Below are 56,183 nucleotides of genomic sequence, written 5' to 3'. Positions count from 1 at the left end.
ATCGACCGGGCGGTTGGCGGGAATGTGAAGCGTGCCGACCGTTCCGAAGCGCGTGCCATCGGGCGCTTCCTGCGTAAAGGTCCAGCGCCAGCGTTCGGCCTCGGCGGCAACCTGCACCACCTCCGGCCCGGCGCGCGGCAGCAGCTTTTCACCGACGACGAGGCCATAAGCGAGCAACGCCGCCAGCACCGCGCCGGGAAAGGCAAGCCCCAGCCAGACGATCCAGGTCCGCTGCGACGGCGAGGTGCCGCCCTTTCGCATGAACGCCAGCGCCAGCAGCGCCAGCACCAGCGCCAGGATCGCCACCGATCCGGCCAGCATCACCCACCAGAGCGTCGCGATCGTCCCCGCCGCCGGACCTGCGGTGTCGAGTGTGGAGAGCGGCCCCGAACAACCGGTTGAAAGAAATGCCGCGATGGGCGTTAAGGGGGCAACACGAAGCCGGGAGCCGAGATGTCCGAAGGATTGAAGAAAGAAGCTCAACTGATCGACCCGATCAGCGCCGACCCCCAGTTCAACCGCGCCGAGTCGAAGATCGCGGTCGCCGGGCATCCCATCCATGCGATGCTGGTTTCGTTTCCTGTCGCGCTGACCATGTGCACGTTGGGCGCGGACCTGTTCTACTGGTGGACGGGCGACATATTCTGGGCGCGCGCCGCACTCTGGGCGGCGGGGATGGCGTTCCTGATGGGACTGCTTGCAGGGCTGTCGGGCACGGTCGAACTGCTGATGGTCCCCGGCATCCGCGCGCGCGCGGCGAGCTGGACTCACTTCATCATCGCCATGACCTTGCTCGCGATCCTCGGCGCAAACTGGGGGTTCCGTCTGTATGGCTACGAACAGACGTTGCTGCCCTACGGCATCATGCTGTCTGTCTTTGCTGCCGGGTTCACCGGTTTTGCCGGATGGCATGGCGGCAAGCTGGTGTTCGACTATCAAGTCGGCACCTCATCGACCAAGAGCGATTCGTTGCGCGGCGACTGAAGCCATTCGGGCGCGCTGCCGGGCGAAATGACGGGCTTGGCGAGCACCAGCGCCAGGATCGCGACCATCACCGCGATCATCAGCGCGACGGGAAGGAACGGGCGCGGGGCGATCACGTCGCCCTTTTCCTCGCCCATCTTCACCACGACATTGCCGGTCAGCGCATGAAGCACGACGAGCGCGCCGACGAACGCCATCTTGGCAAAGAACCACGGCACGAAGGTCGAGCGCAGAAAGATCAGCGCGATTCCCGCCCCCACCGCGACCACGGCAGCGGGCGTCACCAGATGCGTATAGCTGTAATGGGTGAATTTGCGGATGCGCGCATAACGGTCCTGGCTGTCGCCATGCCGATGCTGCGCCAGCATGATCGGCAACGCGATCAACCCCGCGCACCAGACCAGCAGTGCTGCGATGTGCAGGAATTTGAACAGCGCGATGGCAAGGCTCACGCCGCCGCCTCCTGCATCCGCCACATTCGCCGCGCGATCAACCAGCCCAGGATCGCATAGGGGATATTGCCCGGCACCCACATGATGAGCCCCGCCAGTTGCTGATCGCCAAGCGGCGTCAGCCCCCAGGCGACGGGTGCGACCATATGGTGCAGATACATCGGCTCCGGCGCAAAGGTCAGCAGCGCACCGAGCAGCCCCATCTGGCCGATCGTCGCCGCGATCGCGATCAGCGCCTGCGGCGCGGGCGCGGTAAACAAGGCACGCCAGAACAGCGTGGCCGTGCCGAGCAGGGTAAGCTGCATCAGCCAGTAGAGCCAGGTTTCGGTGAGCGCGGCGGTATAGAAGGCGGGGACGTGCCATGCCCACAGCGTCACCGTCGCGGCGATGAACGTGGCGGCCAGCCCGACACGCAAACGATCCGCCATTGCGCTCGCGATCAACGGCGCCGCCACTGCGATCACCACCAGATGATGCGCCGCCCGTGCCGAAAACAACGCGCTCGTCATTGCGCAGAAGGGCGTCACGAACGCGACCGTCAGCACGACGATCGCTGCCAACAGCTTGCCGCGCTCCGCCCCGCCCCGCATCCATGCGACTGCTGCCGCGCCGACCAGCGCGCCGACCAGCGCCGGATCGCCATTCCACGCACCCCAGATTTCCGACGGCACCGGTGCCGGTCCGCAATAGGCGATGTTGCTCAGATCGATCACGACGTCCCCTTGGCCACCGTCATACGATCCGCTTGTCCCAATTCCCATAGCGTTCGCGAATCGGCCCGCGATTTCGCGACAGCACGACCAATGCGACGCCCGCGATGACGTTGAAGACCATCGCCCCGGTCGGCGCGCCGAACAGGAAGGGCGAGGCGATCAGCACCAGCGCCAGCGGCAAGAGGAAATAGCGCACGGCGCGCGTCACTTCCGCCGCGGCGACCGACAGCGTGGTCAGGATCAGCGCGCCGATGACATGGTCCGAATGCGCCAGCATCCCGTCGGTGCCAAAGGTGATGCGGCTGAGCATCAACGCGACGCCGATCGGGATCACCAGCATCAGATTCCACGGCAGCGACACGCCGCCGACGAAGAAATCGCGAACCATCTCGCCCGTGGGCCGGTCGAATTCGTCCTGCAATTCGTCGTCCGCCTTCGATTTCTCGTCGGTATCGCCGACGAACAGCACGCGCAGCCAGTTCTTGCCCGCCCGGTGCCGCCGGTGGATGAACTGCACCGACGCCAGCAATTCGTCGATCGAATAGGGGATCTGCACCAGCATCGCCGATGCCGCGATCAGCGTCAGCGTGCTCCACGTCCCGATCGCGATCGGCTGGATGATGATGAAGAAGATCGAGACGAGGCCGAGCGGCACGATCAGAATGCCGAACGCGATCACCAGCCACGGCATCGTCCGCCACCGCCGCGCCGACCCGATCAGACCGGTGACGACCTCGATTCCGTACACCCATGCACCCAGCGCCGCATCGGGCACGGGGATCATCTTCGACACGTCGGACGTGATGATTTCCTCGGTGCCGTTCTGCGGATTGGCCGGGTCGCCCGCAAAGAATGGCTCCCAAACGCCAGGCACATGCTCCAGCTGGTAAGCGCCCAGATAGCGCGAGACGAACAACCCCAGCAACGCGAGCGCGATGATCGGCATCCGCTGAATCCAGCCCGATGGATTATAGCTCCAGCCCGGCGGCACGGTCGGCCCGGCATTGGCGGCAAGCGGCGACGGGCCGGGCTCGGGAAAGCTCGCCAGCGCGAGCCCGAACACCAGCATCCCGACCAGCGTGTCGCTGCTATAGGCCGCGGCATTGTCGCTCCACAGCGCGAACGGCGCGAACATCAGCAAAATGCCCAGCCCGGCGGTCGCATAGCGCGCCCACACCGCGCGCCACGACAGCGAGATCGTCGCGAACAGCACGATTCCCGCACCGATCAGCATCTCTGCGCCGATCAGCCACGGGTCGGTCACATCGACGATGCTCGGCTGGGTCAGCACCCACAGGCCGAGCGCGATGTTTACGGCGTGCGCCCAGCGAAACCGCCCATGCTCGCGCTGGCGGCGCTTGTCGTCGGCTTCATACAGGTCATGCGGATCGAACCCGGCCTCGTCCGCCTCGGTCATCCAGTCGGGCGGGGTCACGCCGTTCTTCTCGTACCAGCCGAGCGGATCGTCCTTCAGATTGGCGACGATTCTGGGCAGCGTATCGCCCAGCCGGTGGCGCGGCTCCCATCCCAGCAACGTCCGCGCGCGCGAAATGTCGAGCGCATAATGATCGCTCGCCATCCACGTCATGAACGGCTTGATGAACGGCTCCTCGCCCTGATCGATCGCATCGGGGATGACGGGTTCCAGCTTCGCCTGCGCCCAGGTGCCCGCCGCCGCGACCGGCCCGGGCAGGCGGATCGTCGCCCATTCCTCCTCGCCGTGGATCAGGCAGCCCAGTCGGTCCTGCAAATCGTCGTAACCAAGCGCCTCCTCCTCACCGATCAGGATTGCGGTGCCGCTTTCCAGCGTGCCGCGGCGATCGACCGTGCGCTTGATCGAATCGACCATATCGTCGCGATGGAGCATCGCCTGCCCCGCATCGGTGTCGCCGGAATAGAAATGGCTCTCGAAATCGCGGCCATAGATGCGCGCCACCTGCTGCGCGAGCGTCGGCACCATCGTTGCTTCGTCATAGATGCCCGCGAGCCGCAGCAGGACATAGGGGATGTTGCCATGCGCCTCGGCAATCGCGGCCTCTGCCCTGGCCTTGGATTTGGGATAGGCCCAGCCGGGTTCGATCGGCTGGCTTTCGTCGATCGCTTCGCCCGGTTCGCCCGGTGCGTGGACCAGCATGGTGCTCGCATAGACGAACTGCCCGACCTCGAATGCCTGAAGCGCGCCCAGCAACGCGCGCGTCCCCTCGACGTTCAGCTTGTCGTAGAGCGGGTGATCCTCGCCGGTGAAATCGAAATAGGCGGCGAGATGGACGACGCTGGCGATGGTCCCGCCATGTGCGGCGCGGACCTTGTCGAGCGCCGACCGGATCGAGTCGGCGGAGGTCAGATCCGCCTCGATCACGGCCATCCCGTCGATCTCGTCGCCCTCGCGGTCCAACCCGACGACGGTGTAGTCGCGCGAAAGCCCCTTCGCGATCGAACGGCCCAGATTACCCGCCGCTCCGGTAAGAAGCACGACCCCGCGCGTCTCGTTCATATGATGGCCCCTGTTGTCTCGTCTCTAAAGGCCTGAAACGTAGGATCGTTCCGCCGCCGATACTGGACGCGACCGTGCTGCCGCCTATGCTGGCCAATCATTGGGAGAAAACGATGCCGCTCTACGAAATCGACGGAAAAGCGCCGAAACTCGGCACCGACGCCTGGATCGCGCCCGATGCGTCCCTGATCGGTGATGTGCGGCTGGGCGACGAAGCGAGCTTCTGGTTCGGCGCCGTCGCGCGTGGCGACAACACGACAATTGCCGTCGGCGCGCGCAGCAACGTGCAGGAAGGATCGATGCTCCACAGCGATCCCGGCGCGCCGCTTACCATCGGTGAAGACTGCACGATCGGCCACCACGCCGTCCTCCACGGCTGCACATTGGGCGACCGCGTGCTGATCGGCATGGGGGCGATCATCCTCAACCGCGCGGTGATCGGCGATGATTGCGTGGTCGGCGCAGGCGCGCTGGTGACCGAGGGGAAGAAATTTCCGCCCGGATCGCTGATCGTCGGTTCCCCTGCGCGCGCCATCCGGCAACTCGACGATGCGGCAAAGGCGGGCCTCAAATGGTCGGCGGCGCATTATGTCGAGCGCGCGAAGCGGTTCGCGAGCGGGTTGAAGCGGGTCGGTTGATTTGAAGATAGCGATATTGGTGAAATTGCTTTGAGGTTGGTTTAAGCAATGCCTGTGTTTTCCCGATGCTGCTGATTGCTGCCCCGTCCAACCTTGGCCTGCGCCCGTTTCGACCGGGACATGAGCCAGGAACATGGCGCGCGCCACAGGCGATGATGGATGCCGGTCTGCTGGACGCGCTTGGGCATCCGGAAGTGACCTGGATGAAGCGCCCAATCTATTCGCCCGTCAAACAAAGCGGCACCGATATTCGCAATGGGCATACGATCCGAGCCTTCAGCTTGGAACTTGCCGATCACGTCGAACGGGCGACAGGCGATGGCAAGTTTCCGATTGTCCTAGGCGGAGATTGTTCCGTACTTCTTGGAGCATTGGCCGGGATATGTCGGCACAGCCCCTGCTCGCTGGTGCATATCGATGGACATAGCGACTTTCGGCATCCGGGGAATTACGACCCCGCCTCGATGCTAGGGGCGGCAGCCGGGATGGACCTTGCCTTGGTCACTGGACGCGGTGAACCGCTCGCCACTCAATGGCCCCGTGTAAGAGGGCCATTGGTAGCGGATCAGCACGTTGTTCAGATCGGCGAGCGGGAAAGTCGGGATGCGGATTTTGCATGGCCCGATATCTACGATACGCAAATTACTTGCATCGACGTTTTCCAGGCCCGCGAGATTGGCGCGGATGCGGTTGTTCGACGCGCGAATGAGGTTATCGACAGAGCACCAACGACCGGATTCTGGCTTCATCTCGACGTCGATGTGATGGATCAAACGGTGATGCCCGCCGTCGATTCTCCAGGCTCTCCCGGTATCGATCTTCCTGAACTCGAACGGATTCTTTCGATGCTGATCCGACGCGGAGATTGTGTCGGTATGACGGTTACGGTCTTCGATCCCGATCTTGACCCTGACGGCATTTACGCAAAACTGCTTGTGGCGCTGTTGGCGGCTTTGCCTTTGCGCTGAAACCGCCCCCTTGCCCTCCATTTCGGTTGCGCTATGAAACTAACATGGCGCTTCCCCCTCTGTTCGATCGTTTGCGGCTTCCCGTCATCGGCTCGCCGCTGTTCATCATCTCGTGCCCCGAACTGGTCATTGCCCAGTGCAAGGCGGGGATCGTGGGCTCGTTTCCGGCGCTGAACGCGCGGCCGCAGAGCCAGCTCGACGAATGGCTGCACCAGATTACCGAGGAACTGTCGGCCTGGAACCGCGACAATCCCGACGCGCCCGCCGCACCCTATGCGGTCAACCAGATCGTCCATAAATCGAACGAGCGGCTGGAAGCGGACCTCCAGACCTGCGCCAAATGGCAGGTGCCGATCACCATCACCTCGCTCGGTGCGCGCGAGGAGTTGAATATCGCAGTCCATTCGTGGGGCGGGATCACGCTGCACGACGTGATCGACGACCGCTATGCGCACAAGGCGATCGAAAAGGGGGCCGACGGCCTGATTCTGGTGTGCGCGGGTGCGGGCGGCCATGCGGGCAAGCTCAATCCGTTCGCCTTCACCCAGGAAGTGCGCCAGTGGTTCGACGGTCCCGTCGCGCTGTCGGGCGCGATCGCCAATGGTGGCGCGGTGCTGGCGGCACAGGCGGCGGGCGCGGACCTCGCCTATATCGGATCGCCCTTCATCGCGACGGTCGAGGGCAATGCCGACGAACGCTACAAGGCCGGAATCGTCGAGGGTCGCGCGTCCGACATCGTCTACACCAATTTGTTCACCGGGGTTCACGGCAACTATCTGAGATCCTCGATCGAGGCAGCCGGACTCGACCCCGACACGCTCCCCGAAAGCGACCCGTCCAAGATGAATTTCGGATCGGGCGGCAATTCGAAGGCAAAGGCGTGGAAGGACATCTGGGGCTCGGGTCAGGGCATCGGCGCGGTGTCGAAGGTCGAGCCCGCCGCCGACCTGATCGCGCGGCTGGACGCGGAATATGCGGCGGCACGGGCGCGTTTGCTGGGATAATTCGAGCCGCAACTGGCTGGGTTCAAAGGACTAAGGGCTTCCCCTGCGCTGACGCTGAGCTTGTCGAAGCGTGTAGAGGCTGACCCGGCTTCGACAAGCTCAGCCTGAGCGCAAGGGGAAAGCAGCCGAGCGGCAAGCTCAGAACGCGTAGGCCAGCCTGGCTTGCAACGACGCCACCGGATTGGCGCGGGGTCGCGCGTCGGCATTGGCATCGTCGATCAGCGCCACGCGTCGGTGAAGGTCGATGCTCGCCTGAATCAGCGCGCGCGCTGCATCGGGCAGCTTGGCGACCGCCACCATGTCACTGACCGGCTGGTCACCCAGCCGCCGCGACGGATCCAGCGCCTCGCGCGGGCGCAACTCGCCCGCATCGACCGCACGCTGGGTCAGCAGCCACGCGACGACGTGCATCAACCGCGTCGTCACCTTCAGCGATTCGCAGGCGAACAACACACGCTGCAAGGGATCGAGCGCCACGCGTTCGTCGCTGCCGTCCAGATCGAAATAACCACGCGCATCGTCGGCGAGCAGCATCGATTCGACATAGAGCTGGTCGATCAGGCGACGATGCAGTTCGGGTGCGGTACGATCCATCGATCGTTACGATGCCAGAAGCGAATCGGGATGTGAATCGTCAAATGCGCGTTTCGTCGCATTGTTTCGGGGCAGTTCGGGACAGCCCCCGCCCTCAGGCGATGATGTCGGGCTCAGGCGATGATGTCGGGCACCAGTTCGTCCTCGACCAGCGCGATTTCGTCACGCAGGCGGAGCTTGCGCCGCTTCAACCGGGCAAGCTGCAACTGATCGGCCTGGATGCCCTGGCCAAGTGCCTGAATCGCATCGTCCAAATCGCGATGCTCGATCCGTAGCGCCTCCAGCCGGGCGCGCAATTCGCCTTCATCGCCCATGTCGAATCGTCACCTCGCGCCTTCGCTTCGTCGCCGCAATCCACTCGGGCGAGCGATTGCACCGAATCCAGAGGGCGACAAGCGCGTTGATGTGTGATCTATTCGCTGTCCCCCCAACTTCAGCCAGGAGGAATGCTTCCATGTACAGCGCGCATCAGACCGCACTGGAGACCAAGCATGCCAATCTCGATCGTCGAATCGCGGACGAAATGCATCGTCCCCTCCCCGATCAGACGACCATCGCCGACCTGAAGAAACAGAAACTGCGCGTGAAGGAAGAACTGCTCGCCCAATAGGGCGGCGCGTCGCGCCTGTCCTGCCGCGTGCGATCAGCGCTTCGGCAGGATGGGCTTGGCGAAATGGGGAGTCTTCTTGCCCTGCCCAACGGGTTTGCGCGCCGCCATCGGATCGACCTCGCGATCGAACGCGATTCCGATCCGGCCATCGGTGGCCCAGGCGATGCGCCCCTTGATCCAGCCGATATTGCGCACATCGACTTCCAGCCGATCGCCGACCTCGACGAATCCGGCATGTTCGGCCATCAATCCGCCGGCCGACAGGTTGCGCACGCGCACGGCATGAATTTCAGGATCGCCGTCGAACCGCAACTGGGCGGCCAGCAACAGGCTGTCGCGCGACCCATGCCGCCCGGCGGCGGCCGCTTCGTCCTCGTCGGACACGGCGCTGTGCGGATTCTGGTCCATGTGACGATATTACCCGAATTGCGACTTGAGTCGAATGAAAGCAGCAATCCCTGTCGAAACCGTTAACCGGGGACGACTCAGGCGTCAGTCTTCGCGCGACACCTTTTCGTTGCGCTCGTGCTTTTCCTGCGCCTCGACGGTCATGGTCGCGATCGGACGCGCTTCGAGACGCGCCAGGCTGATCGGCTCTCCGCTCACTTCGCAATAGCCATATTCGCCCTCCTCGATGCGGCGCAGCGCCGCATCGATCTTGGCGATCAGCTTGCGCTGGCGGTCGCGCGTGCGCAGTTCGATCGACCAGTCGGTTTCGCTCGACGCGCGATCGGTCAGGTCTGCCTCGCGCAGCGAATCGCTTTGCAATTGCGACAGGGTTTCCTGCGCCTCGCGGTGGATCGCTTCCTTCCACGCCTGCAGCTTGGCGCGGAAATAGGCCTGCTGCCTGTCGTTCATAAAGGGTTCGTCCGCGCTCGGCCGATAATCGCCCAGCGCGTCGTTCGCGACCGCAGGCCGCATGTTTTCCGGTGCGTCCAGATGGTTCAAGACCGTCGCCATCCTACTCTCCACTCGACCCTTCCGCCGGTCTTGTGCCGGTCGGTGGCCGCCCCACAAGGGGGGCCTATAGGGCCGCTCTACGCATCAAACAAGCGCGCAATGCACGCCTAAGCCCAAGTGGCATGAGGGGAATTTACCGGCGGTGAACCGATTCGCATCCACGACGAAGCGAAACGACCGTCAAATGCCGCCCGCGTTAATCTTTGGCAGCGAAAACCGTCCCACGATCGGACGTTAACCATGATCCGGCGCATCCAAATCCCGGAATTTCAAATCGGGACGCCAGAAGCGTGGTTAAGGCGATTGCGCTTAAGTCTTTGTTTCGCACTTTGGGGGACACGAAGAAGCCGAGGTTGCCACGGGGGCAGCCAAGGTTTCGGCCCAGATTGAAAGTGTGAGCCTATGTCGGTTCGGATGGCCCTAGCGAAACTTGCAGCCTGCACCGCGGGCGGCGCGGTGATGGGCGGCGGCGCGGTCTATGCCGTCGAGCAGAACAACCAGCGCCCCGGCATCGAGCGCAAGCTGGTCCAGAAGCAGCGCGCGGTGAAACGCACCGCCGGCGGCAAGGACAAGGTCGCGACGAAGCAGATCGTGCGCCGCACCGTCACCGAAAAGGGCATGGTGTGCGAACCCAAGGTGGTGACCGTGACCACCCAGGGCGCGCCGATCCCGCTGCCTCCGGCCTATGGCGGCGGCGAAATGCCGATCGTGTCGTCCAGCGGCGGTTCGGGTGGCATCCTGGTCGGCGGTTCGGGCGGCTTCGGCGGCGGCGGGTTCTTTGCCGGTGGTTTCTTCGGCGGTTCGGGCGGGTCGAGCGGGATCGTGATCTCGTCCACCTCGTCGGGCGGATCGACCTCGTCCTCAACCTCGTCGGGCGGCAGCTCGGGCGACGTGTCGTCCTCGACCTCGACCGGCGGTTCTTCCACCTCAACCGGTGGCAGCTCGACCTCAACCGGCGGCTCGTCCACCTCGACTTCGACCGGCGGCAGCTCCACCTCGACCTCGACGGGCGGTTCGTCGACCAGCTCTTCGGGCGATGTCAGCTCCTCCTCGTCGGGCGACGTGTCCTCATCGACCTCGACCAGTTCGTCGGGCGATGTATCGTCGTCGACCTCAACCTCGACCTCGACCAGTTCGTCGGGCGACGTGTCGTCGTCGACCTCGACGTCCAGCTCGACCAGTTCGTCGACCTCGTCCTCGACGTCGAGCGGCTGGTCCACCTCGTCGGGCTGGAAGCCACCGTCGAGTTCGGGCAGCTCGGGATCGAGCGGCACGCCGCCGACCCCAGTCCCCGCGCCGCCGATGCTGTTGCTGTTCGGTGCGGCCGCCGGCGCGCTGGTGGTGCGCAAGCGGTTCATGAAGAAAAAGACGGACTGACAGGGGCGGCTCTAAGCTGCCCCCCTCAACCGTTCGTTTCGGGCGAAGTCGAGAAACGCGTCTCGTAAGCCAGGCTCAGGTTTCTCGACTTCGCTCGAAACGAACGGATCTGGGATGGTTTGAATCAGTAATCCGAAATAGCGGCCCGCCGGTTTTCCCTTTCCGGCGGGCCGCTTCGCGTCAGGCGGCCTGAAGCGCGCTTTCGATATCCTCGACCGGATGGCCGGTCAGCGACTTGTCGATCTCGCCGATCAACCGGCTTTCGACTTCCTTGTGATAATGTTTGCGCAGTTCGCCCAGCGTCTTGGGCGGCGCGACGATGATGAGTTTCTCGAAATCATTGTTCAGCGCGCGCTTCTTGAGCAGTTCCGCCGTTTCCGCCGCGAACCGGTCTTCCTCCAGCTGGTGGAAATCGGTCTCCTCATAGGCGCTGCGGCCCGGCCCGACGCTGGAAAAGCTGCGCCCCGGACGATCGGTGCCTTGGTCGCCGTCGCTGGGATTGTCCTGCTCGCGTTTGCGCTCGACCACCAGATTGGGGTTCTGCGCGTCGCCATCATTCCTGAAAAACAGCATCTTGCGGCCGTCGGCGACGACGATGAAGGTGTCGTTGGGGATCAGCATGGGGATTGGTTCCTCTCTTTGCGTTGGGATTGCGGGCTGAACGCCGGGCAGGCGGCAGAGGTTGCGCCTTGCGCGTCGAAAGGCCGCTCGCCATACGCTTTGCCCCATGCACGACATCCGCCTGATCCGCACCGACCCCGCCGCCTTCGACACCGCGCTCGCGCGCCGGGGAGCGGAGCCGCGCTCGGCGGCACTGATCGCACTCGACGAACGCCGCCGCGCGGTCGCAACCGACGCTCAGACCGCGCAGGCGCGCCGCAACGAAGCGTCCAAGGCGATCGGCGCGGCCAAGGCGTCAAAGGACGAGGCGACGGCGGCATCGCTGATGGCCGAAGTGGCGACGCTCAAGGAGCGCCTGCCTGCCCTCGAGGCCGAAGAACGCACGCTCACCGAACAACTCGATGCGGCGCTTGCGGAGATCCCCAACCTGCCCGCCGACGAGGTGCCCGAAGGTGCCGACGAGACCGGCAATGTCGAGGAGAAACGCTGGGGAACGCCGCGCGATTTCGATTTTGCGCCGAAGGAGCACGCCGACCTCGGCCCCACGCTCGGCATGGATTTCGAAGGCGGCGCGGCGCTGTCCGGCGCGCGCTTCACCGCACTGCGCGGACCGATGGCGCGCCTCCACCGCGCGCTCGGCCACTACATGCTCGACCGCCAGACCGGCACCGGGGGCTATACCGAAGTCATGCCGCCGCTGCTGGTCCGTGATGAGGCGATGTTCGGCACCGGGCAGTTGCCCAAATTCGCCGAAGACCTGTTCCAGACCACCGACGGGCGCTGGCTGATCCCGACGGCGGAGGTCAGCCTGACCAATCTGGTGCGCGAACAGATATTGGACGCAAGCGCGCTGCCCATCCGCTTCACGGCGCTCACCCCATGCTTCCGTTCCGAAGCGGGCTCGGCGGGCCGCGACACGCGCGGCTTCATCCGCCAGCATCAGTTCGAGAAGGTCGAACTCGTCGCGATCGTCGCGCACGAGGATTCCGAGGCCGAGCATATCAAGATGCTCGAAGACGCCGAGGCGATCCTTGAGGCGCTCGACCTCCCTTATCGCCGGATGCTGCTGTGCACGGGCGACATGGGCTTCGGCGCGCGCAAGACCTGGGATCTGGAGGTCTGGCTGCCGGGGCAGAATGCCTATCGCGAAATCTCCAGCATCTCGAACACCGGCGATTTTCAGGCACGCCGCATGAACGCGCGCTATCGGCCCGAAGGCGAAAAGGGCACGCGGTTCGTGCATACGCTGAACGGATCGGGGCTGGCGGTCGGGCGGACGCTGGTCGCGGTGCTCGAGAATTACCAGCAGGCAGATGGTTCAGTGACCGTGCCGGAGGTGCTGAAGCCGTATATGGGGGGCATCGGGCGGCTGGAGAAAGCCGGGTGAGACGAGATCTGGATGCCGTTCGAGACACGATGCTGGCAATTGAAAACAAGCAGACGTGGGATGGTGTTTGGGCTGAAGACTTTGAGGTTGAAGGATATGATTCTTCTGTCGTTGGCAAGCACCTTCTGCTGCTTGCCGACGCGGGATTTCTCGTCTGCGAAAAGGTGACAAGCAAAAGCACGCCGGATCGTGTGGTGACGGTGATGATTTTCGACCTTAGCTGGAAAGGTCACGAATACCTCGACGCAATCCGTGATCCCGAGATTTGGCGACAAGCCAAATCAGGTGCCGCAAAGGCAGGAAACGCAGGCTTTGATTTTCTGATCGAGACCGCCAAAGCGATCGCTAAGTCGGGCCTGAAAGAGTTTGGGATAGTTTTTTAATGCGAATCCTCGTCACCAACGATGACGGCTATCACGCGCCCGGGCTCAAAATCCTGGAGGCCATCGCCGCCCGCTTCTCCGACGATGTGTGGGTCGTCGCCCCCACCGAGGAACAGTCCGGCGCGGGCCATTCGCTCACCCTCACCCGTCCCTTGCGCATCCGCCGCCACGGCGAAAAGCGCTTCGCCGTATCCGGCACGCCCACCGACGCGGTGATGATGGCGCTGGCCAGGATCATGAAGGACACGCCCCCCGACCTGATCCTGTCGGGGGTCAATCGCGGCGCCAATCTGGCCGAGGACGTGACCTATTCGGGCACGGTGTCCGCCGCGATGGAGGGCGCGCTGGCGGGTGTGCGGTCGATCGCGTTCAGCCAGGTCTATTCGCGCGAGGGCATGGGCGATGCGGTGCCGTTCGAAGCCGCGAGCGCCTGGGGAGAGCGCGTGCTGCGACCGCTGATCGACCTGGTCTGGACGCCGCGCACCCTGATCAACGTCAATTTCCCGGCGCTGCCCGCCGACGCGGTAAAGGGCGTGCGCGTCGTGACGCAGGGACTGCGCGACTATGGCCGGCTTCAGATCGTCGCCAACCGCGACCCACGCGGGTACGAATATTTCTGGTTCGGACTGGGGCCGACGGTCGAGACGCCCGCGCATTCGACCGACCTGGAAGCGATCGCCGACGGCTATATTTCGGTGACCCCGCTGCATCTGGACCTGACGCACCGCGAATCGCTCGATATGCTGAGTGAAGCGTATCGTTAAGGGGGACGAGCGGATGGGGATGTTGGCGCGCTGTGCAGCCAGGATCGGGGCCGTGGGATTGGGCGGCGCGATGCTCGCCGCCTGCATTCCGCAAGGATCGGGGCCACGGCCCGTCGAGCCGCGCTACGCCGCGCCCGCCGCCCAATCGCAAGCCGATGGCCGGGTGCGCGAACTGCCCGTCCCGCCGCCTGCATGGGAAGCCCGGCAGGCCAGCGCCGACGGACGCGCCGTCGTCACCACCATCTATACCGTGCGGTCCGGCGATACGCTGCGCGTCATCGCCGATCGCACCGGTGCCGGGTCCGATGCGATCGCGCGCGCCAATGCGATGGTCGCGCCGTTCGTCGTCCATCCGGGCCAGCAACTGACGATCCCCGGCGGCCGCTATCATCTGGTCCGCAGTGGGGAGACGGGAATCGCCATCGCCCGCGCTTACGGCGTGCCGTGGCAACAGGTGGTGGCCGCGAACGCGCTGACCGATCCCTATATCCTGCGAACCGGCCAGCGCATCCTGATCCCCGGCGACGCTGCGCCGACCGCTTATGCATCGGCCAGCCCCAGCAACGCCGCCACCCGCGCCGCTCGCTTCACCCTCAATATCGAGGATATCGTGACCGGCGGAGAACCCGCCATCGCCGCGAATGCCGCCCCCGTCCGCGCGCAACCGACGCCGTCGCGCCCGCTCGCCTCGACCGCTGCCGTCGCTGCACCGCCGCCGGTACGCGGCGGATTCCAGTGGCCCGCGACGGGCAATCTGCTTGCCCGGTTCGGCAGGGGGCAAAGCGGCGAACGCAATGACGGGATCAAGATCGGCGTGCCGGTGGGAACCCCGGTGCTGGCCGCGAACGACGGCGTCGTCATCTACGCGGGCAGCGAAGTCCCCGCGCTCGGCGGCCTCGTCATGCTGCGCCATTCGAACGGCCTGATCACCGTCTATGGCCATGCCAGCGAGTTGCTCGTCCAGCGCGGGCAGACGGTGAAGCGCGGACAGGCCGTCGCGCTGTCGGGCGACAGCGGCTTCGCGCCGCGCCCGCAGCTTCATTTCGAAATGCGCCAGGGGCGCGACCCGATCGACCCGCTCACGCGATTGCCTGCCCGAACATGAGCAAACGCCCCGTCCTCCGCCACGCGACGATCAGCCGAAAATCGCGCATCTCCCCCTGGGCGTCGATCGCCTGGCGCGTGGGGGCGGTGGTCGGGTTGTACGCCTTTGCCGTCGCGTTTCATTGGTTCGACCGCGAAGGGCTGAAGGACGAACTCGACGGCCATATCAGCTTTCTCGACGTCATCTATTTCACGATGATCTCGATCACGACGACCGGTTACGGCGACATCGTGCCAGTTTCGACAGGCGCGCGGATGTTCGACGCGCTGGTCGTAACCCCGATCCGCATCTTCGTGATCCTGATCTTCATCGGCACGACCTATCAATTCATCCTCAAACGCAGTTGGGACAGGTGGCGCATGGCGCAGATCCAGAAAACGCTGACCGATCACATCGTCATTGCCGGATATGGCAAGACCGGGTCGGACGCGGTCAACGAACTGATCGCGCGCGGCAGCGATCCGGCGTGCATGGTGGTGATCGACGGCGATGCCGAAGCACTGAAGCGCGCCGAAGACGCAGGCTGCAACGTGCTGGTCGGCGACGCCACGCGCGATGGTACGCTGCTCGACGTGCGGGTGGAGCGCGCCCGGACGCTGATCGTGGCAACGGGCCGCGACGACACCTCGATCCTCGTCACGCTGACCGCGCGGCATCTGGCGCCGGACGTTCCGATCTCGATCATCATCAAGGCCGACGACAACGAACTCCCCGCGCGCGCGGCAGGGGCCAACACGGTCATCAATCCGGTCAGCTTCGCCGGTCTGCTGCTTGCCGGGTCGGTCGAAGGGCAGCATGTCGCTGATTACATGCTCGACCTCGCCTCGGTCGACGGGCGCGTCCATCTGGCCGAACGGCGGATCACGCTGGAGGAGGTCAACAAGCCGCTGGCCGAAGTTGCCACCGGCCTGGGCGTCCGGCTCTATCGCGGCGGCAAACCTTACGGCTTTTTCGAACCCGAAGCCCAGTCGCTCCACGAAGGCGATGTGATCGTGGAAATCGTGCCGGGGAATGGCAAGGACGGCACCATTAGGGCGAATTAGTCTGGGTTCAAAAAAGCATCCCCCGGCCCGTTCGTTTCGAGCGAAGTCGAGAAACGCTAGTGTAGCGCGACGTTTCTCGACTTCGCTCGAAACGAACGAAACTTTGGTATCCGGCCCGACCTAGCTTTTCCCGCCAAAATCGCTATGTGCGCGCATCAATCATGGCAACCAAACTCCCCGAACCACCGCGCATCGGCATGGTGTCGCTCGGCTGTCCCAAGAATCTGGTCGACAGCGAACGCATCCTGACGAAACTGCGCTCCGACGGCTACGAAATGTCCCCCGATTATGCGGGCGCGGATGTCGTGCTGGTCAACACCTGCGGCTTTCTCGACTCGGCAAAGGAAGAATCGCTGGAGGCGATCGGCGAAGCGATCAGCGAGAATGGCCGGGTCATCGTGACCGGGTGCATGGGAAAGGAAGCCGATGTCATCCGCGCGCGCTTCCCCAATGTGCTGGCGGTCACCGGCGCGCATCAATATGAGGAAGTCGTCGGCGCGGTCCATGACGCGGCACCGATGCCGCCCAGCGCGTTCCTGAACCTCGTCCCCGAAAGCGGGCTGAAGCTGACGCCGCGCCATTACAGCTATCTCAAGATTTCGGAAGGCTGCAATCATCGCTGCGCCTTCTGCATAATCCCTTCGCTACGCGGCGATCTGGTCAGCCGCCGCCCCGACGCGATCCTGCGCGAGGCGGAAAAGCTGGTCGCGGCGGGGACGAAGGAATTGCTGGTCATCAGCCAGGACACCTCGGCCTACGGCGTCGATATCCGCAAGGAACCGCGCGCCTGGAAGGGTCGCGAGGTCGTACCACATATGACCGACCTGGCGCGCGAACTGGGTCAATTGGGCGCGTGGGTGCGGCTCCACTATGTCTACCCCTACCCCCATGTCGATCAGGTCATTCCGCTGATGGCAGAGGGGTTAATCCTCCCCTATCTCGACATCCCGTTCCAGCACGCCAGCCGATCGGTGCTGCGTGCGATGCGTCGCCCCGCGAACGAGGCCAAGGTGCTGGAGAGGATCAAGGGCTGGCGAGAGATCGCCCCCGACATCGCGATCCGATCGACCTTCGTGGTCGGCTTCCCTGGCGAAACCGAGGATGATTTCGACTATCTGATGGACTGGCTGCAAGAGGCGCAGCTCGACCGCGTGGGCGCGTTCCGCTTCGAGCCGGTCGAGGGCGCAGCGGCGAATGATCTGCCCAACCCGGTGCCTGAGGACGTGAAGGAAGAACGCTACGCCCGACTGATGGAACTGACCGCGCGGATTTCGGCGGAGAAGTTGAGCGCGAAAGTCGGTCGCACGCTCGACGTCATCATCGACGCGGTGGACGCGGAGAGTGGCGGGGCAACCGGCCGGTCAAAGGCCGACGCGCCCGAGATCGACGGCGAAGTCCATCTGCGCGATGCCGGACACCTAACACAGGGCGATATCGTGGCGGTCGAAATCGAGGATGCCGACGAGCACGACCTGTTCGGGGTGCCCGTCGCCTAATTTTCTTCGTCACCCCGGACTTGTTCCGGGGTCCACCGGGCGGCAAGTCATTCGCCCGAACCGCCCGACGAGCCCAGGCGGCTTGGTGGACCCCGGCACTTCGGCCGGGGTGACGGAGTGCGTTCTTACCCGATCGACTGCCCGGTCTTCGCCCAGTCGGCCAGGAACCCTTCGATCCCCTTGTCGGTCAGCGGGTGCTTGACCAGCTGGCGGATCACCGCGGGGGGTGCAGTCATCACGTCCGCACCGATCTTGGCGGCTTCCAGAATGTGGACGGGATGACGCACGCTTGCGACCAGAATCTCGGTCCGGAAGTCGTAATTGTCATAGATGATGCGGATATCGGAGATCAGCTGCATCCCGTCGAAGCCGACATCATCGTGCCGTCCCACGAACGGCGAGATGAAGGTCGCCCCGGCCTTCGCGGCGAGCAGCGCCTGATTGGCGGAGAAGCAGAGCGTGACATTGACCATCGTCCCGTCGTCGCTCAGCGCCTTGCAGGTCTTGAGACCGTCGATCGTCAGCGGCACCTTGACGGCGATATTGTCGGCGATCTTTCGCACGACTTCGGCCTCGCGCATCATGCCTTCATGGTCGAGCGCGACGACTTCTGCCGATACCGGCCCCTTCACGATCCCGGCGATCTCGCGCACCACTTCCAGGAAATCACGGCCCGATTTATGGATCAGCGACGGGTTGGTAGTGACGCCATCGACCAGTCCGCTATCGGCAAGGTCGCGGATTTCAGCGGTGTCGGCAGTATCGACGAAGAACTTCATGACGGTTTCCTTGCAGATATGTGACGCTTTGCGGACGACTATGTTACAGGCCCCGCGCGCCGATTCGTGGCGCCTTATACCCGCGTGGCGGCAATCCGACACCGGCCTAGGGAGTTTGAACCTCTTGCGTATGCCGTTCCTCGCGAGCCTGCTGCTCGCCAGCATCGCCAGCCCCGCATTCGCGCAGGATCAGGACCAGCAATTATGGGTCAATCTGGCGGCGGACACCGACCTTAGCGATACGACCGTTCTGGAATTCGAAATGAACCAACGGTTCGGCAACGACGAAGGCGGCATCATCGAGAGCCAGTATCTCGTCAGTATCGGCGTCGATATCGTCGGCGGGTTCACACTGACCGGCGGGATCAACCGCGTCGTCGGCGTTTCGGACGGTCGCGTCAGCAACACCGAGTGGCGTCCGCGCCAGGAAATCGGATTTCCGAGCGCAAAGATCGGCAGCGGCGAGTTGGGTGGACGCATCCGTCTGGAACAGCGCTTCCGCAGCGACGGGGACGATGTCGGCCACCGTCTGAGGCCAGAGATTACCTATACCCTGCCGCTGACCGAGACGCTCGACCTTGAGGTGGGGCATGAAAGCTATTTTAACCTCAACACCACCGATTTCGGCCAGCGGTCGGGGCACGAACGGATGCGGAATTTCGCGGCACTGGGCTTTCCCGTCGCGCAGAATGTCAGCGCGTTGGTCGGATATCTCAACCAGTACCGTTTCAACCGCGACGCGCGCGATCGGATGGAGCACGCGCTGGCGACGGGGCTGTCCGTTCAGTTCTAGCCGCCACAGGCGAGTACCCAACCGTCATTGCGAGCGAAGCGAAGCAATCCAGAACCGCGCGTTTGGATCGCTGGATTGCTTTGCTCGCAATGGCGATCGGCCAGTGACACGTCGCGCCCAGCCGGAAAGGTTTACCCCGCCCCCCGCGCGCCCTATCTGGCGCGTCCATGTCCCGCGCGCGCGTCATTGTCCTCAATTCGGCTCTCGGCCCGCTCGATTATCGCGTGTCACACGGTATGAGTGTCGAGCCCGGCAGCATTGTCGTCGCCCCGCTCGGCCCGCGCCAGTTGATCGGGGTGGTGTGGGAAGCCGACCGGTTGCAAACCGAGGAAGTCGGCGACAATCGCTTGCGCAACCTGATCGGCGTGCTGGACGCCCCGCCGATCCCGGAGCCCCTTCGGCGGCTGGTCGAATGGACCGCGGATTATTACCTCGCGCCGCTTGCCAGCGTGTTGCGCATGACACTCGCCTCGACCTCGGCATTGGAAGGCGCGCGCACCGCGACCGAATATCGCGCGACCGGAATAACGCCGCCGCGCATGACACCGCAGCGCGAGCAGGCGCTGGCGCGGATCGGCGACCGCCAGGGACTGGTGCGCGAACTCGCAGCCATCGCCGACGTCTCCGACGCGGTGATCCGCGGGCTCGTCAAATCGGGCGCGCTGGAATCGGTCGAGGTCGATATCGACGCGCCCTTCGCCCTCCCCGATCCCGCCCATGCCCCGCCCGCGCTCAACCCCGAACAGGAGGCCGCCGCCTCCACCCTGCGCCGCGCGGTGGACGCCCATGCCTTTCAGCCCTTCCTCCTCGACGGCGTGACCGGATCGGGCAAGACCGAAACCTATTTCGAAGGGGTCGCGCAGGCGATCGAAGCGGGCCGACAGACGCTGGTCCTGCTTCCCGAAATCGCGCTCACCCAGCCCTTCCTCAAACGCTTCGCCGCGCGCTTCGGGGTGACGCCGGTCGCATGGCACAGCGACTTGCGATCCTCGCAGCGCCGACGCGCCTGGCGGGCGATTGCCAGCGGGCAGGCGCTGGTGACCGTCGGCGCGCGATCTGCGCTGTTCCTGCCCTATCGCAATCTCGGCCTGATCGTCGTCGACGAGGCGCATGAAACGAGCTTCAAGCAGGAAGACGGCGTCCATTATCACGCGCGCGACGTCGCGGTGATGCGCGGCAAATTCGAACGCTGCCCGGTCGTGCTCGCCTCCGCCACACCGGCGATCGAGACGCGGCAACAGGTGACGCTCGGGCGCTACACCGAACTCAAGCTGCCGGGCCGCTACGGCGCCGCCGAACTGCCCGAGATCGCCGCGATCGACCTGATCGCCGAGCCGCCCGAACGCGGGCGCTGGATTGCGCCGACGCTGGTCCGCTCGATCGACGAGACGCTGGCGCGCGGCGAGCAATCGCTCTTGTTTCTCAACCGGCGCGGCTATGCGCCGCTTACGCTGTGCCGTCATTGCGGGCATCGCTATCAATGCCCCAATTGCACCGCCTGGATGGTCGAACACCGGCTGACGCGCCGCCTCGCCTGCCATCATTGCGGGCATCAGATTCCGACCCCGCGCGCCTGCGGCGAATGCGGCGAGGAAGACAGCCTGGTCGCGTGCGGCCCCGGCGTCGAGCGCATCGCCGACGAGGTCGCGGCGCTGTGGCCCGAAGCGCGCACCGCGATCGTCACCTCCGATACCTTATGGTCGCCCGCGCGTGCGGCGGAGTTCGTCGAGCGGATGGAGGCAGGCGCCATCGACATCGTCGTCGGCACGCAGTTGGTGACCAAGGGCTATCACTTTCCCAACCTGACGTTGGTCGGCGTGATCGACGCCGATTTGGGCCTGGACGGCGGCGACCTGCGCGCGGCGGAACGGACCTTTCAACAGATCATGCAGGTGTCGGGGCGCGCCGGTCGCGGCGAAAAGCCGGGCCGCGTGTTCATCCAGACCCACGCCCCGAACGCCCGCGTGATGCGCGCGCTGGTGACGGGCGACGACGCCGCCTTCTACGCCGCCGAATCGCAAGCGCGCGAGGATGCGGGCGCGCCGCCCTTCGGTCGTTATGCCGCGATCATCGTCTCGTCGGAGGATCAGGACGCCGCCCGCGACGCCGCCACCCGCATCGGCCGATCCGCGCCGGAGGTGGAGGGGATGCACGTCTATGGCCCCGCCCCCGCCCCCCTCGCCATGCTGCGCGGCCGTCACCGTTTTCGACTATTGGTCCACGCCCGCCGCGCGCTCGACGTGCAGGATGTCATCCGCGACTGGCTGGGCGGCGTGGACTGGCCGTCCAAGGTGCGCGTCGCGGTGGATGTCGACCCGTATAACTTTCTCTGACCGTCGCTCCCGCGAAAGCGGAGCCCATCTTCCAAGCTGCGCGAATGGTAACAAAAGGAGATGGATTCCCGCCTTCGCGGGAATGACGGGCAGGTTTGGAAACCCCTTGAACCCCGCAGCGCTTTCGCCAAAGACACGGACAGACCTCCGGGGGCCACCACCGCAACCATGATTCGCCTGATCGCCTTTCTCGCGCTCATCCTGACGCTCGCCGCGCCCGCACGCGCCGACGACATTTCGGCGTCGGGGCGCGGGGTCGTGCGGATCGTGGTGATCGCCGTGGTCGATGACGAAGTGGTCGGCTTCGGCCACGGCAGCGGCTTTGCGGTCGCGCCCAATCGGGTCGTCACCAACGCGCATGTCGTGGCGCTCGTTCAGCGCTATCCGGGCAATGTCGTGATCGGCATCGTGCCGTCAGAGGGCAGCCAGGCGTTTCAGGGCCAATTGGTCGCGCAGGACATCGACAAGGATCTGGCGCTCATTGAATTTCGCGGCGAGCGCCTGCCCCCGCTGGCGCTCTACACCGGCCCGCTCGGTGAGGGCGAAGGCGCCTATGCGCTCGGCTATCCCGGCAATGTCGATCTGGCGACCGCGCGATCGGCCAATGATTACATCACGCCGCTGACGCCGGTGCGGACGCAGGGGCTGTTTTCGGGCCGCCGCTCGCTGATGGGCACCGAAGTCATGCTCCACACCGCGTCGATCGCACGCGGCAATTCGGGCGGACCGCTGCTCGACCGGTGCGGCCGGGTGATCGGCGTCAATTCGGCCTTTACCCGCGCCGACGAAGGCGACGCCGCCTTCGCCTTCGCGATTTCTGGCGCGGAACTCCAGTCCTTCCTCCGCGAAGCCGGGCAGCCGATCGCCGTCACCGGCAGCCGCTGCACCAGCATCGAGGACAGCCTGGCCCAGGATCGCACCGCCGCCGAACGCGCCGCCGCCGAGGCCGCCGCGCGCGACGCCGCCGACGCCGAACGCGCGCGCCAGGCTCGCGAAGCCGCGCTCGACGCGGAACGCGAACGCATCGACCTCGCGCGCGAAAACTATATGGCGATCGCCGCGTTCCTGCTGGTGCTGGCGGGCGTGAGCGTCGCGGGCGCCGCCTTGCTCGCGACCAAGGGGCAGCGCCGCAACGCCGCAATCGCGCTGGGCGCGGGCGTTCTGCTGCTGATGGTCGCGATCGCGGTATTCCTGCTGCGCCCGACCTTCGACCCGGAAAAGGTGACGTTGCCGAACGACGATGCGCGCGCCGAGTCTCCGGTCGCGCTTGCGGGCGCGCTCACCTGTCGCATCGTCCCCGAACGCAGCCGCGTGATCGTATCGGACACCGCCGACGTGCCGCTCGACTGGCGCGACGGCGGCTGCGTCAACGGGCGGACCCAATACGCCCGGACCGAAAAGGGCTGGCAGCGCATCCTCGTCCCCGGTGAGGAAGCGACGGTGTCGGTCCTCGATTTCGATCCGGCTTCCGGCCTCTATGTCAACAGTCGCTATCTGCTTCCCGCCGCGCAAATGGCCGAAGCCCGCCGCCTGCGCGCCGGAGTCGAGCTGAAGCAATGCTCAGGCGACGAGGAAGCGGTCGACAAACTGGGTGCAATGCAGGCCGCGATCCGCTCCAGCCTTCCCGCGCTGCCCAACGAACGCCTGGTCTATCGCTGCGACGCGGCCGAGTGATTATTTTCGCTCGCGGCGCACGAGCGCCCGCTTGCGCTCGACACCGTAAGCGTATCCGCCGATCGACCCGTCGGCGCGGTTGACCCGGTGGCAGGGGATGACGACCGCGACGTTGTTCGCGCCGCAGGCCGAACCGGCGGCGCGAACCGCGCCGGGTTTGCCGATTGCGGCGGCGATTTCGCCGTAACTCATCGTCTCGCCCGGCGGGATGCGGCGTAGTGCCTGCCAAATCGCTTCCTGAAACGCGGTGCCCTGCACATCGATCGGCAAGTCGCGGTCGCGGCCCGGTGTTTCCACCTCGGCGACGACCCGCGCGGCGAGCTTGGCGAGCGCCGAGCCGCCTTCGACGATCTCGGCGGCGGGAAAGCGCTGGGCGAGTTCCAGCGGACCTTCGTCGAACGACACGCGGCAAAGGCCCTTTTCGGTCGCGGCAACCAACAGCTTGCCCAGGCTGGTGTCGGCAACGGTCCAGCGGATCGTCACCCCCGCCCCGCCCCGCGCCCAGGCGCTGGGGCTCATCCCCAGCCGCTTGCCCGCATGGTCGTAGAAGCGGCTGGGCGCCGAATAGCCCGCATCGTAGATCGCGTCCGCCACCCGGTTCTCGCGCGTCAGCGCATCGCCCGCGCGCGTCGATTTCAGGCTGCGGGCATAGGCGGCGGGCGTCACCCCGGTCGCGCGTTTGAACAGTCGGTGGAAATGGTGCGGCGCATATCCGACGGCGCTCGCGAGCGCATCCAGCGACGGTGCGTTCTCCGCCGCCTCGATCAGTTCGATCGCCCTGGCGACGGCGATCCGGTCGCGGCCCACCTCGTCGGGCTTGCAACGCAGGCAGGGACGATAGCCCGCCGCGCGCGCTGCCGCGCCATCGGAATAGAAGGCCATATTCTCGCGCAAGGGTCGCCGCGCGGGGCAGCTCGGCTTGCAATAGATGCCGGTGCTTCTCACCGCGCCGACAAAGGTGCCGTCCCGGTCGCGATCGCGCGCGACGAAAGCGGCCCAGGCGGCGTCGGGATCGATGGCGCTCTGCTGCTGGATCATGAGTCCGGTCTAGGCGGGTGATCGCCTGCGCGCATCCCGCGCCTTGCGGCCAAATCCTTATCCGCCATTGGCGCGGAACAGCGCCAGCGTTCGCTCGCGCGCCAGATCGGCGGAGGGTTCGTGATAGTCCTTGCGTCGGTCCGAATTGAACCCATGTCCGGCGTCATAGACGAAGATCTCGGCATTGGTGGGCGCCTTGGCGATCATGGCCTCGACATCATCGACCGGAATGCCGCGATCATATCGTCCGAAATGGGCGAAGGTCGGCACGCGCGGTTCTTCGGTCGTCTTGGGGATCAGGCTGCCATAATAGGCGGAGGCCGCCGCCACTCCCTTCAACCGGCACGCCGCGAACCAGGCGACCGACCCGCCATAGCAATAGCCGGCGACGAACACCGCGCCGCGATCGGACAGCGCGTCGATGCAGTTCTGCACATCGGCCAGCGACTGGTCGAACGGATGGAGTTTGCGCGCCAGTTCGACCGCGCGGTCGAAATCGGCGCCGGTATAGTCGGCCTCGAACCCCGGATGCTCGCGGTCGAACAGCGCGGGCGCGAGGACTTCATAGCCTTCGCGCGCATAATCGTCGCATTGCTCGCGAATATGGTCGGTGACGCCAAAGATTTCCTGCACCAGCACCAGCCCGCCCCGGCATTCGACCGTCGGTTTGGCGTGATAGACGGCGATGTCGGCGCCGTCGGCCATCTTCATGTGGATCGTCTCGCCGGTCGGCATCTTAGAGTTCCTTATCCCGTCTCGCTGTTCCCTTAACCCAACCCGTTTGTCCCGAGTAGCCTTCGAGCTTGTCGAGAAGGCGTATCGAGGGAGAGTGCATCAGCAGGCCTGTCTCGATACGGGTTCTCGACAAGCTCGAACCCTACTCGACACCAACGGGGTAGGAAGTGGTCAGGTGATTTTACTTAATGCTCTTAGCAGCCCCGCCCTGCCCGCCGCATCCAGCGTCCCGAATACCGCCCCATCCACGCGCAGCGCTACCGCATCCAGTTCCGGCACCAGCCGCGCCCCCGCGCCAGTCAACGCGATCGTCTGCATCCGTCCGTCCCCGCGGCCCTTTGCGCGCACCAGCAATTGCTTGGCTTTCAACCGATCGACCAGCTTGGTGACTGCGCCGCGCGTCATCCCCATCCGGTCGGCGAGCACGCTCGGCGCAACCGCGCCCGCCGCGCGCAGCTCGCGCAAGAGCGTCGCTTCCGCGGCGGTAACACCGTGCGTGCGCACCGCCGCGGCTTCGGCCACCGCCAGCTTCCCCGCCGCCACCCGGAGCAGCGTACCAAGCGATCGTTCAGGGCTTTCCATTCCGGCAAAATCGGTCAAACCCGTTTCCTAGTCAACCAATGCCAGACTCCATCTTGCATCCCCCGGCCCCCGATGCTAACCGCGCCGCGAACCCATCGGGGGCCGCATCGTTCGGCCCTCTTTTCGCATGGGGCCATCTTACTCGTCACACGGGGACCGTCACGCGTGGATTATTCCGCCGGTATTCAGGCAAGCCTTAGCGGGCGTTACGCCACCGCCCTGTTCGATCTGGCGCGCGAAGCGAAATCGATCGACGCGGTCGAGGCCAGCCTGGTCAAGATTCGCCAGGCGCTGACCGAATCGGCCGAATTCGCCGAACTCGCCGCCAGCCCGCTGGTCAACCGCACCGCCGCGTCGAAGGCGGTCGCCGCCGCTGCCGACGTGATGGGCGTCGATCCGACGACAAAGAAATTCCTCGGCGTGCTGGCGCAGAATCGACGCCTGTCGAGCCTGACCGCGATCATCCGCGATTTCCGCGCGCTCGCCGCCCGCCATCGCGGCGAAGTGACCGCAGAGGTCGCCTCCGCCCATCCGCTGACCGACGATCAGGTCAAGGAATTGAAACAAGCGCTGCGCACCCGTGTCGGTCGCGACGTCACCCTCGACCTCCGCGTCGATCCCTCGCTCCTTGGCGGGCTGATTGTGAAGATCGGCAGCCAGATGATCGATTCGTCGATCAAGACCCGTCTCAACACCCTCGCGCACGCGATGAAAGGCTAAGGCACGACAATGGATATCCGCGCCGCAGAAATCTCGAAGGTCATCAAGGACCAGATCGCCAGCTTCGGCACCGAAGCGCAGGTCAGCGAAACCGGCCAGGTGCTGTCGGTCGGCGACGGCATCGCGCGCATCCACGGCCTCGACAATGTCCAGGCCGGCGAAATGGTCGAGTTCGCCAACGGCGTGCAGGGCATGGCGCTGAACCTTGAGGCCGACAATGTCGGCGTCGTGATCTTCGGCTCGGACAGCGAGATCAAGGAAGGCGACGTCGTCAAGCGGACCGGCACCATCGTCGACGTTCCCGTCGGTCGCGGCCTGCTGGGTCGCGTGGTCGATGGCCTCGGCAACCCCATCGATGGCAAGGGCCCGATCGAGTTCACCGAGCGCAAGCGCGTCGAGGTAAAGGCGCCCGGCATCATCCCGCGCAAATCGGTGCATGAGCCGATGCAGACCGGTCTGAAGGCGATCGACGCGCTCGTCCCCGTCGGCCGCGGGCAGCGCGAACTCATCATCGGCGACCGCCAGACCGGCAAGACCGCCGTCGCGATCGACGCCTTCATCAACCAGAAGACCGCCAATGCGGGCACCGACGAATCGAAGAAGCTCTATTGCATCTACGTCGCGATCGGCCAGAAGCGTTCGACCGTCGCACAGATCGTCCGCCAGCTCGAGGAATCGGGCGCGATGGAATATTCGATCGTCGTCGCCGCGACCGCATCGGAACCGGCACCGCTCCAGTTCCTTGCACCCTATACCGGCTGCACGATGGGCGAATTTTTCCGCGACAACGGTATGCACGCGGTCATCGTCTATGACGATCTGTCGAAGCAGGCGGTGGCCTATCGCCAGATGTCTCTGCTGCTGCGTCGTCCGCCAGGTCGCGAAGCCTATCCCGGCGACGTGTTTTATCTCCACTCGCGCCTGCTCGAGCGCGCGGCGAAGATGAACGACGCCAACGGCAACGGATCGCTGACCGCGCTGCCGATCATCGAAACCCAGGCGGGCGACGTGTCGGCCTATATCCCGACCAACGTGATCTCGATCACCGACGGCCAGATCTTCCTCGAAACCGACCTGTTCTTCGCGGGCATCCGCCCGGCGATCAACGTCGGCCTGTCGGTCAGCCGCGTGGGTTCGGCCGCGCAGACCAAGGCGATGAAGAAGGTGTCCGGCTCGATCAAGCTGGAGCTGGCGCAGTACCGCGAAATGGCGGCGTTCGCCCAGTTTGGCTCGGACCTCGACGCGGCAACGCAGAAGCTGCTCAATCGCGGCGCACGCCTGACCGAACTGCTCAAGCAGGGCCAGTTCCAGCCGATGCCCTTCGAGGAACAGACGGTGTCGATCTTCGCGGGCACCAACGGCTATATCGACGCCGTGCCGGTGACGGACGTGGTGCGTTACGAACAGGCGATGCTGGCCGACATGCGCGCCAACCATGCCGACATCCTGACGACGATCCGCGACACCAAGGATCTGGGCGACGAGGTCAAGGGCAAGCTCAAGGCCGCGCTCGACCAGTTCGCCAAGACGTTTGCTTAAGTAACCGTCACCCCAGCGAAAGCTGGGGTCTCGGGCCGCCAGCGCGCGGTTTGTTGCACGAGATCCCGGCTTTCGCCGGGATGACGAGGTAGGAAGAACATGGCCTCTCTCAAGGCGCTGAAACTCCGGATCGGGTCGGTCAAATCGACCCAGAAGATCACCAAGGCGATGAAGATGGTCGCCGCGGCGAAGCTGCGCCGTGCGCAGGAAGCCGCCGAAGCCGGTCGCCCCTATGCCGAGCGGCTGGAAGCGGTCGTCGCGTCGCTCGCGTCGAAGGTTCAGGTGACCGAAGGATCGTCGCCGTTGCTCGCGGGCACCGGTCGCGACCAGAAGCATCTGTTCGTCGTCGCCACGTCGGACAAGGGTCTGGCGGGTGCGTTCAACACCAACATCGCCCGCCTCGCCCGCCGCGAAGCCGACAAGCTGATCGCCCAAGGCAAGGGCGTCGAATTCTACACCATCGGCAAAAAGGGCCGCGCGGTCCTCAACCGCCTGTATCGCGAGCGGATGAAGCACGGCATCGAGCCCGGCGATCTCGGCAAGCTGACCTTTGCCGATGCGCGCGGCTATGCCGACGATCTGATCGCGCGATTCGAAGCGGGCGAATTCGACGTCGCGCACCTCTTCTATTCGACGTTCAAGACGGTGCTGACGCAGGAGCCGACGATGCAGCAATTGCTGCCCGTCAAGCTGCCGGTCGTCGCCGACGGCGCGGCGGCGGACCTGGAGGGCGGCGCGGTCGTTACTTACGAGCCGGACGAGGAATCGATTCTCGCCGACCTGCTCCCGCGCAACGTCGCGATTCAGATCTTCAAGGCGATGCGCGAGAACGCCGCGTCCGAACAGGGGTCGAAAATGACCGCGATGGACAACGCGACGCGCAACGCCGGCGACCTCATCAAGCGCCTGAACATCGAATATAACCGCCAGCGCCAGGCCGCAATCACGACCGAACTGGTGGAAATCATCTCTGGCGCGGAAGCGCTCTAACGTTTCGACACGCAAGGAAGCATGACGATGGCAACCGCCGCAGACACTTTCGCCCCAAAGGCGACCACCAATAACGTAGGCCGCATTTCGCAGGTCATCGGCGCAGTCGTCGACGTTACCTTCGAACAGGACAAGCTGCCCGCGATTCTGGCCGCGCTGGAAACCGACAATAACGGCCAACGCCTGATCCTCGAAGTCGCGCAGCATCTGGGCGAGAACACCGTCCGCACGATCGCGATGGACGCGACCGACGGTCTGACGCGTGGCCAGTCGGTCACCGACACGGGCTCGCAGATCCGCGTTCCCGTCGGCCCCAAGACTTTGGGTCGCATCCTCAACGTCGTCGGCGAGCCGATCGACGAGCGCGGTCCCGTCGGCCACACCGACACCGCGCCGATCCACGCCAAGGCACCGGACTTCATCGACCAGTCGACCGAAAGCTCGATCCTGGTCACCGGCATCAAGGTCATCGATCTGCTCGCCCCCTATGCCAAGGGCGGCAAGATCGGCCTGTTTGGCGGCGCCGGCGTCGGCAAGACGGTTCTGATCCAGGAACTCATCAACAACATCGCCAAGGGCCACGGCGGCACCTCGGTCTTCGCGGGCGTCGGTGAGCGCACCCGCGAAGGCAACGACCTCTATCACGAGTTTCTCGACGCGGGCGTCATCGCCAAGGACGCCGACGGCAATCCGCAGTCGGAAGGATCGAAGGTTGCGCTGGTCTATGGCCAGATGAACGAACCGCCGGGCGCCCGCGCCCGCGTCGCACTGTCGGGCCTGACCATCGCCGAATATTTCCGCGACGTCGAAGGTCAGGACGTGCTGTTCTTCGTCGACAACATCTTCCGCTTTACCCAGGCCGGTTCGGAAGTGTCGGCGCTGCTCGGCCGCATCCCGTCGGCGGTGGGGTACCAGCCCACCCTGTCCACCGACATGGGCGCGCTTCAGGAACGCATCACCTCGACCAACAAGGGGTCGATCACCTCCGTGCAGGCGATCTACGTGCCCGCCGACGATCTTACCGATCCGGCACCGGCAACCTCGTTCGCTCACTTGGACGCGACGACCGTTCTCAACCGCGCAATCTCCGAACTCGGCATCTATCCGGCGGTCGATCCGCTCGATTCGACCAGCCGCGTGCTGGAACCGCGCGTCGTCGGCCAGGACCATTACGACACCGCACGTGCGGTCCAGTCGATCCTGCAAAAATACAAGTCGCTTCAGGACATCATCGCCATCCTCGGCATGGATGAGCTTTCCGAAGAGGATAAGCTGATCGTTGCGCGCGCGCGCAAGATTCAGCGCTTCCTGTCGCAGCCCTTCCATGTCGCCGAAGTCTTCACCGGCATTTCGGGCAAGTTCGTGCAGATCGAAGACACGATCAAATCGTTCAAGGCAGTGGTGGACGGCGAGTACGACCACCTCCCCGAAAGCGCCTTCTACATGGTCGGCGGGATCGAGGACGTGATCGCCAAGGCCCAGAAGATGGCCGACGAGGCTTAAAGCCAGTTCCCCTCCCGCTTGCGGGAGGGGTTAGGGGAGGGCCTGTCCGCCAGCGGGCACCCTCCCTCGATTGACACCCCCTCCCCCGACCCCTCCCGCCAGCGGGAGGGGGGAGATTGATGAAATGCTGCACTTCGAACTCGTCACGCCTGAAAAGCTCGTCCGCGCAGAGGACGTGTACATGGTCGTCGTCCCCGGCACCGAGGGCGATTTCGGCGTTCTCGAAGGCCATGCGCCGCTCATGTCCACCATCCGTGACGGCGACCTCGCCATCTATCGCACCGAAAAGGGCGAGCCCGAGACGATCCGCATTCAGGGCGGTTTCGCCGAAGTCGGCGCCAAGGGCCTGACGGTGCTGGCCGAACAGGTCGGCTGAGGCGATCAACTAACGTGCCTGACAGATTTGGTTAGGCAATTGTAAAACCTTCGCGCCTAATCCTTGTCCCCCAGCATATCAGGGGTGACGAGGACCAAGATGAGCGCATTCGGACGACGCAGTGGACCCGGCGGGACGGGCAGTCGCCCCGCATTCGGGGTCGCCCGCCCGATGCAGGGCGGCGGCGCGCGACCCGCCGAACCCGATCACGGAACGCAGTTTCCGCCAATCGAGCCCGCATCGCTAGGCGGCGCCACCGAAACCGCCTTCCCGTCCGAACCCGCCATCGCCGGTCCCAACGACGCCGCACTGCAACGCCTGGCCGACCGTCAGTCGGCATCGGGCGAAGCCGGCAACAGCCGGGTCGAGGGATTCGAATCCTCGATCCACCGGATCAAGGAACAGGTGCTCCCCCGCCTGCTCGAACGCGTCGATCCCGAAGCCGCTGCGACGCTCAGCAAGGACGAACTGGCCGAGGAATTTCGCCCGATCATCGGCGAAGTGCTCGCCGAGCTGAAACTGACACTCAACCGCCGCGAACAGTTCGCGCTGGAAAAGGTGCTGGTCGACGAATTGCTGGGCCTCGGTCCGCTCGAGGAATTGCTGGCCGACGCCAACATCTCCGACATCATGGTCAACGGCCCCGAGCAGACCTATGTCGAGCGCAAGGGCAAACTGGAACTCGCCAATATCCAGTTCCGCGACGAAGAGCATCTGTTCCAGATCGCCCAGCGCATCTGCAATTCGGTCGGACGCCGCGTCGACCAGACGACGCCGCTGGCCGACGCTCGCCTCAAGGACGGCAGCCGCGTCAACGTCATCGTCCCGCCGCTGTCGCTTCGCGGCACCGCGATCTCGATCCGTAAATTCTCCGCCAAGCCGATCACGCTCGACATGATGGCGGGCTTCGGCTCGATGAGCACGCAAATGGCGACCGCGCTGAAGATCGCGGGCGCGTGCCGGTTCAACGTCGTCATCTCGGGCGGCACCGGTTCGGGCAAGACGACGATGCTCAACGCCTTGTCCAAGATGATCGACCCCGGCGAACGCGTGCTGACGATCGAGGACGCCGCCGAACTCCGCCTGCAACAGCCGCACTGGCTACCGCTGGAAACCCGCCCGCCCAACCTGGAAGGGCAAGGCGAAATCACCATCCGCGATCTCGTCAAGAACGCGCTGCGTATGCGTCCCGACCGCATCATCCTGGGCGAAATTCGCGGGAGCGAATGTTTCGATCTGCTCGCCGCCATGAACACCGGTCACGACGGGTCGATGGCGACGCTCCACTCCAATAGCCCACGCGAATGCCTGGCGCGTATGGAGAACATGGTGATGATGTCGGACATCAAGGTGCCGAAAGAAGCCATCAGCCGCCAGATCGCCGACTCGGTCGATCTGATCGTTCAGGTGAAGCGCCTGCGCGACGGTTCGCGCCGGGTGACCAACATCACCGAAGTCATCGGCATGGAAGGCCCCGTGATCGTCACCCAGGAACTGTTCAAGTTCGAATATCTGGACGAGAGCGCCGACGGCAAGATCATCGGCGAATATCGCTCGATGGGCCTGCGCCCCTACACGCTCGACAAGGCCAAGCAGTTCGGCTTCGACCAGGCATTGCTGGAGGCGTGTCTGTAACATTCACTCCTCCCCCATCGGGGGAGGTGGCAGCACGAAGTGCTGGCGGAGGGGGTGCCACGAAGCACTGCGTCCGTGGCACCCCTCCACCATCCTACGGATGGTCCCCCTCCCCCGGCGGGGGAGGAATTTAACGATTACCAGCCGCCCATCTTGAACCCGTATAGCGCCAGCATCGCCGCGCCGATGACCGCGATGACCTGCACCGTGGTCCACGGCATGATCCCCACCCGATCGATGTTGCGGCGGTTCTTGCGGGCGTATTCGGCGACGCCGCTGCCCACCGCGACCGCCACCAGGCTGCCGATCCCTGCCAATAATGCGTGTTGCATCCCGTCCATCCCTGCTCCAGTTTCGCGGGCGATATAGGGTGATAACGCCCGATTGCGAGGAGCCCGAAATGCGCCACATCACTTTGTTCGCCGCCGCCACCCTGGGCGTCGCCACCGTCGCCATCGCCGCACAGGACGCCAACCGCGTCGCGATCGACGCCGCCGTGTCGGCAGGCACGCGCACCCCCACCAACACCGCCCGCGACCGGTACCGCAATCCGGCCGAAACACTGGCCTTTTTCCAGGTGAAGCCGACCGATACCGTGGTCGAGCTGTGGCCGGGCGGCGGCTGGTATACCGAAATCCTCGCCCCCTATCTTAAGGCCGGTCGGCTGATCGGCGTCGCGCCGGCAAATGGCCTGCGCGGAATCGAAGCGCTGAAGACGAGGGACGCTTCGACCTATGGCCGGGTCGAGACCGCACCCTATGATCCCGCCACCGGCCGCACCAGCATCGACGCGCATTCGGCGGACGTGGTGCTGACCTTCCGCAACGTCCACAACTGGCGGATGGGTGGCGTCGAAAATGCCGAAAAGGTGTTCGCCGAAGCCTATCGCGTGCTCAAACCCGGCGGCGTGCTGGGCGTCGTCGAACATCGACTGCCCGAGAACCGTGACGCCGCTGCGGAGGAAAAGAGCGGCTATATGAAAGTCAGCTCGGTGGTCGCGCTGGCGCAAAAGGCGGGCTTCACCGTCGATGGCCAATCGGAAGTGAACGCCAATCCCAGGGACACCGCAGACTGGCCCGAAGGCGTCTGGACCCTGCCACCGGTGCTGCGCCTTAAGGATGTCGACCGCGCCAAATATCAGGCGATCGGCGAAAGCGACCGGATGACCATCCGGTTCAGGAAACCGGCCGCCTGACGCATCTGGTTTCGGCCACCGAATGAAGAAATATGGCTTGTCATTGCGAGCAATCCAGCGCTTCGTGCGCGTAGTGCTGGATTGCTTGCCATGCTCGCACCATCGATGCGACTCGACGTTTCCTAAACCAGCCCGGTGGTCCGCGCCCAGGCCAGCCACAGATCCGGCCACGCCTCAACCGGCTTGCCGACCGCCAGCCTCAACCCGAATCCGTGACCGCCCTGCGCGAACAAGTGCGTCTCCACGGCCACGCCCCTTGCCTTCAGCTCGGCGCGCAACAACAGCGCATTCTCGACCGGCACCACCGCGTCATCCTCGGCATGGACGATGAAGGTCGGCGGCGCATCATCGGGCACGTTCAGGTGCGGCGAATGCGCCGCTTCGCGAGCCGTCGATGCGTTCTCGCCCACCAGCAACGCGCGCGATCCCGAATGGGCGTGCGGGGCCTGCATCGCGATCACCGGATAGATCGGCGCGGCGACCATCGGGCGCGGCGACAGCGTGTCCGCAGCATCGACCGGACGATAGGTCGGCACCGCGAACCGCGTCGCCAGATCTGCGCACAGATGCCCGCCCGCCGAAAAGCCCATCGCCGCCACACGTTCCGGGTCGACGCCGTAATCGCCCGCCCGCGCGCGGATCAGCCGCATCGCCCGCTGCGCGTCGGACAATGCCACGTCCGGCCCCGCCGCCCAGCCCTCGCCCGGCAGGCGATAAAACAGCACGAACACGGTAAAGCCGCGCGCCGCCAGCCAGCGGCCCATTTCATAGCCTTCCTTGTCGATCACGACCCATCGATATCCGCCGCCCGGGGTAATCATCACCGCCGCGCCATTGGGGCGGTTGGGGCGGAACACCACCAGCCGCGGTCGGCTGATCCCGAACACCGCGCGATCGGTCAGCTGCGCCTGCGTCGATCGTTCGTTTACGGTCTCGACCAGCGGCTTGCGCGGCGCGCCAGGCGCACCACCGGGCCACAGATCGATCGTCTCGATCGGCTGCGGCAATCCGGGCGGTAGCGCACCGCCCGTCACCGGCGGCGCAGTCTGCGCCGCTACCCCACCCGCGATCATCGCCAGCCCTGCGCCCAGCACGCCGCGCCGCGCGATCATGCCAGCGCCTCGAACCGGAAATCGCGGAACCGCGCCTCGCCCGTGCCCGCCGCATAGAGCGCGGGCCGCAGGCTCAGGAAATCATAGGCGACATTGTGGTGATATCCCGACACCTCCATCTGCACGTCGAACTTCTGCCAGCTTGCGCCGCGGTCGGCGCTGGTGTGGATGGTCAGGATGTTGCGGTCGTTGAGTATCCGAATACGCAAGCGGCGCAGCGGTCCGCCCCCGCTTTCGCGCTGGCCGGGGATCGCGCCGCGCGGGCGTTGCAGGCCATATCGATGCATCACCAGTCCCTTCGTGCCCAATCCTAGCCCCGCATAGAGCCGCCGGTTGTAGAACAGCAGCAATCCGGCTTCCGCGCCGTCGTCCACCTCGACATCGCATTCGAACCGGTACGCCTGATCGCCCGCGATACAGGTGATCGGCGAACAGTCGCCCGGCGTCACGCCCTTACCCCGGACATGCAGCACGCCGCCCTCGCGCCGCAGCCTGGACGGCTCGTCCCTGCCGGGGTCGTAGAAACTCCACTGGACGCCGAACTTGTCGGTCGAGAAGTCGTCCGACAGCGCCTGGCCGTGCGCCGCCGTGCCACGCTCGACCGGTTTGCTGAGCGGCTTCGACAAATCGCTGCCCAGCGGCTCGACCCACCCGTCCTCGGTCCAGCGAACCGGCTCCAGCAGCGCTTGCCGCCCCAGCGTCCAATATCCGTTCTCGTAGCCGTGATAGATCATCCACCACGCACCGCCCGGCCCTTCGAACAGCGTCGCATGGCCGCGCGACCACCATTTCTCGGCGGCGCTCCGCGTCCTGATCTGGGGATTGTTGGGCGCATGTTCCCACGGTCCGTCGATGGTTCGCGACCGCGCCATGATGACCATGTGCCCGGTCGGCGGCCCCGCCGTCCCGCCCACCGCGGTGGTCATGTAATAATAATCGCCGCGCCGGACGATCTTCGGCCCCTCGGGCGCAAAGGTCTCGACCACCCAGTCCTCGGGATAGCGCCACGGATCATAGACATGCTCGACGTCCCCGACCGTGGACAGCCCGTCGGAGGCCAGCTTGACCCGGTCGCCGCCCGAGAGGAACAGCCATCGTGTGCCGTCCTCGCCCACCGCATGCCCGGGGTCGATATGCGCGGGCAGCTTCAGGTCGATCGGCTCCGACCACGGCCCCTCGATCCGCTCGGCATGAATAACATAGATCGATTTGTAATCGGGAAAGCGCGCCGGGATATAGACGTAGAACCGGTCGCCATGCTTGCATAGTTCGGGCGCCCAGATCGACCCGATCGGCGTCCTGAGCGCTGCCGTGACGGGCCGCCAGTTCACCAGATCGCGGCTGTGCCAGATGACAATGCCGGGATAGGCATTGAAGCTGGAAAAGGTCAGGTAATAATCCTCACCGTCGCGCAGGATCGTTGGGTCGGGGCGATCGCCGGAGAAGACGGGATTGAGAAAATTGCCGTTGCCCAGATCGGCCTTACGCTGCCCCTCGATTCCGCGCGCCCATTCCATATCGCCATGCGGATCGAGCGAAGCAGTGGCGCGCGCGCCTTGGGCGTGCACCGAATCCGTCATGCCCAGCCCAAGCGCGCCCAGCCCGATCAGCCCGATCGCGCGCCGCCGGTCCAATGCCGAAACATCGCCCGACGGCTTCGAAACGTCGGAAAGTTGCGGGTTTGACGGTCTTGCCGGCATCAAATGACTCCTCGCCATGCAAAGGACGTTGCACTCTCTGTCCTGTGATGATACCGGTGTCATACACAAGGACGCAAGAGCGTTCGGATATGCAGGGGAGAGCGATGATGATGACGGGTGTCGTTTCGGTACGCACGGCGGTTTCGGTTCTGGCGCTGGCAGTGGGCAGCCTCGCAGCGGCGCCCGCAGCCGCGCAGGTGGGCACCGCAGCCCCGTCCGGGCTGATCGCCGCCCCCGGTCTCCCCCAACCCGGCACCATCGCCGCAACCGACGCCCCGATCGATCAGACCGCGCAGGACGCCGATCAGGAAGGCGAAGTCATTGTCACCGGTTTCCGCGCCAGTCTGGCGGACGCGCTGAGCCAGAAGCGCCTGTCCGACCAGATCGTCGACGCGATCACCGCGGAGGACATCGCCGACTTCCCCGACGCCAACATCGCCGAATCGATTCAGCGGCTTCCCGGCATCTCGATCGATCGCGACAATGGCGAAGGCCGCAGCATCACCGTGCGCGGATTGGGCGGCGATTTTCAAAGCGTATTCCTGAACGGCGCCGACGCGCTCAACATTTCGGGCGGCAACCAGTCCGATGCGGGCGCCAACCGCTCGCGCGGGTTCGATTTCAACACCTTCGCGTCGGAACTCTTCTCGGGCGTTAAGATCACCAAATCGACGATGGCGATGAACGAGGAGGGATCGCTCGGCGCGATCATCGACCTGACCACCGGTCGTCCCTTGAGCTACAAGACCGATCGCCTCGCCTTTAGCGCCGAGGGCGAATATCGCGAGAATGGCAAGACCCTCAATCCGCGCCTGACGGGGCTTTTCTCCAAACGGCTAGGCGACAATTTCGGCATCTTGGGCTCGATCGCCTATCAGGACCAGCGTCAGGTCGTCGATGCCTATCGCCGCAGCATCGGCCAGTTCGAATATGCCTATCGCAATTCGCAGCATAACGGGAAAGTGCCGCCGGTGTACGGCTTCGCCCAGCCGATCGGTACCGGCGTTGGCCCGACCTTTGGCTCGGACCCTGCCGCCTATGCGCTGGTGACGCCGACCACGATCATCCCGGCGCTCCCGTCGATTTCGCGTCAGGAGCTAAGCTATGACCGACTGGGCGCAACGCTGACCGCCCAGTGGCAACCGACCAGCCGCACCGAGGTTATCCTCGACGGCGTCTATTCGCGCTATCGCCAGGAATCGAACACCATCGGCCTGACCACGATCGGCCTCAACCGCAACGGCACCAATGTCCGCGTCCAGCAGAATACGCTGCGCGCAATCAACACCGCCAACGGCCTCGCCGACCGCCGCGCGCTCTATCCGCGTTGCGATGCGACCGCGACGCTCGACTGCGGTCAGGCGCTCTACGGCGGCGCGCTGGTGCCGGGCACGCGCGCCAGTTTCAATCCCAACAATCTCGACCCGTTCGATTATTACAATTCGCCCACCTCGCCGGGCTTCATCGCCAGCACCAACCAGACGGCCTTCTACAACGAACTGATCGGCCGTCCCTCGACCAAGATCCGCGCCGCCAACGTCAATGCGGCAGGGCAGGCCGATTATCTGGTGCTCGACGATGTCGACTGGCGCTCGTCCGCCGACGCGCAATTCGGTCAGACCGAATTCATGCAGGGCACGATGAACCTGCGCCACGATTTCACCGACAATTTCCGGATGGAGGCGACCGCGGGCTGGTCGCGTTCAGAATTCCGCTCGGTCGGCTATCTGGTCGAATTCAACGCGATCGACCGCGACAATTACGTGTTCGACGAACGCGGCGACGAACGGATGCCGGTGTTCAGCCCCGGTTTCGACGTCGCCGATCCCAATCAATGGTCGCTGGTCAAGGGGCTGTCGACGATCCGCACATTCAGCAACGACGTGAACAACGAATTTCGCGTCGGGCGCGCCAATTTCGCCTGGACGCTCAACCCCGATCTGACCTTCCGCTTCGGCGGCACGTACAAGACCTATGATTTCGACAGCCTGGGCGGCCGTCGCAACCAGGGGATCGAGGCGATCAACCCGACACTGGTCGAAGCCGGGCTGTCGATCACCGATCTCGGCCAGACGGTCGGCTTTGGCAACGGGATCAAGGTATCGCAGGGCACGCCCACGTCCTTCTACGCGCCCGATCTCAACGCGTTCATCCGCGAGTTTCAGATCGACTGCAACTGCATCAACAAATGGGGCGATTACCGCGCCCAGGTCGACGGGCGCGAGCGCAACGCGGTGTCCGAACGCGACATGGCGGGCTTCGTCCAGATCGACTTCCAGGGTGATCTGTTCGGTCGCCCGTTGCGCGGCAATGCCGGCGTGCGCGTCGCCAACACTCGGGTCGATGGCACGGGATCGGTTGGGGGTGCGGCCAACGGCGTCACCGGCGTCGTCGTCACCGCACGCAACGAATATACCGAAGTGCTGCCCGCGACGAACATCAGCTGGGAAGCCGCACCCAATTTCCTGATCCGCTTTGCCGCGTCGAAGACGATCTCGCGTCCGCAGCTCGCATCGCTGACGCCGGGCACCACCTCGTTCCCGACCGGCCTCAACGCCGCCGGGGCCGCGCCGTCGATCACCATCGGCAACCCCTATCTCAGCCCGTTCCGCTCGGACAATTACGACCTCAGCTTCGAACGCTATTTCGGCAGCAACGGCTTCCTCGGCGTCGCGGTCTTCCAGAAGGACATCCAGTCCTTCCCCCAACAGGTCGCAGGCGAATTCGCGCTTCAGGACATCTTTCCCGACGACATCATCGCCCAGGTGCTGACCGGCGTCACCAGCCCCACCCTGTTCGACTATATCCAGAGCGGCGGCGTGTTCGCGGTGCGCCAGTTCAACGACGCGCCGGGCGGCACGATCCGCGGGGTGGAGTTGAACGCACAGACCAACTTCTTCTTCCTGCCCGCCCCCTTCGACCGGTTCGGAGTGACCGCCAACTACACCTATATCGACAGCGAACTGACCTATTTGACCGGCACCGCGCTCAACACCCAACAGGGTCAGGCCGGATCGACCGCGCAGAACAGCTTCGCCACCGCGCCGTTCCTCAACACCTCGCCGCATTCGTTCAACGCGACCATCTATTACGAGGATTCGAAATTCCGCGCACGTCTGTCGGGCGCGTATCGCAAGGCCTATGTGAACCGCTTCCCGCTGGCGGCGGGCACCTGCTCGGTCGGCACTACCACCAACAATGGCGGGGCGTGCAACTCGCCGGTGGTCGCGGACTTCGGCTATGTCGAGGATACGTTCAATCTCGATGCGTCGATGTCCTATAACCTGACGCGCCAGTTCCGCCTGTCGCTGGAGGCCCGCAACCTGACCAACACCCCACAATATCGCACCATGTACGAAGCCAATCCGGTGACGCAGAGCTATGGCAGCACCGGGCGCATCTTCACCGCGGGCGTGCGGGCAACCTTCTGATGCTGCTTGCCGCCCTGCTGATGTCCAGCGCGCCGTCGCTGCCCCGTCCGGCCCTCGCCACCCCGCCCCCGGCCTTTCCGGGGGCGGAAGGCGCGGGCGCGGCGTCGCTCGGCGGACGCGGCGGGCGCGTCATCAAGGTGACGAGCCTGGCCGATGCCGGTCCCGGCAGCTTGCGCGCCGCGGTCGAGGCAAAGGGCCCGCGCATCGTCGTGTTCGACGTGTCGGGAACGATCCAGCTAGCGAAACCGCTGGTCATCCGCGAGCCGCGCATCACCATCGCCGGGCAGAGCGCGCCGGGTGGCGGGATCACGCTGCGCGACCATGCGCTGGTCGTCCACGCCGACGATGTCGTCATCCGCTACATCCGCTCGCGGCTGGGCGACGAGTCCAGGACCGAGGACGATGCGATCTGGATTCGCGGCGGTCGTCGCATCATCGTCGATCACGTCTCGGCCAGTTGGTCGGTCGACGAAACCCTGTCGGTCAGCGCCAATTACGACAATCCCGGCGAAGGCTGGCACGACGTCACCGTGCAATGGTCGATCATCGCCGATTCACTGACCCGGTCGCTCCATGCCAAGGGCGAGCATGGCTATGGCAGCCTGATCCGCGGCGGGCGCGGATCGCGCGCGAGTTTCCACCACAATCTCTGGGCGAACCACAGCGCGCGGATGCCGCGACCCGGCAACTATGCCCCCGTCGACCGCGACCCCGAGGGCGCGTATTTCGATTTCCGTTGCAACCTGTTCTACAATTGGGGCGGCGGCCGGTCGGGCTACAATGCCGACAAGAACAGCCTCTCGCAGTATAATTTTATCGCCAACGACTATGTCCGCGGCCCGCAATCGACTCGCGCGATCGCGTTCAACGAAGGCAATCCGCTCGCCAAATCCTATTTCGCGGGCAACCGGATGGAAGGCGCGGTCCCGGACGATCCCTGGTCGCTGGTGACCGGCACCGCGCTGCCCGAACAGCGGCTGGCGGCCCCCGTGTCGATGGCCCCTGTCACCTGCACCTCACCTGCCGAGGCAAGCCCGCTGATTTTGGCACGCGCTGGCGCTTCGCTCTCGCGCGACAGCGTCGATGCGGCGATCGTCGAAGGCGTGCGCAACCGCACCGGCAAACAGATCGACAGCCAGCGCGACGTCGGCGGCTGGCCTATGCTTGCGACCGCACCCGTACCGAGGGACAGCGACGGCGACGGCATGCCAGACGACTGGGAACGCGCGCATGGGCTGGACCCCAACCGCGACGACAGCGCCGCCGACCGCAACGGCGACGGCTACACCAATATCGAGGAATATCTGAACGCGCTCGTCGCCCGGCGCTAGAACCGGGAGCGGGACGGTCCGTACATAAAATCAGGAGCAGGATGATGAAGACGATGTTCGCGGCGCTGCTGCTCGGCGCTTTTCCGGTCGCACTGGCCACGACTCCCGCCCCCGTTCAGGCGCAGCAGGCCACCGCCTTTCCCGGCGCTCAGGGCTGGGCCGCCGTCACCCAGGGCGGGCGCGGCGGGCGGATCATCCGCGTCACCAACCTCAACCCCGATGGCCCCGGATCGTTCAAGTCCGCGGTCGAGGCGAAAGGGCCGCGCATCGTCGTGTTCGAAGTCGGCGGCGTGATCGACATGGGGATGACCACGCTCGACATACGCGAACCCTTCCTGACCATCGCCGGTCAGACCGCGCCGTCGCCCGGCATCACCTTCATCCGCGGCGGGATGGACGTGCGCACCCACGACGTTATCATCCGCCACATCCGCATCCGCCCCGGCGACGACGGGCGCGCGAAGCGTTCGGGGTGGGAACCCGATGCGCTGTCCACGGTCGCCGCGCACAACGTGATCGTTGATCACTGCACCATGACCTGGGCGCCCGACGAGAATCTCTCCGCCTCGGGGCCCCGCTTCACCGGCAATACGGTCGAGGAATGGCGCAAGGGGACCAGCCACAACATCACCTTCAGCTATAATCTGCTGGCCGAGGGGCTGGCCGATTCCTCGCATCCCAAGGGCGAGCATTCGAAGGGATCGCTGATCCACGACAACGCCACCGGCATCCTCATCTATCGCAACGTCTATGCCCATAATGTCGAACGCTCGCCGCTGTTGAAGGGCGGGGTCCATGCCGCGGTCGTCAACAACTTCATCTACGATCCCGGCACGCGCGGCATCCATTACAATCTGATGGCGCTCGAATGGGCGGGCGTCCCCTATCAGCTCGGCGAGTTGTCGGCGGTCGGCAACGTCATGCGTGCGGGGCCATCGACCGACAAGGGGCTGCCCTTCCTGATGCTGGGCGGCGACGGCGACCTGCGCTATCACGGGCGCGACAATATCGCGGTCGACAAATATGGCGAGCCGCTGCCCCAGTTCGGCCGCTACGGCGTCACCAGGGCGCGGCTGATCGAGGCGAAGCAGCCGGTCATCTGGCCCAAGGGTCTTCCTGTGAAACCTGCGGTTGAGCTGGAGACCTATCTGCTCGCCAATGCCGGTGCCCGGCCCTGGGACCGCGACGCCGACGATATCCGCGTGCTGTTTTTCATCGCCGAAGGGCGTGGTGAGATCATCGACAACGAACGCCAGGTCGACGGCTATCCCAAGCAGAAGCCGACCAAGGCCGCGTTCGTCGAAGCCGACTGGAATCTCGACACGATGGAACCGCGATCGGGCCGCTATCCGGGCCAGAAGGCCCCGATCCAGGAAAACCAGAGCGCCCGCGACGCCCAGATGCGGCAGTAAGGGGGATCGGGCGGCGTTTGTCTGAGTGCGCTGTCTCATCTAATCGTCATTCCCGCCCTTCGACTGCCTGCAAGGCAGGCGCTCAGGATAAACTTCTGCCAAAGGCAGAAGGCGGAAATCCATAAGCACTGGCATGGGTTATGGATTCCCGCCTTCGCGGGAATGACGTGGAGTAGGGTTTGGACCGGTAGGGTAACAAACGGAGACACACCATGATCGGCAGGCTGGTGGCACTCTGCATCAGGGCATGGTTGCTGATCGGCGCGTCGCCTCAACCGCCGACGCCTTCGATCCCGCCGCCCGCCATCCTGGTCTTCAGCCACACGACCGGTTACCGCCACGCCTCGATCGAACCGGCGGTCGCCGCGATCCGCGCCATCGCGAAACAGGACGGCCTGCGCGCCATCGCCAGCGAGGACCCGGCGGTTTTCGACGACGCGTCCGCGCTGCGCGGCTATCGCGCGATCATATTGCTCAGCACCACCACCCGCCGCGACGATCCGACAAGCGAATGGTTCACCGGCAAGCGCCGCGATGCGCTGCAAGGCTTCGTCCGCGCAGGCGGCGGCATCGTCGCGATCCACGCGGCGGCGGATTCGCACTATCACTGGCCCTGGTACGGCCGGATGATCGGCGGTCGCTTCGCCCGCCACCCCGAAGGCACGCCGGAGGGGGCAGTGACGAAGACCGCGCGCGCCCATCCCGCAACCGCCCCGCTCCCCGACACGTTCCGCATCGCCGACGAATGGTATTGGTTCGCCGACCTGTCGCCGACGCTCGACACGCTGCTGACGCTCGACCCCGCTTCGATCGGCGAGCAGGGTGCAAACCCCGCTTCGCTCGCCTGGGCACACACATTCGAAGGCGGCCGCGTGTTCTACACCGGCCTCGGTCACCGCCCCGATAACTGGCGCGACGCGCGGCTGTTGGCGCATGTCCGCGGCGGCATCGCCTGGGCCGCGAACACCGCCAAGGCGCCCACAATGGTCGTCATCGACCAGCGCGACACGGTCCGCGACGAACCGCCACCGCACGGGCGCATCGGCATGAGCACCGCCTATCGCATTTCCGACGGCGTGCCTGCGCGAACGATGGAGTTTCGCCGCCGCGACCTCCATGCCGGTGCGGCGATCGGCATCCACCCGATCGTCCATGACGAGGTCTATTACGTGCTGTCGGGCGAAGGCGACGTCACCTCGGACGGCGTGACCCGGCGATTGAAGCCGGGCATGGCGGCCTATCTCTACACCGGCGCCCGGGTCGGCATCCGCCAGGTGGGCCACGAACCGCTGTCGCTCATCATCAGCTATCCGATACCGGGGAAATAGGAACTCATGCGCACCATTCCCGTCACCCCGGACTTGTTCCGGGGTCCACCGGGCGGCAAGCGATGCGTTCGACCAATCTTGCGCTTCGCAAACGGCTGGGTGGACCCCGGAACAAGTCCGGGGTGACGAAGCGCGTTCAAGTCCCCGGCTGCACATAAGGAAACCGCGCGAACAACTCGCGTTCCCAGCCGCGCGGGTCATGCTCCACTCGTACCCGCGTATCGAACATCATCGTCGCCCGCTCCGCCAGCCCGTAACGCGGCCATTCCGGCAGCCCCGCGCCATTCGGGTCGCCCGTCCGCGCCAGCGCGACGAACGCCCCCATCATCGTCCGTGACAAGGCCCGCGCCGCCGCGCCCGTCCCGCTTTTCGACCCCGCCGCATCCAGCGTCCCGAACACGTAGGGAATGTCGTCGGTATGCGCCGCGCCGCGCAACGGATCGACCGGCGACGGAAAATCGAACTGATACACCCAGGCCGGCGCCCCGGCCTTTGCGCGCTCCTCCGCCTCGATCACCTGTCCGCGCCAGCTTCGTCCCGCCGTCGTCGCGGCATAGAATAATTCGGCTGGCGACATCGCCGGAAAGCGTTCGCGATACTGCGCCACCACCCATTCGGGATGCGCGTCCAGCCGAAGCTGCGGCGTCATCCGCGCGGCGAGATTGTCCCAGTTCAGTCCGCCGATCAGCGCGCCGCGCGGATCGATGAACGCGCGCGTCTCGTCCCGCGTATTGCCCAGGATCAGCGGGATCGCATTCCCCTGCGGATGCGCGTCGGGCCAGAAGGGGTGGCGCGTAAGCCATTTCATGTCGAGCACCGGCCCCATATAGACGCCGCCGCCCAGCACCGGGTCTTCGGCGTCCAGCCCCTCGATCAATCGCTCGACCGGCATCGTCGGCAGGTCGTCCGGCGTCGCCTTCAACCGCGCCAGAACCGCGTCCGCTCGCCGTGTCGCGTTCAGCGGCCCCGACGCTGTCACTTGCTGCCCGCTCATCGTCGCCGCGCGGTGAAACAGGCCGTTGGCCGCGGGCATCGCCATCAGCGTCGCGATCTTCGCGCCCCCGCCCGACTGGCCGAACACCATCACCCGGTCCGGGTCGCCGCCGAACCCGGCGATATTGTCGCGCACCCACCGAAGCGCGAGGATCAGGTCGAGCTGCCCGGCATTGCCGCTATCGGCGAACCCTCTCGCCAGCCGGTCGAGATAGAGATAGCCGAGCGCGTTCAGCCGGTGATTGACGGTGACGACCACCACATCCTGCCGGGCAAGCTGCTGGCCGAACACCAGCGGCTCGATCACCGTCCCGCCCGAATACGCGCCGCCGTGGAAATAGACCATGACCGGGCGTTTGGCGCGCGCCTCGGTGCCCGGCGTCCAGAGGTTGAGGAACAGGCAGTCCTCGCCCTGGCTCAGGTCGCGCCCGCCCCGCTGCGGACAGGACGGGCCGAACGCGGTCGCGGGCAGAATGTCGCGGCCGGGCACCGGCGCGACGGGCGCCTGAAACCGGCGGCGCACCGTGTCCGCGCCGTAACGGATGCCGCGAAACACCGACAAGCCGCCCTCACGCACCCCGCGCCAGCGTCCGGCCTTGCCGGCCGCCACCGGATCGCCGCGCTCTGCGGCGGCGGCGAAGGGGATCAGCGAAAGCCCCGCTCCCGCGCCCCATCCCAGCACCGCCCGCCGATCGACCATAGACCTACCTTCTGACGTCGAGCCCGCCTTCGAGAAAGGCGTCGATATCCGCACGGCGGAACAGGCTGGCGTCGCCCGGCAGCGAATGTTTCAGGCACGCGACCGCAAGGCCGGAGCGCACCGTTTCCTCCAGTCCCTGCCCCGAATGGACGCCGTGCAGGATGCCGGTCGCGAACGCGTCGCCGCCGCCGATCCGGTCGATGATCCCTGCGACCACCACTTCGTCGGTCTGGAACCCGCGCTCGCTTGTATCGACCCGCGCGGCGATCCGGTGCCGGTCGGCATCGTCGACATGCCGTGCGGTCGAGGCGATGCGCTGGAGATTGGGGAACGCCGCAAACGCCGCCTCCGCCGCCTCGCGCCGCCGTTCGGGTCCGTCGCCCGAAAACTCGCGCCCCAGCAGCAACGAGATGTCACGGTGGTTGCCGAAAAACAGATCCGCCATGCCGACGATCCGGGTCAGAACCGATTTCGGATCGCTGTCCCACGCGTCCCACAGCCGCGCGCGGTAATTGCCATCGAACGACACCGCAATGCCCTTCGCCTTGGCCGCTTCGGCAGCGGCAATCGCCGCCGCGGCCGTCGCAGGGCCTAGCGCGGGCGTGACGCCCGACAGGTGCAGCCGCGCCGCGCCGTCCAGCAGCGCATCCCAGTCGTACGCATCGGCGGGCGCTTCGGCAAAGGCCGACGCCGCCCGGTCATAGACGATATCCGACGCGCGCAATCCGGCACCCGGCGACAGGAAATACAGCCCCATCCGTCCGTCGCGCATCTGCACGCCGGACGTGTCCACCCCCTGCGCGCGCAACGCGGCGATCGCACCGCGACCGAGTGGATTGTCGGGCACCGCGCTCACCATCGCGGTCGGGTGGTCGAGGCAGGCGAGCCCGATCGCGACATTTGCCTCCGCGCCCCCGACATGCACGTCGAGCCGCCCCGACTGCATCAGCAACGCGCGCCCCGGCGCCGTCAGCCGCAGCAAGAGTTCCCCGAAACAGACGATGCGGCCCTTGGTCACTGACTTCACTCCGTCATTGAGTATCCCACTCTCACCATTCCCGTTCGTGCTGAGCCTGTCGAAGCACTGTCCTTTCTTCGTGCCAAGAAGGACAGCATTCCGACAAGCTCAATGCGAACGGTTGAGAGGAGCAGTGATTGCTATACGGAGCGCCCCCACGCTTCGACAAGCTCAACACCGACGGGGTAGATAAAGCTCACCTTGCCAACCACCCGCCATCGACGGCAAGGATATGCCCCTGGACATAATCGGACGCAGAGGACGCCAGGAACACCGCCGCACCGCCCAGGTCGCCCGGATCGCCCCAGCGCGCGGCGGGAATGCGCTCCATGATCTGGCGATTGCGCATCTCGTCCGCCTGGAGCGCGGCGGTGTTGTTGGTGGCGATATAGCCCGGCGCGATCGCGTTGACGCTGATCCCCCTGGCCGCCCATTCGTTGGCGAGCAGCTTGGTCAGCCCGCCGATCCCCGATTTGGACGCGGTATAGCTCGGCACGCGGATCCCGCCCTGAAAGGTCAGCATCGACGCGATGTTGATGATCTTGCCGCCACCTTGCGGGATCATCCGCTTGGCCGCCGACTGACAGAGGAAGAACACCGATTTGAGGTTGGTGTCGACCACCGCGTCCCAGTCTTCTTCGGTGAACTCGACCGCATCGGCACGGCGGATGATCCCGGCATTGTTGACCAGAATGTCGATGCGGCCGAGCTTGTCCACAGTCTCGTCCACAACCCTGTCCACAGGCTCGATCGTCGACAGGTCTGCCGACACGATCTCCGCGCGCCGCCCAATGCCGCGCACCTTACCCGCCGTCTCGCTCGCCGCCGTGCGCCCGACCAGCGCCACGTCCGCACCCGCCTGCGCCAGCGCCAGCGCAATGCCTTGACCGATACCGGTATTGGCACCCGTGACGACCGCGACGCGGCCCGAAAGGTCGAAGGGGTTTTCCATCCGTCGATCCTTACGCCAAAGCGGGCTCTGCCCGACCGGCGCCCTGCGACACCTGCTTCAGATAGTCGCTGATCGCGTCGTCCTGCGAATTGGCGTAGAACAGCTCGGCGAATTTCTCGCCCGCGATCGCCTTGCGCAAGAGTTCCTGATCGACACTCTTCAGCACAGTCAGCATGTCGCGGCAGCTCGCCGCCTTCAGATCCTTCAGAATGCCGCGATTGGTCCGCATGATCTCGGCGCGCTCCTTGGGATAGCCAAGGCCGCGTTCGCCGTCGAACAGCTTGCGATACACATCCTGCAAATTGAGTTCGGCGGCCCAGCCGAACCCCTTGGCATAGGGCATCGAAATTGCGTTGCCGTCGTTGATCTGGCCGAACAGAAAGGCATCGGTCGGGTCGATCACCAGACCGCAGAACACGCCCGGCATCGCGTTGCAGGCAAGCATCGATCCCATGCCCGTGCCGCAACCGGTAACCACGAAATCCGCCGCCTTCGAATTGAGCAGAATGCCCGCGAGCAGCCCGTTCATCACATAGGTCAGCGACGCCTCGTCCTCGGCCGAATACATGCCATAGTTGAACACCTTATGCCCCAGCGGTTCGGCAACCGCGGTCAGCGCATCATGGATGATGCCGTTCTTGGCGGCCTGGCTATTCTCGGTGATCAGCGCGATTTTCATCGGCTCGGCTCCTCTCTGGCGATTGACCCCGCGTCAACGGCGATACCGCATCATGCTTTCGAAACTACTGGTAACCGGTGTCAGCTTTTGGTTCAACCCCGTCGTGGGGGGATAAGCGTCAAAGGACTGAAAAAATGGCTCGCAACAACGAACCCCCATTCGTCATGGTGGTGCGCTGATGGCCGAAAGAACGCGACGAACGATTGATTCAACGAGACCGGCCCCAGAATGCGAGCGCGAAAAGGACCTGCTGTAATTCGGCTTCACGATATCCAGTTGATAGAAATTAGGGTGCGGCGGAGGCAAACGGTGTTTTCGTTCTGTCGGCTCGTTCAACAGGCACGGGGCGTCGAGCAGTGCGTCCAGCAAACGCCCATCGTTTTCGGATAGGGTGGCTGAAATCACCTTTTTCGATTTCTGCAAATGCGGGACTACGGTTACCTGCCATCGTCCCGTGGCGTCCCTGGCGGCGACCACGCTACGAACTGTTCCGCTGAACCCGCCATAGGCATAGATGAGCACAAGCTGCTCGGCCTCGGGAAACACGAGCCGAGCATCGCTCCAGATCCGCCTATGCTCATCTTGCCGACTTGCCAGGTCGTTATGCGTGACGATTTCGTTCCTATCGGGAGGGGATTCGACACATTCCGCTCCGCGCGCATTTGCCGGGGTGATGGCAGTCACTAAGGTCAGCATCAGCGAAAGCCCGAAATAAGACATTCCCATGCCAAACCCTCCGCTTGCCGACCCCGGCTATCTCAACGCTTCGCGATCGATATCGCCCCGACAATCCCGATCCCGCTCCTTACCCTCACCCCGGCGGCGGCGCGACCGAGGCGCGGCGGATTAGCGTCGATACGAACAGCGCGTCCTCACCCCCGCCCTCGCCATCCGTGTCGCCGATCAGTTCCAAGGCCGTCAAGGGCTACACCCCCTGCCCTCTAACCCCAGACCTTCATGCCAGCGGTAGCTGGCATCTCAGGCCAGCTTCCTAGGGCTTCGAAATCTAAGCAAGCCGCGATACGATCAGTTGCGGATATCGTGCCATCCAGCACTTGGTGGACACGCGGCGGTCGAACATGGGCAGCTTATTCCCGACGAACGCCGGTGTCGGCGTCAGTCGCAACGCAAACAGATCATCGAGCCCGAACGGCGCGTTGATATCGATCGAACCCGCCACATCCAACCGTGCTGCGATCGCGGTAGCGGTTTCCGGCCAGTGCCGCATCGCGTCCGCGACCGAGTTATAGGGCGCATCGTCGTTTCGGCGGTGCATCCGGGCCTGGTTTTTCACGGACCATTCCATGTCGGGCATCGCAAGCCTGAGTCGGCGCTCGATATCTCGATCCAACCTTTCGTTCGGTGCCGCAGGGTCGAACCACACGACATCGACATCGCCACCGGGCGGACGGGTGCCATAGCCGTGAAGTTCGTCCCACACCGCGTCGCGAACGAAACCTGCGCCGATCCAGCAATCGGGAAGTTCGAGCGCGGCAACCGCTTCCAGCGCCGCCCGTCTGAGCCGATCCTGGGACAGCAGCGTGCGAAGCGTGGCAATCCGGCTAATCGCTGACGCCAATATCGTGCCGCCCCCTCACCCCGGCGGCGGCGCGACCGAGGCGCGGCGGATCAGCGTCGACACGAACAGCGCGTCTTCGCCCCCGCCTTCGCCATTGTCCTCGCCGCCCGTGTCGCCGATCAGTTTCAGCGCCGCCGCGCGCGCCATCGTCGCAATCGGCCAGCGGACGGTGGTCAGCGGCGGCCACAGGTGCGACGCGATCGAGGTGTCGTCGAACCCGATGATCGACAGATCGGCGGGCACGTCCAGCCCCCTCTGCCGCGCGACGTGCAGCGCACCCGCCGCCATTTCGTCGTTCGAGGCAAAGATCGCGGTCGGGCGCGGCGACAGGTCGAGCAGCCGTTCGGCCGCGCGCATCCCCGATTCGAACGTATAGTCACCCTGCGCCACCAGCGTCCGCTGGACGCCGATCCCCGCCGCCTCGATCGCTTCCTCATAGCCCTGTTGACGCTCGAATGCGGACCGGAATCCGTGCGGTCCGACGACGATGCCGATGCGCTTGTGCCCCGCCTGGATCAGATGTTCGACCGCGCCGCGCACCGCTTCGCGGTCGTTCGATGCGACCATATGATCGGCCTCGTCGAACGGCGCCGACCCCATCCGCACGAACCGGCAACCGATCCCGGCGCACAGTTCGGCAAGCGCATCATTTTCCGAAATCGGCGGGAGCAGCATCACGCCGTAAGGACGCTGGCGTTCGAGGAACATGCGGATATCGTCGGCCATGTTGGGCGACCCGCGATCGACCGGATGGACGATCAGTTCGAACTCCGTTTCGCGCAGCACCTCCAGCAACCCCTGCTGGACGCTCAGCACCATCTGGGCATTGGGATTGTCGTGGATCAGGCCGATCAGGAAATTGCGCCTGAGCGCTAGCGCGCGCGCCTGCGGGTTGGGGACATAGCCCAGTTCGGCGATCACCTCTTCCACCCGTTTGCGCGTGTCGCCGTTCAGCAGCGGCGACTGGTTGATGACGCGGCTGACGGTCTTTTTCGACACGCCCGCGATCCGTGCGACATCGTTGATCGTGGGCTGGGCGCTTTTCTTCACGGGCATGGGCATAGCGCGGGTGCGGGCAACCGCCAATCCATGACGAGACAATATCCCGTCTTGCAAATGACACCGGTTTCCGTATTAATCCATAAAAGGAAATTTGAGAGAGGGTGCATGAGCGAGGGGAATCAGATTGCGCGCGCGTTCGTCGGCGCGCGGCGCGCGGCCACGGGGCTGCCCGATTATCCCGGCACGCCGCCCGAAACGCTCGACAGCGCCTATGCGGTGCAGGACGACGCGATCGCGCTGTTCGGCGAGCCCGTCGCCGGGTGGAAGGTCGGGCGCATCAACCCGCCGCGCGACGGACAACTGGGCAGCAACCGGCTGGCCGGCCCGATCTTTCCCGGCACGGTGCGCGACGGGCGTGACCATACGCCCGCCATGCCGGTATTCGCCGACGGATTCGGCGCGGCGGAGGCCGAATTTCTGATGCGGATCGGCACCGCGCCCGACCCTGCGCGCACCGAATGGTCCTTCGATGACACCGTTTCTCATATCGATGCGGTGCATATCGGGCTGGAAATCGCGTCCTCGCCCTTTCCCGGCATCAACGAACTCGGCCCGCTCGTCACGATCAGCGATTTCGGCAACAATCACGGGCTGGTGATCGGCGATCCGGTCGATGGCTGGCAGAACCGCGATTTCGTCGGCTGGCCGGTGCGGCTTGAGATCGACGGCGCGGTCGCGGGCGAGGCGACGGCGGAGACGATGCTCGACGGCCCGATCGGAGCGGCCTGCTGGCTGTTCGGCGCGCTTGCAAAACGCGGCATCGCGCTTGCCCCCGGACAATGGATTTCAACCGGCGCGGTAACGGGGGTGCATGTCGTACGTCCCGGTGCGAACGTGACCGCGACCTTCAAGCATATGGCCGTTAGCTGCACGATAGAGGCAGCGCGCCCGCAGGGATAAGCCTGCACCAACAGGGAGAGGAACCATCATGGACGCGCAACCCGCGACGGCACCGGGACCGGTCATCGCCAAGGTCGGCCGATATCGCTGGTCGATCATCGCGCTGCTCTTCTTCGCGACGACGGTCAATTATATCGACCGGACGATGCTGGGCCTGCTCGCGCCGACGCTTGGCGAGGAACTGGGCTGGAGCGAGAACGATTACGGCAATATCGTCACCGCGTTCCAGGCCGCCTATGCGCTGGGCTTCCTGTTCATGGGCTGGATGATCGACCGGTTCGGGCCGAAGATCGGCTATTCGATCGCCATCGCGATCTGGACCGTCGGTCATGTCATGCACGGCTTTGCCTCTTCGGTCGTCGCGTTCATGGCGGCGCGGATCGTGCTGGGCGTGGGCGAAGCGGGCCATTTCCCCTCGGTGGTGCGCGCCTCGAGCGAGTGGTTCCCGCAAAAGGAACGCGCCTATGCGATTGGCTGGGTCAATTCCGCGACCACCATCGGCGTCATCCTGACCGCGCCCACCTTGTGGATTTTCATGACCTGGTGGGGGTTTAGCTGGCGCGAGACCTTCATCTATTCGGGCGTGCTGGGCGTCATCCTGCTCGCCGTCTGGATCTGGTGGTACAGCAATCCGCGCGAAAGCGGCAAGGTCAGCGACGCCGAGCTTGCCTGGATCGAACATGATCCGCCCGAAAAGGTCCAGAAAATCGGCTGGGGCAAGGTCGTCCGCACGCGCGAGGCCTGGTCGTTCGCGACCGCCAAGTTCCTGACCGATCCGGTGTGGTTCCTGATGCTGTTCTGGCTGCCCAAATATTTCACCTCGACCTATGACGTCGATCTTTCGGTCGTGCTGCTCCCGATGATCGTCATGTATCTGCTCTCCGATGTCGGCAGCATCGTGGGCGGCTGGCTGTCATCGCGGCTGATCCAGAACGGCTACACCCCGAACGTCGCGCGAAAGGTGACGATGCTGATCGCCGGCTGCTGCGTCACGCCACTCCTGTTCGTCACCAGCCTCGACAATATGTGGCTGGCGGTCGGGCTGATCGGGCTGGCGCTCGCCGGGCATCAGGCGTTTTCGTCGAACCTGCTGTCGATCCCGCCCGACATGTTCCCCAAACGCGCGGTCGGATCGGTGATCGGGCTGGGCGGATTCGCGGGCGGCGTCGGCGGCATGATCATGGCCAAATCGACCGGTCTGGTGCTCGACGCGACGGCGGGCAATTACACGATAATCTTCGCCTGCTGCACCGTGGTCTACTTCTTGGCGGTCGCCGCGATCCACCTGCTGTCGCCCCGGCTGCGACCGGTGGAAATCGCGCAAGCCTGAGGCGGAATAGCCTCAAAACCAAAAGGCCGGCCCCGCGAGGGACCGGCCTTTTTCTTGCCCGGATCAGTTGACCGGAAAGCCGCGCTTGATGAGCAGCGCGTTCACTTCCGGGTCGCGCCCGCGAAAATTGCGATATGCCTCGGCTCGGTCGATCTCGTTGCCGGTGGACAGGATCCACTTGGCGAACCCGTCCGCCGTCGCCTTGTCGAACACGCCGCGTTCCTGGAACAACGCCCAGGTGTCGGCGTCCATCGTCTCCGACCAGAGATAGCTGTAATAGCCCGCCGAATAGGCGTCGGACGAGAACAGGTGATTGAACTGCGGCAAGCGATGCCGCATCACGATCTCGCGCGGCATGCCGATCTTGGCCAGCGTTTCCTTCTCGAACGCATCGGGGTCCGCGACGCCCGTCGAGCGGGTGTGCATTTCCATGTCGACGATCGCCGACGACAGATATTCGACCGTTGCAAAACCCTGGTTGAAGGTCGATGCCTTTTCGATCTTGGCGATCAGCGACGCGGGCATGACTTCACCGGTCTGGTAATGCTTGGCGAAGCGGCTGAGCACCGGCTGGGTCAGCAGCCAATTCTCGTTCACCTGGCTCGGATATTCGACGAAGTCGCGCGGCGTGCCGTTGAAGCTCGGATATTCGACGTTCGAGATGAAGTAATGCAGCGCATGCCCGAATTCGTGGAACAGCGTCTCCGCATCGTCCAGGCTGATGAGCGCGGGCTGGCCGGCGGGCGGCTTCACGAAATTATTGTTGTTCGACCCCAGCACGATGTTCTTGTTCGTCAGGCCCGCACGGCTGCGATAGGTCGTCGCCCAAGCACCCGACCGCTTGCCGGAGCGCGCATAATCGTCGCGATAGAACACGCCGACCTGATCGTTCGAGCCGCGCTTCGTCACCGAATAGACGCGGATATCGGGATGCCAGGTGGGGACGGTGCCGGTGATTTCCTTGAAATCGAGCCCGAACAGTTCGCCCGCCGCCCAATAGGACGCCTCGATGATGTTGTTCAGCTCGAAATAGGGCTTCACCTCGTCCGCCGACAGGTCGTAACGATCCTTGCGGACCTTCTCCTGATAGAAGCGGTAGTCCCAGGGTTCGATCGTAATGTTCTGGCCCTGCGACTTCGCCATCGCCTGCTGGTCGGCAACCTCCTGCTTCACGCGCGCGACCGCGGCGGGCCAGACGCGCATCATCAGTTCGTTGGCGGCCGCCGGCGTTTTCGCCATCGTGTCCTGCATCCGCCATTCGGCGTGGTTCCGATAGCCCAAGAGCTTGGCGCGGTCGGCGCGGATCCGGGTGATCGTCGCGATCGTCGCATTGGTGTCGTTCGCACCGCCATTGTCGCCGCGGCTTACGAAGGCGCGCCAGACCTTCTCACGCAGCGCGCGGTCCTCGGCAAAGGTCAGCACCGGATCCACCGCCGAACGGGTGTTGACGATCGCGTACGACCCTGCGGGCAGATTGCGTTCCTTGGCCGCACCGGCGGCTGCGCCCTTGATGTCGGCGGGCACGCCCTTCATCTGCGCTTCGGTCGCGGTGATATAGGTGCTCTCATCGGCCAGCACTTTTTCCGAGAAGCTCGAAAATTCCTTGGCGAGCGCGGCGTTATAGGCCGACAGCTGCTGCTTCTGTTCGGCATTCAGGTTCGCGCCGCGCTGGACCATGTTCTCGTAATGCCGCTCGACCAGGCGGATCTGCTGCGCGTTCAGCCCGGCATTGTTGCGGTTGTCGTACACCGCCTTCACGCGCTGGAACAGCATCGGGTCGAGCGTGATCGCGTCCGACGCCGCCGACAGCTTCGGCCCCCATTCGCGCGACAGGGCCTGATATTCGGGGGTCGTCATGTTGCTGGTCATGACCGAGAATACCGACATGACACGGCCCAGCCGCTCGCCCGCCTTTTCCATGGGCACGATCACCGTCTCGAAGGTCGGCGCGGCGCGGTGGCGGGTGATCGCCTGATACTCGCGCGCGCGCTCGTCGATGCCGTACTGGATGGCTTCGGGGAACATCGCGGGCGTCACCTTGTCGAACGGCGGCACCCCGTCATAGGGGCCGGACCAGTCGGCGAGCAGGATGTTGTCGGGCATCGCCTGATCCCCGGCGGCGGTGACCGGCGCTTCGCTGCCCGCGCTCGCGGTAGTGCCATCGGTCATCGCCATGCTGCTGCATCCTCCAAGCGCGAACGCAGCCGCGCCCGCCAACAAAATCGCCTTCATGAAACTCTCCGGATTGAAACTCGGGACGTCGGGGCGAACCGCAAGGGCGCGCCATGTGCGGCGTGCTAATACAGAAACGCGCCTGAACCTAGGGTGAGGGGAGCATTTATGTCGGCGGGTGGTGGGGCACGAACCTTTTCAAATGGTGAGGCAATCGGCGCGCGATCGATAGGGACGGCAGCTATCAACAATGCCGCCGATAGCCCCTCACGCCGGAAATTGGGTGGTTAGCGGACGTCAGGTTTGATAGACCTCGAAAATGCCTTCGCCCCGCGTTACGGATAGTGATCAGCCCACCGACGAAGAAGTGGAAGCCGCCGCACGGCAGCTGCATTTGTCTGGAGTTAAACACGGCTGGTGGCCGGAAAGCGTCTCTAACTACGATTCGCTCGAGCCGATCGGCAAGGACGAGTTTGACGCTATCGTTGAATGCATATTGACGGCGGCTGCTGCAGCTAAACGCGAAATTGCGAGCGGCTCCGAATAGGTCGGATTGTCCGCTATGGGGTCGATCATCGACTGACAGCTATCGGGAATGACGCCGCAAACCGCTCACGCCTCTAATTGGGTGGATTGCGGAAAGGCTGTTTTACACGCAACGTGTCGTTCATGAACACTGGTAAAGCCCGTATTTGGTCCACCGTAGCTGGTATCGCGGTTGGGGGCGCGGTTTCATGCACGGCGTTTCTGACCATCGGTGTTTATCTGCTTTCCGGCATTTTCTACGGGTGCCATCCCTCACATCGAGATCAGCCTGATCCAAACCCATGCTCCGAAGCATACGTGGCGCTGTGGACGACAGGAATTGTTCTTGCCAGCCTTGCCCTTTTTACTGTCACCTTTGCGATCACCCGCAGGCTGGTGATGCGGAAGCTAAGTAAAGGTTAGTGCTAAGTCGCTCACTTGGACAGCAGGTCTGACGGCCGCTTTGGGGTCGGT

General features: G+C 64.8%; 55 protein-coding genes and 1 pseudogene (1 of these 56 running past the window's edge). 30 read left to right on the top strand and 26 right to left on the bottom strand.

The window, feature by feature from the left end:
* On the bottom strand, positions 1 to 483 hold the 5' portion of the coding sequence (locus ACX0GZ_RS08545; RefSeq protein ID WP_458815394.1) for a cytochrome c oxidase subunit II. Its footprint begins 210 nt before the window's first position; 483 of the gene's 693 nt are visible here — the first part of the coding sequence; its start codon is at positions 481 to 483; the stop codon falls past the left edge of the window.
* Here ACX0GZ_RS08545 and ACX0GZ_RS08540 point away from each other — a divergent pair.
* On the top strand, positions 454 to 984 hold the full coding sequence (locus ACX0GZ_RS08540) for a DUF2231 domain-containing protein (protein ID WP_458815392.1): 531 nt from the start codon (positions 454 to 456) through the stop codon (positions 982 to 984). The genes ACX0GZ_RS08545 and ACX0GZ_RS08540 overlap by 30 nt on opposite strands.
* Here the strand turns inward: ACX0GZ_RS08540 and ACX0GZ_RS08535 are convergent.
* Genes ACX0GZ_RS08535 through ACX0GZ_RS08525 form a run of 3 tightly spaced genes read right to left on the bottom strand, consistent with a single transcriptional unit; the run spans position 936 to position 4,643 of the window.
* Positions 936 to 1,436 carry a CopD family protein gene (locus tag ACX0GZ_RS08535; protein WP_458815390.1) on the bottom strand — a complete coding sequence of 167 codons (501 nt, stop codon included), beginning with the start codon at positions 1,434 to 1,436 and terminating at the stop codon, positions 936 to 938. The two genes, ACX0GZ_RS08540 and ACX0GZ_RS08535, sit on opposite strands and share 49 nt — an antisense overlap.
* Entirely contained in the window at positions 1,433 to 2,149 is a 717-nt protein-coding gene (locus tag ACX0GZ_RS08530) for a cytochrome c oxidase assembly protein (protein WP_458815388.1), read from the bottom strand. Before ACX0GZ_RS08530 ends, ACX0GZ_RS08535 begins: the two co-directional genes overlap by 4 nt.
* 19 nt (positions 2,150 to 2,168) lie before the next feature.
* The gene (locus ACX0GZ_RS08525) at positions 2,169 to 4,643 is read right to left on the bottom strand and encodes a vitamin K epoxide reductase family protein (RefSeq protein ID WP_458815386.1); all 2,475 of its coding nucleotides are present in this window, start codon (positions 4,641 to 4,643) and stop codon (positions 2,169 to 2,171) included.
* 113 nt (positions 4,644 to 4,756) lie between these two features.
* Between ACX0GZ_RS08525 and ACX0GZ_RS08520 the strand changes: the two genes are divergently transcribed.
* The 3 genes from ACX0GZ_RS08520 (at position 4,757) to ACX0GZ_RS08510 (ending at position 7,253) form a co-directional block, all read left to right on the top strand.
* Positions 4,757 to 5,281: a gamma carbonic anhydrase family protein gene (locus tag ACX0GZ_RS08520; RefSeq protein ID WP_458815385.1), complete on the top strand. Its 525-nt coding sequence runs from the start codon at positions 4,757 to 4,759 to the stop codon at positions 5,279 to 5,281.
* Between the two features lie 65 nt (positions 5,282 to 5,346).
* Complete coding sequence (locus tag ACX0GZ_RS08515) at positions 5,347 to 6,249, top strand: arginase family protein (protein ID WP_458815383.1); 903 nt, start codon at positions 5,347 to 5,349, stop codon at positions 6,247 to 6,249.
* Positions 6,250 to 6,293: 44 nt separating this feature from the next.
* Entirely contained in the window at positions 6,294 to 7,253 is a 960-nt protein-coding gene (locus ACX0GZ_RS08510) for an NAD(P)H-dependent flavin oxidoreductase (RefSeq protein ID WP_458815381.1), read from the top strand.
* A 138-nt stretch (positions 7,254 to 7,391) separates the two neighbouring features.
* Here the strand turns inward: ACX0GZ_RS08510 and ACX0GZ_RS08505 are convergent, their stop codons facing one another.
* A complete protein-coding gene (locus ACX0GZ_RS08505) occupies positions 7,392 to 7,847 on the bottom strand; it encodes a DUF1465 family protein (RefSeq protein WP_458815379.1) in 456 nt (151 codons plus the stop codon).
* Positions 7,848 to 7,960: 113 nt separating this feature from the next.
* Positions 7,961 to 8,161: a YdcH family protein gene (locus ACX0GZ_RS08500; protein WP_458815377.1), complete on the bottom strand. Its 201-nt coding sequence runs from the start codon at positions 8,159 to 8,161 to the stop codon at positions 7,961 to 7,963.
* A 140-nt stretch (positions 8,162 to 8,301) separates the two neighbouring features.
* Here ACX0GZ_RS08500 and ACX0GZ_RS08495 point away from each other — a divergent pair, with 140 nt between their 5' ends.
* Positions 8,302 to 8,457, top strand: coding sequence for a YdcH family protein (locus ACX0GZ_RS08495; protein WP_458815375.1), 156 nt, complete (start codon positions 8,302 to 8,304; stop codon positions 8,455 to 8,457).
* A 33-nt stretch (positions 8,458 to 8,490) separates the two neighbouring features.
* Here the strand turns inward: ACX0GZ_RS08495 and ACX0GZ_RS08490 are convergent, their stop codons facing one another.
* The 5 genes from ACX0GZ_RS08490 to ACX0GZ_RS08470 form a co-directional block, all read right to left on the bottom strand.
* Positions 8,491 to 8,865 carry a PilZ domain-containing protein gene (locus ACX0GZ_RS08490; RefSeq protein ID WP_458815373.1) on the bottom strand — a complete coding sequence of 125 codons (375 nt, stop codon included), beginning with the start codon at positions 8,863 to 8,865 and terminating at the stop codon, positions 8,491 to 8,493.
* Positions 8,866 to 8,949: 84 nt separating this feature from the next.
* A complete protein-coding gene (gene dksA / locus ACX0GZ_RS08485; protein ID WP_458815371.1) occupies positions 8,950 to 9,417 on the bottom strand; it encodes an RNA polymerase-binding protein DksA in 468 nt (155 codons plus the stop codon).
* A gap of 476 nt (positions 9,418 to 9,893) precedes the next feature.
* Positions 9,894 to 10,070 (bottom strand): hypothetical protein, encoded by a 177-nt coding sequence (locus ACX0GZ_RS08480; protein WP_458815369.1) that lies wholly within the window; start codon positions 10,068 to 10,070, stop codon positions 9,894 to 9,896.
* 30 nt (positions 10,071 to 10,100) lie between these two features.
* A complete protein-coding gene (locus ACX0GZ_RS08475) occupies positions 10,101 to 10,775 on the bottom strand; it encodes a hypothetical protein (RefSeq protein ID WP_458815367.1) in 675 nt (224 codons plus the stop codon).
* Positions 10,776 to 10,974: 199 nt separating this feature from the next.
* Positions 10,975 to 11,415 carry a host attachment family protein gene (locus tag ACX0GZ_RS08470; RefSeq protein ID WP_458815365.1) on the bottom strand — a complete coding sequence of 147 codons (441 nt, stop codon included), beginning with the start codon at positions 11,413 to 11,415 and terminating at the stop codon, positions 10,975 to 10,977.
* Between the two features lie 106 nt (positions 11,416 to 11,521).
* On the opposite strand from ACX0GZ_RS08470, the gene serS reads away from it, so the two are divergent.
* From serS to rimO, 6 genes are all read left to right on the top strand, one after another.
* Complete coding sequence (gene serS / locus ACX0GZ_RS08465; protein WP_458815363.1) at positions 11,522 to 12,802, top strand: serine--tRNA ligase; 1,281 nt, start codon at positions 11,522 to 11,524, stop codon at positions 12,800 to 12,802.
* A complete protein-coding gene (locus tag ACX0GZ_RS08460; protein WP_458815361.1) occupies positions 12,799 to 13,185 on the top strand; it encodes a DUF2513 domain-containing protein in 387 nt (128 codons plus the stop codon). Before serS ends, ACX0GZ_RS08460 begins: the two co-directional genes overlap by 4 nt.
* Positions 13,185 to 13,949, top strand: coding sequence for a 5'/3'-nucleotidase SurE (gene surE, locus ACX0GZ_RS08455; protein WP_458815359.1), 765 nt, complete (start codon positions 13,185 to 13,187; stop codon positions 13,947 to 13,949). Before ACX0GZ_RS08460 ends, surE begins: the two co-directional genes overlap by 1 nt.
* Positions 13,933 to 15,054, top strand: a complete 1,122-nt coding sequence (locus ACX0GZ_RS08450) for a peptidoglycan DD-metalloendopeptidase family protein (RefSeq protein WP_458815356.1) — start codon at positions 13,933 to 13,935, stop codon at positions 15,052 to 15,054. The genes surE and ACX0GZ_RS08450 overlap by 17 nt, the downstream gene beginning before the upstream one ends.
* Complete coding sequence (locus tag ACX0GZ_RS08445; RefSeq protein WP_458815354.1) at positions 15,051 to 16,097, top strand: potassium channel family protein; 1,047 nt, start codon at positions 15,051 to 15,053, stop codon at positions 16,095 to 16,097. The genes ACX0GZ_RS08450 and ACX0GZ_RS08445 overlap by 4 nt, the downstream gene beginning before the upstream one ends.
* Positions 16,098 to 16,258: 161 nt before the next feature.
* Positions 16,259 to 17,593, top strand: a complete 1,335-nt coding sequence (gene rimO / locus ACX0GZ_RS08440; RefSeq protein WP_458815352.1) for a 30S ribosomal protein S12 methylthiotransferase RimO — start codon at positions 16,259 to 16,261, stop codon at positions 17,591 to 17,593.
* Positions 17,594 to 17,718: 125 nt separating this feature from the next.
* On the opposite strand, the gene fsa is transcribed toward rimO, so the two are convergent.
* A complete protein-coding gene (gene fsa, locus ACX0GZ_RS08435) occupies positions 17,719 to 18,372 on the bottom strand; it encodes a fructose-6-phosphate aldolase (protein ID WP_458815350.1) in 654 nt (217 codons plus the stop codon).
* Positions 18,373 to 18,502: 130 nt separating this feature from the next.
* Between fsa and ACX0GZ_RS08430 the strand changes: the two genes are divergently transcribed.
* The 3 genes from ACX0GZ_RS08430 (at position 18,503) to ACX0GZ_RS08420 (ending at position 23,172) form a co-directional block, all read left to right on the top strand.
* A complete protein-coding gene (locus ACX0GZ_RS08430) occupies positions 18,503 to 19,165 on the top strand; it encodes a DUF2490 domain-containing protein (protein WP_458816173.1) in 663 nt (220 codons plus the stop codon).
* A gap of 167 nt (positions 19,166 to 19,332) precedes the next feature.
* Complete coding sequence (locus tag ACX0GZ_RS08425) at positions 19,333 to 21,498, top strand: primosomal protein N' (protein ID WP_458815348.1); 2,166 nt, start codon at positions 19,333 to 19,335, stop codon at positions 21,496 to 21,498.
* Between the two features lie 168 nt (positions 21,499 to 21,666).
* A complete protein-coding gene (locus ACX0GZ_RS08420; protein ID WP_458815346.1) occupies positions 21,667 to 23,172 on the top strand; it encodes a trypsin-like peptidase domain-containing protein in 1,506 nt (501 codons plus the stop codon).
* Here the strand turns inward: ACX0GZ_RS08420 and ada are convergent, their stop codons facing one another.
* The 3 genes from ada to ACX0GZ_RS08405 form a co-directional block, all read right to left on the bottom strand.
* Positions 23,173 to 24,210 (bottom strand): bifunctional DNA-binding transcriptional regulator/O6-methylguanine-DNA methyltransferase Ada, encoded by a 1,038-nt coding sequence (gene ada, locus ACX0GZ_RS08415; RefSeq protein WP_458815344.1) that lies wholly within the window; start codon positions 24,208 to 24,210, stop codon positions 23,173 to 23,175.
* 57 nt (positions 24,211 to 24,267) lie between these two features.
* Positions 24,268 to 24,945 carry a dienelactone hydrolase family protein gene (locus tag ACX0GZ_RS08410; protein ID WP_458815342.1) on the bottom strand — a complete coding sequence of 226 codons (678 nt, stop codon included), beginning with the start codon at positions 24,943 to 24,945 and terminating at the stop codon, positions 24,268 to 24,270.
* A gap of 171 nt (positions 24,946 to 25,116) precedes the next feature.
* Positions 25,117 to 25,527: a MarR family winged helix-turn-helix transcriptional regulator gene (locus tag ACX0GZ_RS08405; RefSeq protein ID WP_458815340.1), complete on the bottom strand. Its 411-nt coding sequence runs from the start codon at positions 25,525 to 25,527 to the stop codon at positions 25,117 to 25,119.
* Between the two features lie 165 nt (positions 25,528 to 25,692).
* Between ACX0GZ_RS08405 and ACX0GZ_RS08400 the strand changes: the two genes are divergently transcribed.
* From ACX0GZ_RS08400 to ACX0GZ_RS08375, 6 genes are all read left to right on the top strand, one after another.
* Entirely contained in the window at positions 25,693 to 26,247 is a 555-nt protein-coding gene (locus tag ACX0GZ_RS08400) for a F0F1 ATP synthase subunit delta (RefSeq protein WP_458815338.1), read from the top strand.
* A 9-nt stretch (positions 26,248 to 26,256) separates the two neighbouring features.
* Positions 26,257 to 27,786 carry a F0F1 ATP synthase subunit alpha gene (gene atpA, locus ACX0GZ_RS08395; protein WP_458815336.1) on the top strand — a complete coding sequence of 510 codons (1,530 nt, stop codon included), beginning with the start codon at positions 26,257 to 26,259 and terminating at the stop codon, positions 27,784 to 27,786.
* Between the two features lie 99 nt (positions 27,787 to 27,885).
* Entirely contained in the window at positions 27,886 to 28,776 is an 891-nt protein-coding gene (locus ACX0GZ_RS08390; RefSeq protein WP_458815334.1) for a F0F1 ATP synthase subunit gamma, read from the top strand.
* 27 nt (positions 28,777 to 28,803) lie between these two features.
* Positions 28,804 to 30,279, top strand: a complete 1,476-nt coding sequence (gene atpD, locus ACX0GZ_RS08385) for a F0F1 ATP synthase subunit beta (RefSeq protein WP_458815332.1) — start codon at positions 28,804 to 28,806, stop codon at positions 30,277 to 30,279.
* 124 nt (positions 30,280 to 30,403) lie between these two features.
* Positions 30,404 to 30,655, top strand: a complete 252-nt coding sequence (locus tag ACX0GZ_RS08380) for an ATP synthase F1 subunit epsilon (protein ID WP_458815330.1) — start codon at positions 30,404 to 30,406, stop codon at positions 30,653 to 30,655.
* A 99-nt stretch (positions 30,656 to 30,754) separates the two neighbouring features.
* On the top strand, positions 30,755 to 32,290 hold the full coding sequence (locus tag ACX0GZ_RS08375) for a CpaF family protein (RefSeq protein ID WP_458815328.1): 1,536 nt from the start codon (positions 30,755 to 30,757) through the stop codon (positions 32,288 to 32,290).
* 137 nt (positions 32,291 to 32,427) lie between these two features.
* Here the strand turns inward: ACX0GZ_RS08375 and ACX0GZ_RS08370 are convergent, their stop codons facing one another.
* Positions 32,428 to 32,622, bottom strand: coding sequence for a hypothetical protein (locus ACX0GZ_RS08370; RefSeq protein WP_458815326.1), 195 nt, complete (start codon positions 32,620 to 32,622; stop codon positions 32,428 to 32,430).
* A gap of 68 nt (positions 32,623 to 32,690) precedes the next feature.
* Here ACX0GZ_RS08370 and ACX0GZ_RS08365 point away from each other — a divergent pair, with 68 nt between their 5' ends.
* Entirely contained in the window at positions 32,691 to 33,485 is a 795-nt protein-coding gene (locus ACX0GZ_RS08365) for a class I SAM-dependent methyltransferase (RefSeq protein WP_458815324.1), read from the top strand.
* Positions 33,486 to 33,607: 122 nt separating this feature from the next.
* On the opposite strand, the gene ACX0GZ_RS08360 is transcribed toward ACX0GZ_RS08365, so the two are convergent.
* Entirely contained in the window at positions 33,608 to 34,597 is a 990-nt protein-coding gene (locus ACX0GZ_RS08360) for an alpha/beta hydrolase (protein WP_458815322.1), read from the bottom strand.
* Positions 34,594 to 36,177 (bottom strand): family 43 glycosylhydrolase, encoded by a 1,584-nt coding sequence (locus ACX0GZ_RS08355; RefSeq protein ID WP_458816171.1) that lies wholly within the window; start codon positions 36,175 to 36,177, stop codon positions 34,594 to 34,596. The genes ACX0GZ_RS08360 and ACX0GZ_RS08355 overlap by 4 nt, the downstream gene beginning before the upstream one ends.
* A 230-nt stretch (positions 36,178 to 36,407) precedes the next feature.
* On the opposite strand from ACX0GZ_RS08355, the gene ACX0GZ_RS08350 reads away from it, so the two are divergent.
* The 5 genes and pseudogenes from ACX0GZ_RS08350 to ACX0GZ_RS08330 all read left to right on the top strand — a co-directional run bounded on the left by ACX0GZ_RS08350 (position 36,408) and on the right by ACX0GZ_RS08330 (position 43,799).
* The gene (locus tag ACX0GZ_RS08350) at positions 36,408 to 39,728 is read left to right on the top strand and encodes a TonB-dependent receptor (protein WP_458815320.1); all 3,321 of its coding nucleotides are present in this window, start codon (positions 36,408 to 36,410) and stop codon (positions 39,726 to 39,728) included.
* Positions 39,728 to 41,059 (top strand): pectate lyase, encoded by a 1,332-nt coding sequence (locus ACX0GZ_RS08345; protein ID WP_458815318.1) that lies wholly within the window; start codon positions 39,728 to 39,730, stop codon positions 41,057 to 41,059. The genes ACX0GZ_RS08350 and ACX0GZ_RS08345 overlap by 1 nt, the downstream gene beginning before the upstream one ends.
* 41 nt (positions 41,060 to 41,100) lie before the next feature.
* Positions 41,101 to 42,471 carry a pectate lyase family protein gene (locus tag ACX0GZ_RS08340; protein ID WP_458815316.1) on the top strand — a complete coding sequence of 457 codons (1,371 nt, stop codon included), beginning with the start codon at positions 41,101 to 41,103 and terminating at the stop codon, positions 42,469 to 42,471.
* A 212-nt stretch (positions 42,472 to 42,683) separates the two neighbouring features.
* A pseudogene (locus ACX0GZ_RS08335) lies at positions 42,684 to 43,418 on the top strand (ThuA domain-containing protein); the annotation flags it as partial.
* 36 nt (positions 43,419 to 43,454) lie between these two features.
* Positions 43,455 to 43,799 carry a cupin domain-containing protein gene (locus ACX0GZ_RS08330; protein ID WP_458816169.1) on the top strand — a complete coding sequence of 115 codons (345 nt, stop codon included), beginning with the start codon at positions 43,455 to 43,457 and terminating at the stop codon, positions 43,797 to 43,799.
* Between the two features lie 136 nt (positions 43,800 to 43,935).
* Here the strand turns inward: ACX0GZ_RS08330 and ACX0GZ_RS08325 are convergent, their stop codons facing one another.
* The 7 genes from ACX0GZ_RS08325 to ACX0GZ_RS08295 form a co-directional block, all read right to left on the bottom strand.
* The gene (locus ACX0GZ_RS08325; protein WP_458815314.1) at positions 43,936 to 45,492 is read right to left on the bottom strand and encodes a carboxylesterase/lipase family protein; all 1,557 of its coding nucleotides are present in this window, start codon (positions 45,490 to 45,492) and stop codon (positions 43,936 to 43,938) included.
* Between the two features lie 4 nt (positions 45,493 to 45,496).
* On the bottom strand, positions 45,497 to 46,519 hold the full coding sequence (locus ACX0GZ_RS08320) for a sugar kinase (protein WP_458815312.1): 1,023 nt from the start codon (positions 46,517 to 46,519) through the stop codon (positions 45,497 to 45,499).
* Positions 46,520 to 46,706: 187 nt separating this feature from the next.
* Entirely contained in the window at positions 46,707 to 47,462 is a 756-nt protein-coding gene (gene kduD, locus ACX0GZ_RS08315) for a 2-dehydro-3-deoxy-D-gluconate 5-dehydrogenase KduD (RefSeq protein WP_458815310.1), read from the bottom strand.
* A 10-nt stretch (positions 47,463 to 47,472) separates the two neighbouring features.
* Entirely contained in the window at positions 47,473 to 48,141 is a 669-nt protein-coding gene (locus tag ACX0GZ_RS08310; protein ID WP_458815308.1) for an RpiB/LacA/LacB family sugar-phosphate isomerase, read from the bottom strand.
* A 162-nt stretch (positions 48,142 to 48,303) separates the two neighbouring features.
* Positions 48,304 to 48,867 carry a hypothetical protein gene (locus ACX0GZ_RS08305; protein WP_458815306.1) on the bottom strand — a complete coding sequence of 188 codons (564 nt, stop codon included), beginning with the start codon at positions 48,865 to 48,867 and terminating at the stop codon, positions 48,304 to 48,306.
* A gap of 280 nt (positions 48,868 to 49,147) precedes the next feature.
* The gene (locus ACX0GZ_RS08300; protein WP_458815304.1) at positions 49,148 to 49,720 is read right to left on the bottom strand and encodes a nucleotidyltransferase family protein; all 573 of its coding nucleotides are present in this window, start codon (positions 49,718 to 49,720) and stop codon (positions 49,148 to 49,150) included.
* Between the two features lie 15 nt (positions 49,721 to 49,735).
* Complete coding sequence (locus ACX0GZ_RS08295; RefSeq protein ID WP_458815302.1) at positions 49,736 to 50,776, bottom strand: LacI family DNA-binding transcriptional regulator; 1,041 nt, start codon at positions 50,774 to 50,776, stop codon at positions 49,736 to 49,738.
* A 111-nt stretch (positions 50,777 to 50,887) separates the two neighbouring features.
* Between ACX0GZ_RS08295 and ACX0GZ_RS08290 the strand changes: the two genes are divergently transcribed.
* Positions 50,888 to 51,682, top strand: coding sequence for a 2-keto-4-pentenoate hydratase (locus tag ACX0GZ_RS08290; RefSeq protein ID WP_458815300.1), 795 nt, complete (start codon positions 50,888 to 50,890; stop codon positions 51,680 to 51,682).
* A gap of 28 nt (positions 51,683 to 51,710) precedes the next feature.
* Entirely contained in the window at positions 51,711 to 53,012 is a 1,302-nt protein-coding gene (locus ACX0GZ_RS08285) for an MFS transporter (RefSeq protein WP_458815298.1), read from the top strand.
* 63 nt (positions 53,013 to 53,075) lie between these two features.
* Here the strand turns inward: ACX0GZ_RS08285 and ACX0GZ_RS08280 are convergent, their stop codons facing one another.
* Complete coding sequence (locus tag ACX0GZ_RS08280) at positions 53,076 to 55,187, bottom strand: M3 family metallopeptidase (RefSeq protein WP_458815296.1); 2,112 nt, start codon at positions 55,185 to 55,187, stop codon at positions 53,076 to 53,078.
* A 316-nt stretch (positions 55,188 to 55,503) separates the two neighbouring features.
* Between ACX0GZ_RS08280 and ACX0GZ_RS08275 the strand changes: the two genes are divergently transcribed.
* Both ACX0GZ_RS08275 and ACX0GZ_RS08270 read left to right on the top strand, forming a co-directional pair.
* Complete coding sequence (locus ACX0GZ_RS08275) at positions 55,504 to 55,731, top strand: hypothetical protein (RefSeq protein ID WP_458815294.1); 228 nt, start codon at positions 55,504 to 55,506, stop codon at positions 55,729 to 55,731.
* Between the two features lie 122 nt (positions 55,732 to 55,853).
* A complete protein-coding gene (locus ACX0GZ_RS08270; protein WP_458815292.1) occupies positions 55,854 to 56,132 on the top strand; it encodes a hypothetical protein in 279 nt (92 codons plus the stop codon).
* The last annotated feature ends 51 nt before the right edge of the window (positions 56,133 to 56,183 follow it).

The sequence above is a fragment of the Sphingomonas aestuarii genome, from assembly GCF_054457155.1.
This window is presented reverse-complemented; position numbering and strand designations above follow the sequence as displayed.

Bases quoted from the DNA above. Each gene is read 5' to 3' on its own strand.
- ACX0GZ_RS08540 (WP_458815392.1), top strand. From the start codon at position 454: ATGTCCGAAGGATTGAAGAAAGAAGCTCAACTGATCGACCCGATCAGC.
- ACX0GZ_RS08525 (WP_458815386.1), bottom strand. From the start codon at position 4,643: ATGAACGAGACGCGCGGGGTCGTGCTTCTTACCGGAGCGGCGGGTAAT.
- ACX0GZ_RS08520 (WP_458815385.1), top strand. From the start codon at position 4,757: ATGCCGCTCTACGAAATCGACGGAAAAGCGCCGAAACTCGGCACCGAC.
- ACX0GZ_RS08515 (WP_458815383.1), top strand. From the start codon at position 5,347: ATGCTGCTGATTGCTGCCCCGTCCAACCTTGGCCTGCGCCCGTTTCGA.
- ACX0GZ_RS08510 (WP_458815381.1), top strand. From the start codon at position 6,294: ATGGCGCTTCCCCCTCTGTTCGATCGTTTGCGGCTTCCCGTCATCGGC.
- ACX0GZ_RS08505 (WP_458815379.1), bottom strand. From the start codon at position 7,847: ATGGATCGTACCGCACCCGAACTGCATCGTCGCCTGATCGACCAGCTC.
- ACX0GZ_RS08500 (WP_458815377.1), bottom strand. From the start codon at position 8,161: ATGGGCGATGAAGGCGAATTGCGCGCCCGGCTGGAGGCGCTACGGATC.
- ACX0GZ_RS08495 (WP_458815375.1), top strand. From the start codon at position 8,302: ATGTACAGCGCGCATCAGACCGCACTGGAGACCAAGCATGCCAATCTC.
- ACX0GZ_RS08490 (WP_458815373.1), bottom strand. From the start codon at position 8,865: ATGGACCAGAATCCGCACAGCGCCGTGTCCGACGAGGACGAAGCGGCC.
- dksA (WP_458815371.1), bottom strand. From the start codon at position 9,417: ATGGCGACGGTCTTGAACCATCTGGACGCACCGGAAAACATGCGGCCT.
- ACX0GZ_RS08475 (WP_458815367.1), bottom strand. From the start codon at position 10,775: ATGAACCGCTTGCGCACCACCAGCGCGCCGGCGGCCGCACCGAACAGC.
- ACX0GZ_RS08470 (WP_458815365.1), bottom strand. From the start codon at position 11,415: ATGCTGATCCCCAACGACACCTTCATCGTCGTCGCCGACGGCCGCAAG.
- serS (WP_458815363.1), top strand. From the start codon at position 11,522: ATGCACGACATCCGCCTGATCCGCACCGACCCCGCCGCCTTCGACACC.
- surE (WP_458815359.1), top strand. From the start codon at position 13,185: ATGCGAATCCTCGTCACCAACGATGACGGCTATCACGCGCCCGGGCTC.
- ACX0GZ_RS08445 (WP_458815354.1), top strand. From the start codon at position 15,051: ATGAGCAAACGCCCCGTCCTCCGCCACGCGACGATCAGCCGAAAATCG.
- rimO (WP_458815352.1), top strand. From the start codon at position 16,259: ATGGCAACCAAACTCCCCGAACCACCGCGCATCGGCATGGTGTCGCTC.
- fsa (WP_458815350.1), bottom strand. From the start codon at position 18,372: ATGAAGTTCTTCGTCGATACTGCCGACACCGCTGAAATCCGCGACCTT.
- ACX0GZ_RS08430 (WP_458816173.1), top strand. From the start codon at position 18,503: ATGCCGTTCCTCGCGAGCCTGCTGCTCGCCAGCATCGCCAGCCCCGCA.
- ACX0GZ_RS08425 (WP_458815348.1), top strand. From the start codon at position 19,333: ATGTCCCGCGCGCGCGTCATTGTCCTCAATTCGGCTCTCGGCCCGCTC.
- ACX0GZ_RS08420 (WP_458815346.1), top strand. From the start codon at position 21,667: ATGATTCGCCTGATCGCCTTTCTCGCGCTCATCCTGACGCTCGCCGCG.
- ada (WP_458815344.1), bottom strand. From the start codon at position 24,210: ATGATCCAGCAGCAGAGCGCCATCGATCCCGACGCCGCCTGGGCCGCT.
- ACX0GZ_RS08410 (WP_458815342.1), bottom strand. From the start codon at position 24,945: ATGCCGACCGGCGAGACGATCCACATGAAGATGGCCGACGGCGCCGAC.
- ACX0GZ_RS08405 (WP_458815340.1), bottom strand. From the start codon at position 25,527: ATGGAAAGCCCTGAACGATCGCTTGGTACGCTGCTCCGGGTGGCGGCG.
- atpA (WP_458815336.1), top strand. From the start codon at position 26,257: ATGGATATCCGCGCCGCAGAAATCTCGAAGGTCATCAAGGACCAGATC.
- ACX0GZ_RS08390 (WP_458815334.1), top strand. From the start codon at position 27,886: ATGGCCTCTCTCAAGGCGCTGAAACTCCGGATCGGGTCGGTCAAATCG.
- atpD (WP_458815332.1), top strand. From the start codon at position 28,804: ATGGCAACCGCCGCAGACACTTTCGCCCCAAAGGCGACCACCAATAAC.
- ACX0GZ_RS08380 (WP_458815330.1), top strand. From the start codon at position 30,404: ATGCTGCACTTCGAACTCGTCACGCCTGAAAAGCTCGTCCGCGCAGAG.
- ACX0GZ_RS08375 (WP_458815328.1), top strand. From the start codon at position 30,755: ATGAGCGCATTCGGACGACGCAGTGGACCCGGCGGGACGGGCAGTCGC.
- ACX0GZ_RS08370 (WP_458815326.1), bottom strand. From the start codon at position 32,622: ATGCAACACGCATTATTGGCAGGGATCGGCAGCCTGGTGGCGGTCGCG.
- ACX0GZ_RS08365 (WP_458815324.1), top strand. From the start codon at position 32,691: ATGCGCCACATCACTTTGTTCGCCGCCGCCACCCTGGGCGTCGCCACC.
- ACX0GZ_RS08360 (WP_458815322.1), bottom strand. From the start codon at position 34,597: ATGATCGCGCGGCGCGGCGTGCTGGGCGCAGGGCTGGCGATGATCGCG.
- ACX0GZ_RS08355 (WP_458816171.1), bottom strand. From the start codon at position 36,177: ATGACGGATTCGGTGCACGCCCAAGGCGCGCGCGCCACTGCTTCGCTC.
- ACX0GZ_RS08350 (WP_458815320.1), top strand. From the start codon at position 36,408: ATGACGGGTGTCGTTTCGGTACGCACGGCGGTTTCGGTTCTGGCGCTG.
- ACX0GZ_RS08345 (WP_458815318.1), top strand. From the start codon at position 39,728: ATGCTGCTTGCCGCCCTGCTGATGTCCAGCGCGCCGTCGCTGCCCCGT.
- ACX0GZ_RS08340 (WP_458815316.1), top strand. From the start codon at position 41,101: ATGATGAAGACGATGTTCGCGGCGCTGCTGCTCGGCGCTTTTCCGGTC.
- ACX0GZ_RS08330 (WP_458816169.1), top strand. From the start codon at position 43,455: ATGGTCGTCATCGACCAGCGCGACACGGTCCGCGACGAACCGCCACCG.
- ACX0GZ_RS08325 (WP_458815314.1), bottom strand. From the start codon at position 45,492: ATGGTCGATCGGCGGGCGGTGCTGGGATGGGGCGCGGGAGCGGGGCTT.
- kduD (WP_458815310.1), bottom strand. From the start codon at position 47,462: ATGGAAAACCCCTTCGACCTTTCGGGCCGCGTCGCGGTCGTCACGGGT.
- ACX0GZ_RS08310 (WP_458815308.1), bottom strand. From the start codon at position 48,141: ATGAAAATCGCGCTGATCACCGAGAATAGCCAGGCCGCCAAGAACGGC.
- ACX0GZ_RS08305 (WP_458815306.1), bottom strand. From the start codon at position 48,867: ATGGGAATGTCTTATTTCGGGCTTTCGCTGATGCTGACCTTAGTGACT.
- ACX0GZ_RS08295 (WP_458815302.1), bottom strand. From the start codon at position 50,776: ATGCCCGTGAAGAAAAGCGCCCAGCCCACGATCAACGATGTCGCACGG.
- ACX0GZ_RS08290 (WP_458815300.1), top strand. From the start codon at position 50,888: ATGAGCGAGGGGAATCAGATTGCGCGCGCGTTCGTCGGCGCGCGGCGC.
- ACX0GZ_RS08285 (WP_458815298.1), top strand. From the start codon at position 51,711: ATGGACGCGCAACCCGCGACGGCACCGGGACCGGTCATCGCCAAGGTC.
- ACX0GZ_RS08280 (WP_458815296.1), bottom strand. From the start codon at position 55,187: ATGGCGATGACCGATGGCACTACCGCGAGCGCGGGCAGCGAAGCGCCG.
- ACX0GZ_RS08275 (WP_458815294.1), top strand. From the start codon at position 55,504: ATGCCTTCGCCCCGCGTTACGGATAGTGATCAGCCCACCGACGAAGAA.
- ACX0GZ_RS08270 (WP_458815292.1), top strand. From the start codon at position 55,854: ATGAACACTGGTAAAGCCCGTATTTGGTCCACCGTAGCTGGTATCGCG.